52 protein-coding genes and 1 other annotated feature (2 of these 53 only partly in view) are annotated in these 57,671 nt (G+C 44.8%); of the genes, 31 read left to right on the plus strand and 21 right to left on the minus strand.

Annotated features, from left to right (window positions below; all coding sequences use genetic code 11):
* Positions 1 to 972, plus strand: the 3' portion of a protein-coding gene (locus tag ACHFJ9_RS10435) for an alanine/glycine:cation symporter family protein (RefSeq protein WP_395356756.1). 462 nt of this gene lie to the left of the window's left edge; only the last 972 of its 1,434 coding nucleotides appear in the window; its start codon lies off the left edge, out of view; its stop codon occupies positions 970 to 972.
* Between the two features lie 111 nt (positions 973 to 1,083).
* A complete protein-coding gene (gene yaaA, locus ACHFJ9_RS10440; RefSeq protein ID WP_395356758.1) occupies positions 1,084 to 1,860 on the plus strand; it encodes a peroxide stress protein YaaA in 777 nt (258 codons plus the stop codon).
* 109 nt (positions 1,861 to 1,969) lie between these two features.
* Here yaaA and srmB read toward each other — a convergent pair whose 3' ends face one another.
* Positions 1,970 to 3,193 (minus strand): ATP-dependent RNA helicase SrmB, encoded by a 1,224-nt coding sequence (gene srmB / locus ACHFJ9_RS10445; RefSeq protein ID WP_005396291.1) that lies wholly within the window; start codon positions 3,191 to 3,193, stop codon positions 1,970 to 1,972.
* A gap of 107 nt (positions 3,194 to 3,300) precedes the next feature.
* On the minus strand, positions 3,301 to 4,020 hold the full coding sequence (locus ACHFJ9_RS10450) for a tRNA1(Val) (adenine(37)-N6)-methyltransferase (RefSeq protein ID WP_395356760.1): 720 nt from the start codon (positions 4,018 to 4,020) through the stop codon (positions 3,301 to 3,303).
* A 330-nt stretch (positions 4,021 to 4,350) separates the two neighbouring features.
* On the opposite strand from ACHFJ9_RS10450, the gene brnQ reads away from it, so the two are divergent.
* Positions 4,351 to 5,661 carry a branched-chain amino acid transport system II carrier protein gene (gene brnQ / locus ACHFJ9_RS10455; protein ID WP_006742676.1) on the plus strand — a complete coding sequence of 437 codons (1,311 nt, stop codon included), beginning with the start codon at positions 4,351 to 4,353 and terminating at the stop codon, positions 5,659 to 5,661.
* A gap of 85 nt (positions 5,662 to 5,746) precedes the next feature.
* Here the strand turns inward: brnQ and fldB are convergent, their stop codons facing one another.
* Entirely contained in the window at positions 5,747 to 6,265 is a 519-nt protein-coding gene (fldB, locus tag ACHFJ9_RS10460) for a flavodoxin FldB (RefSeq protein WP_395356763.1), read from the minus strand.
* 158 nt (positions 6,266 to 6,423) lie between these two features.
* On the opposite strand from fldB, the gene xerD reads away from it, so the two are divergent.
* The 7 genes from xerD to ACHFJ9_RS10495 all read left to right on the plus strand — a co-directional run bounded on the left by xerD (position 6,424) and on the right by ACHFJ9_RS10495 (position 15,155).
* A complete protein-coding gene (gene xerD / locus ACHFJ9_RS10465; RefSeq protein ID WP_005397336.1) occupies positions 6,424 to 7,341 on the plus strand; it encodes a site-specific tyrosine recombinase XerD in 918 nt (305 codons plus the stop codon).
* A gap of 59 nt (positions 7,342 to 7,400) precedes the next feature.
* The gene (dsbC, locus tag ACHFJ9_RS10470) at positions 7,401 to 8,189 is read left to right on the plus strand and encodes a bifunctional protein-disulfide isomerase/oxidoreductase DsbC (protein ID WP_012842135.1); all 789 of its coding nucleotides are present in this window, start codon (positions 7,401 to 7,403) and stop codon (positions 8,187 to 8,189) included.
* 44 nt (positions 8,190 to 8,233) lie between these two features.
* Entirely contained in the window at positions 8,234 to 9,973 is a 1,740-nt protein-coding gene (recJ, locus tag ACHFJ9_RS10475) for a single-stranded-DNA-specific exonuclease RecJ (RefSeq protein WP_395356766.1), read from the plus strand.
* A 173-nt stretch (positions 9,974 to 10,146) separates the two neighbouring features.
* A protein-coding gene (prfB, locus tag ACHFJ9_RS10480) for a peptide chain release factor 2 (protein ID WP_100068604.1) occupies positions 10,147 to 11,245 on the plus strand; the annotation gives its coding sequence in 2 pieces (ribosomal slippage) (positions 10,147 to 10,221 and positions 10,223 to 11,245; 1,098 coding nt in all).
* A 34-nt stretch (positions 11,246 to 11,279) separates the two neighbouring features.
* Positions 11,280 to 12,797 carry a lysine--tRNA ligase gene (gene lysS / locus ACHFJ9_RS10485; protein ID WP_005397328.1) on the plus strand — a complete coding sequence of 506 codons (1,518 nt, stop codon included), beginning with the start codon at positions 11,280 to 11,282 and terminating at the stop codon, positions 12,795 to 12,797.
* 243 nt (positions 12,798 to 13,040) lie between these two features.
* Entirely contained in the window at positions 13,041 to 14,375 is a 1,335-nt protein-coding gene (gene vpsR, locus ACHFJ9_RS10490; RefSeq protein WP_046873964.1) for a cyclic-di-GMP-binding transcriptional regulator VpsR, read from the plus strand.
* Positions 14,376 to 14,903: 528 nt separating this feature from the next.
* Positions 14,904 to 15,155 carry a DUF1127 domain-containing protein gene (locus tag ACHFJ9_RS10495; RefSeq protein ID WP_085343981.1) on the plus strand — a complete coding sequence of 84 codons (252 nt, stop codon included), beginning with the start codon at positions 14,904 to 14,906 and terminating at the stop codon, positions 15,153 to 15,155.
* A gap of 134 nt (positions 15,156 to 15,289) precedes the next feature.
* Here the strand turns inward: ACHFJ9_RS10495 and ACHFJ9_RS10500 are convergent, their stop codons facing one another.
* Positions 15,290 to 16,324 carry an NADP(H)-dependent aldo-keto reductase gene (locus tag ACHFJ9_RS10500; protein WP_109168799.1) on the minus strand — a complete coding sequence of 345 codons (1,035 nt, stop codon included), beginning with the start codon at positions 16,322 to 16,324 and terminating at the stop codon, positions 15,290 to 15,292.
* Positions 16,325 to 16,478: 154 nt separating this feature from the next.
* Between ACHFJ9_RS10500 and ACHFJ9_RS10505 the strand changes: the two genes are divergently transcribed.
* Positions 16,479 to 16,790: a DUF6482 family protein gene (locus ACHFJ9_RS10505; RefSeq protein ID WP_005397320.1), complete on the plus strand. Its 312-nt coding sequence runs from the start codon at positions 16,479 to 16,481 to the stop codon at positions 16,788 to 16,790.
* A 15-nt stretch (positions 16,791 to 16,805) separates the two neighbouring features.
* Here the strand turns inward: ACHFJ9_RS10505 and mutH are convergent, their stop codons facing one another.
* A complete protein-coding gene (gene mutH / locus ACHFJ9_RS10510; RefSeq protein ID WP_256957384.1) occupies positions 16,806 to 17,486 on the minus strand; it encodes a DNA mismatch repair endonuclease MutH in 681 nt (226 codons plus the stop codon).
* A gap of 619 nt (positions 17,487 to 18,105) precedes the next feature.
* Here mutH and rppH point away from each other — a divergent pair.
* From rppH to ACHFJ9_RS10535, 5 genes are all read left to right on the plus strand, one after another.
* Positions 18,106 to 18,627 carry an RNA pyrophosphohydrolase gene (gene rppH, locus ACHFJ9_RS10515; protein WP_005381953.1) on the plus strand — a complete coding sequence of 174 codons (522 nt, stop codon included), beginning with the start codon at positions 18,106 to 18,108 and terminating at the stop codon, positions 18,625 to 18,627.
* A gap of 2 nt (positions 18,628 to 18,629) precedes the next feature.
* The gene (gene ptsP, locus ACHFJ9_RS10520; protein WP_047009107.1) at positions 18,630 to 20,876 is read left to right on the plus strand and encodes a phosphoenolpyruvate--protein phosphotransferase; all 2,247 of its coding nucleotides are present in this window, start codon (positions 18,630 to 18,632) and stop codon (positions 20,874 to 20,876) included.
* Positions 20,877 to 20,882: 6 nt separating this feature from the next.
* Positions 20,883 to 21,674 carry a sulfite exporter TauE/SafE family protein gene (locus tag ACHFJ9_RS10525; protein ID WP_006743341.1) on the plus strand — a complete coding sequence of 264 codons (792 nt, stop codon included), beginning with the start codon at positions 20,883 to 20,885 and terminating at the stop codon, positions 21,672 to 21,674.
* 87 nt (positions 21,675 to 21,761) lie between these two features.
* A complete protein-coding gene (gene lgt, locus ACHFJ9_RS10530) occupies positions 21,762 to 22,583 on the plus strand; it encodes a prolipoprotein diacylglyceryl transferase (RefSeq protein ID WP_005381948.1) in 822 nt (273 codons plus the stop codon).
* A 9-nt stretch (positions 22,584 to 22,592) separates the two neighbouring features.
* Positions 22,593 to 23,444 (plus strand): thymidylate synthase, encoded by an 852-nt coding sequence (locus ACHFJ9_RS10535; protein ID WP_005381947.1) that lies wholly within the window; start codon positions 22,593 to 22,595, stop codon positions 23,442 to 23,444.
* A gap of 70 nt (positions 23,445 to 23,514) precedes the next feature.
* Here the strand turns inward: ACHFJ9_RS10535 and ACHFJ9_RS10540 are convergent, their stop codons facing one another.
* Both ACHFJ9_RS10540 and ACHFJ9_RS10545 read right to left on the minus strand, forming a co-directional pair.
* Positions 23,515 to 24,657 (minus strand): flavohemoglobin expression-modulating QEGLA motif protein, encoded by a 1,143-nt coding sequence (locus ACHFJ9_RS10540; RefSeq protein WP_109168802.1) that lies wholly within the window; start codon positions 24,655 to 24,657, stop codon positions 23,515 to 23,517.
* A 148-nt stretch (positions 24,658 to 24,805) separates the two neighbouring features.
* Positions 24,806 to 25,951, minus strand: coding sequence for a Na/Pi symporter (locus ACHFJ9_RS10545; protein ID WP_046874175.1), 1,146 nt, complete (start codon positions 25,949 to 25,951; stop codon positions 24,806 to 24,808).
* A gap of 386 nt (positions 25,952 to 26,337) precedes the next feature.
* Between ACHFJ9_RS10545 and nhaR the strand changes: the two genes are divergently transcribed.
* Both nhaR and ACHFJ9_RS10555 read left to right on the plus strand, forming a co-directional pair.
* Complete coding sequence (gene nhaR / locus ACHFJ9_RS10550) at positions 26,338 to 27,228, plus strand: transcriptional activator NhaR (protein WP_005381942.1); 891 nt, start codon at positions 26,338 to 26,340, stop codon at positions 27,226 to 27,228.
* Positions 27,229 to 27,517: 289 nt separating this feature from the next.
* On the plus strand, positions 27,518 to 27,820 hold the full coding sequence (locus ACHFJ9_RS10555) for an ArsR/SmtB family transcription factor (protein ID WP_005397309.1): 303 nt from the start codon (positions 27,518 to 27,520) through the stop codon (positions 27,818 to 27,820).
* A gap of 306 nt (positions 27,821 to 28,126) precedes the next feature.
* Here ACHFJ9_RS10555 and rpsT read toward each other — a convergent pair whose 3' ends face one another.
* Positions 28,127 to 28,387 carry a 30S ribosomal protein S20 gene (gene rpsT / locus ACHFJ9_RS10560; protein ID WP_005381938.1) on the minus strand — a complete coding sequence of 87 codons (261 nt, stop codon included), beginning with the start codon at positions 28,385 to 28,387 and terminating at the stop codon, positions 28,127 to 28,129.
* Positions 28,388 to 28,692: 305 nt separating this feature from the next.
* Between rpsT and murJ the strand changes: the two genes are divergently transcribed.
* The 6 genes from murJ to ispH all read left to right on the plus strand — a co-directional run bounded on the left by murJ (position 28,693) and on the right by ispH (position 36,314).
* On the plus strand, positions 28,693 to 30,255 hold the full coding sequence (gene murJ, locus ACHFJ9_RS10565; RefSeq protein ID WP_046873949.1) for a murein biosynthesis integral membrane protein MurJ: 1,563 nt from the start codon (positions 28,693 to 28,695) through the stop codon (positions 30,253 to 30,255).
* Between the two features lie 70 nt (positions 30,256 to 30,325).
* A complete protein-coding gene (gene ribF, locus ACHFJ9_RS10570) occupies positions 30,326 to 31,261 on the plus strand; it encodes a bifunctional riboflavin kinase/FAD synthetase (protein ID WP_046873948.1) in 936 nt (311 codons plus the stop codon).
* Positions 31,262 to 31,325: 64 nt separating this feature from the next.
* Positions 31,326 to 34,154 (plus strand): isoleucine--tRNA ligase, encoded by a 2,829-nt coding sequence (ileS, locus tag ACHFJ9_RS10575; RefSeq protein WP_145473138.1) that lies wholly within the window; start codon positions 31,326 to 31,328, stop codon positions 34,152 to 34,154.
* A 73-nt stretch (positions 34,155 to 34,227) separates the two neighbouring features.
* Entirely contained in the window at positions 34,228 to 34,737 is a 510-nt protein-coding gene (lspA, locus tag ACHFJ9_RS10580; protein ID WP_005397302.1) for a signal peptidase II, read from the plus strand.
* 156 nt (positions 34,738 to 34,893) lie between these two features.
* Positions 34,894 to 35,325 carry an FKBP-type peptidyl-prolyl cis-trans isomerase gene (gene fkpB / locus ACHFJ9_RS10585; RefSeq protein ID WP_012842130.1) on the plus strand — a complete coding sequence of 144 codons (432 nt, stop codon included), beginning with the start codon at positions 34,894 to 34,896 and terminating at the stop codon, positions 35,323 to 35,325.
* Positions 35,326 to 35,348: 23 nt separating this feature from the next.
* Positions 35,349 to 36,314: a 4-hydroxy-3-methylbut-2-enyl diphosphate reductase gene (gene ispH, locus ACHFJ9_RS10590; protein WP_047009110.1), complete on the plus strand. Its 966-nt coding sequence runs from the start codon at positions 35,349 to 35,351 to the stop codon at positions 36,312 to 36,314.
* Positions 36,315 to 36,360: 46 nt separating this feature from the next.
* Here the strand turns inward: ispH and ACHFJ9_RS10595 are convergent, their stop codons facing one another.
* The 4 genes from ACHFJ9_RS10595 to ACHFJ9_RS10610 all read right to left on the minus strand — a co-directional run bounded on the left by ACHFJ9_RS10595 (position 36,361) and on the right by ACHFJ9_RS10610 (position 41,014).
* Positions 36,361 to 36,834 (minus strand): low molecular weight phosphatase family protein, encoded by a 474-nt coding sequence (locus ACHFJ9_RS10595; RefSeq protein ID WP_395356776.1) that lies wholly within the window; start codon positions 36,832 to 36,834, stop codon positions 36,361 to 36,363.
* 71 nt (positions 36,835 to 36,905) lie between these two features.
* Positions 36,906 to 37,634: a two-component system response regulator BtsR gene (btsR, locus tag ACHFJ9_RS10600; RefSeq protein ID WP_006743107.1), complete on the minus strand. Its 729-nt coding sequence runs from the start codon at positions 37,632 to 37,634 to the stop codon at positions 36,906 to 36,908.
* Positions 37,635 to 37,665: 31 nt separating this feature from the next.
* Complete coding sequence (locus tag ACHFJ9_RS10605) at positions 37,666 to 39,336, minus strand: LytS/YhcK type 5TM receptor domain-containing protein (RefSeq protein WP_395356779.1); 1,671 nt, start codon at positions 39,334 to 39,336, stop codon at positions 37,666 to 37,668.
* A 193-nt stretch (positions 39,337 to 39,529) separates the two neighbouring features.
* Positions 39,530 to 41,014: a carbon starvation protein A gene (locus tag ACHFJ9_RS10610; RefSeq protein ID WP_005381914.1), complete on the minus strand. Its 1,485-nt coding sequence runs from the start codon at positions 41,012 to 41,014 to the stop codon at positions 39,530 to 39,532.
* A gap of 280 nt (positions 41,015 to 41,294) precedes the next feature.
* Between ACHFJ9_RS10610 and ACHFJ9_RS10615 the strand changes: the two genes are divergently transcribed.
* Both ACHFJ9_RS10615 and ACHFJ9_RS10620 read left to right on the plus strand, forming a co-directional pair.
* On the plus strand, positions 41,295 to 41,636 hold the full coding sequence (locus tag ACHFJ9_RS10615; RefSeq protein ID WP_012842128.1) for a DUF2799 domain-containing protein: 342 nt from the start codon (positions 41,295 to 41,297) through the stop codon (positions 41,634 to 41,636).
* 112 nt (positions 41,637 to 41,748) lie between these two features.
* Complete coding sequence (locus ACHFJ9_RS10620; protein ID WP_012842127.1) at positions 41,749 to 42,021, plus strand: hypothetical protein; 273 nt, start codon at positions 41,749 to 41,751, stop codon at positions 42,019 to 42,021.
* 51 nt (positions 42,022 to 42,072) lie between these two features.
* On the opposite strand, the gene murQ is transcribed toward ACHFJ9_RS10620, so the two are convergent.
* Together murQ and ACHFJ9_RS10630 are read right to left on the minus strand one after the other, a co-directional pair.
* Complete coding sequence (murQ, locus tag ACHFJ9_RS10625; protein WP_395356782.1) at positions 42,073 to 43,002, minus strand: N-acetylmuramic acid 6-phosphate etherase; 930 nt, start codon at positions 43,000 to 43,002, stop codon at positions 42,073 to 42,075.
* Positions 43,003 to 43,022: 20 nt separating this feature from the next.
* Complete coding sequence (locus ACHFJ9_RS10630) at positions 43,023 to 44,135, minus strand: anhydro-N-acetylmuramic acid kinase (RefSeq protein ID WP_395356784.1); 1,113 nt, start codon at positions 44,133 to 44,135, stop codon at positions 43,023 to 43,025.
* A gap of 99 nt (positions 44,136 to 44,234) precedes the next feature.
* Between ACHFJ9_RS10630 and nagZ the strand changes: the two genes are divergently transcribed.
* From nagZ to tyrA, 3 genes are all read left to right on the plus strand, one after another.
* The gene (gene nagZ / locus ACHFJ9_RS10635) at positions 44,235 to 45,218 is read left to right on the plus strand and encodes a beta-N-acetylhexosaminidase (protein WP_395356786.1); all 984 of its coding nucleotides are present in this window, start codon (positions 44,235 to 44,237) and stop codon (positions 45,216 to 45,218) included.
* Positions 45,219 to 45,425: 207 nt separating this feature from the next.
* The gene (locus tag ACHFJ9_RS10640; protein WP_005397501.1) at positions 45,426 to 46,502 is read left to right on the plus strand and encodes a 3-deoxy-7-phosphoheptulonate synthase; all 1,077 of its coding nucleotides are present in this window, start codon (positions 45,426 to 45,428) and stop codon (positions 46,500 to 46,502) included.
* A gap of 21 nt (positions 46,503 to 46,523) precedes the next feature.
* Positions 46,524 to 47,651 carry a bifunctional chorismate mutase/prephenate dehydrogenase gene (gene tyrA / locus ACHFJ9_RS10645; RefSeq protein WP_006743113.1) on the plus strand — a complete coding sequence of 376 codons (1,128 nt, stop codon included), beginning with the start codon at positions 46,524 to 46,526 and terminating at the stop codon, positions 47,649 to 47,651.
* Positions 47,652 to 47,728: 77 nt separating this feature from the next.
* Here the strand turns inward: tyrA and ACHFJ9_RS10650 are convergent, their stop codons facing one another.
* From ACHFJ9_RS10650 to ettA, 3 genes are all read right to left on the minus strand, one after another.
* Positions 47,729 to 48,730: a M23 family metallopeptidase gene (locus tag ACHFJ9_RS10650; RefSeq protein WP_005397491.1), complete on the minus strand. Its 1,002-nt coding sequence runs from the start codon at positions 48,728 to 48,730 to the stop codon at positions 47,729 to 47,731.
* Positions 48,731 to 48,758: 28 nt separating this feature from the next.
* Positions 48,759 to 49,127: a PilZ domain-containing protein gene (locus tag ACHFJ9_RS10655; protein ID WP_150916465.1), complete on the minus strand. Its 369-nt coding sequence runs from the start codon at positions 49,125 to 49,127 to the stop codon at positions 48,759 to 48,761.
* Between the two features lie 231 nt (positions 49,128 to 49,358).
* Positions 49,359 to 51,026 carry an energy-dependent translational throttle protein EttA gene (ettA, locus tag ACHFJ9_RS10660; RefSeq protein ID WP_005381894.1) on the minus strand — a complete coding sequence of 556 codons (1,668 nt, stop codon included), beginning with the start codon at positions 51,024 to 51,026 and terminating at the stop codon, positions 49,359 to 49,361.
* 364 nt (positions 51,027 to 51,390) lie between these two features.
* Between ettA and sltY the strand changes: the two genes are divergently transcribed.
* Positions 51,391 to 53,337 carry a murein transglycosylase gene (gene sltY, locus ACHFJ9_RS10665; protein WP_395356790.1) on the plus strand — a complete coding sequence of 649 codons (1,947 nt, stop codon included), beginning with the start codon at positions 51,391 to 51,393 and terminating at the stop codon, positions 53,335 to 53,337.
* 13 nt (positions 53,338 to 53,350) lie between these two features.
* The gene (gene trpR, locus ACHFJ9_RS10670) at positions 53,351 to 53,659 is read left to right on the plus strand and encodes a trp operon repressor (RefSeq protein ID WP_012842123.1); all 309 of its coding nucleotides are present in this window, start codon (positions 53,351 to 53,353) and stop codon (positions 53,657 to 53,659) included.
* Between the two features lie 109 nt (positions 53,660 to 53,768).
* Here the strand turns inward: trpR and yjjX are convergent, their stop codons facing one another.
* The 4 genes from yjjX to ACHFJ9_RS10690 form a co-directional block, all read right to left on the minus strand.
* Complete coding sequence (gene yjjX / locus ACHFJ9_RS10675; protein WP_005397487.1) at positions 53,769 to 54,302, minus strand: inosine/xanthosine triphosphatase; 534 nt, start codon at positions 54,300 to 54,302, stop codon at positions 53,769 to 53,771.
* 24 nt (positions 54,303 to 54,326) lie between these two features.
* Positions 54,327 to 55,505: a prephenate dehydratase gene (gene pheA, locus ACHFJ9_RS10680; protein ID WP_256899741.1), complete on the minus strand. Its 1,179-nt coding sequence runs from the start codon at positions 55,503 to 55,505 to the stop codon at positions 54,327 to 54,329.
* A gap of 12 nt (positions 55,506 to 55,517) precedes the next feature.
* Positions 55,518 to 55,639: a sequence feature (Phe leader region), on the minus strand.
* A gap of 108 nt (positions 55,640 to 55,747) precedes the next feature.
* A complete protein-coding gene (hpf, locus tag ACHFJ9_RS10685; protein WP_005397484.1) occupies positions 55,748 to 56,074 on the minus strand; it encodes a ribosome hibernation-promoting factor, HPF/YfiA family in 327 nt (108 codons plus the stop codon).
* Positions 56,075 to 56,399: 325 nt separating this feature from the next.
* Positions 56,400 to 57,671, minus strand: partial view of a lytic transglycosylase F gene (locus tag ACHFJ9_RS10690; protein WP_256899780.1) — the 3' portion only. 183 nt of this gene lie beyond the right edge of the window; only the last 1,272 of its 1,455 coding nucleotides appear in the window; its start codon lies beyond the right edge, outside the window; the stop codon is at positions 56,400 to 56,402.

A 57,671-nucleotide genomic window follows, 5' to 3' on the forward strand; every position in this document is an offset into this window, starting at 1 on the left:
GGTTTGGTATTCAACGCCGTACAAGCTAACTCAATTGCAAATGCAATGAGCACCGCATTTGGTTGGAGTGACCTGTACGTTGGTATCGCGGTTGTAGTACTGTCTGCGATTGTAATTTTCGGTGGTATCAAGCGTATCGCAAAAGTCGCAGAGATGATCGTTCCGATCATGGCGCTGCTTTACTTGGCTCTAGCACTGTTCATCATGTTCTCTAATCTAGAGAAGCTACCTGATGTATTAATGCTTATCTTTAAGAGTGCATTTGGTCTGCAAGAAGCGGCGGCTGGTGGTCTTGGCTACGCGATTGCACAGGCAATGATTAACGGTATTAAACGCGGTCTATTCTCGAACGAAGCGGGTATGGGTTCTGCGCCAAACGCGGCGGCTTCAGCAACGCCTTACCCACCACACCCTGCATCTCAAGGTTATGTTCAGATGCTAGGCGTGTTCATGGATACGATCGTTATCTGTTCTGCAACAGTGGCTATCATCCTGATGTCTGGTGAGTATGTCGGTCAAGCAACAGAAGTGACGGGTATCGAGCTAACTCAGCGTGCATTGAGCTCGCAAGTTGGTGATTGGGGTGGCATCTTTGTTGCCGTGGCAATCTTCTTCTTTGCATTTACATCAATCATCGCGAACTACTCGTACGCAGAAACGAACCTAATCTTCCTAGAGCACAACCACAAGGCGGGCCTAAGCATTTTCCGCGTTGTTGTTCTTGGTATGGTGATGTTTGGTGCACTTGCTTCGCTCCCAGTCGTATGGTCACTTGCTGATGTTTCGATGGGGCTGATGGCGATAGTCAACTTGGTGGCAATCATCTTGCTATCTGGCATCGTGATTAAGCTAGCAAAAGATTACAATCGCCAACTTGGTGAAGGTAAAGTACCAACGTTTGATGCGAATGACTTCCCTGAGCTGAAATCTCAGCTTGAAGAAGGCATTTGGTACAACAATAAAAAAGACTAAGTGAGTTATCACTCATAGTTGAAAGCTATTAGTACGATGTAAAAAGCCATGCAGACAATGCATGGCTTTTTTTGTACCCTATTAAAAAACAAAATTAGAGAAGGGAAAGTCATGCTTATCGTAGTTTCTCCAGCGAAGACTCTTGATTACGAGTCTCCGTTAGCGACAGAAAAATTTACTCAACCTGATTTAGTCGAATACTCAAAAGAGCTTATCGATGTTTGCCGCAAACTGACTCCTGCTGATGTTGCCTCTTTAATGAAAGTGAGCGACAAGATTGCCGATTTGAATGTCGGGCGATTTCAAGAGTGGAGTGAAACGTTTACCACAGAAAACTCACGACAAGCGATCCTAGCGTTTAAAGGTGATGTTTACACAGGACTAGACGCCGAAACCTTATCTGATGCGGACTTCGAGTATGCCCAAGATCATTTGCGCATGTTGTCTGGCCTCTATGGTTTACTAAAACCACTCGATTTGATGCAGCCATACCGTCTTGAGATGGGTACCAAGCTTGCAAACGACAAGGGCACAAACTTGTACCAGTTTTGGGGCAATGTGATTACGGATAAGCTTAACGAAGCGATTTCTGCTCAAGGTGATAATGTGCTTATCAACCTTGCATCAAATGAATACTTTAAAGCGGTGAAGCCAAAGAACTTAGATGCGCAAGTGATCACGCCAGTATTCAAAGATTGTAAGAATGGCCAATACAAGGTCATCAGCTTCTACGCGAAGAAAGCGCGCGGCATGATGGCGCGTTACATCATCGAAAACCGTATTGAGAGCGTGGCAGACCTGACTAAGTTTGATACGGCGGGTTACTACTTTGTTGAAGATGAATCGACACCAACAGAGTTAGTATTTAAACGCGAAGAGCAAAACTAAAACTGATTGAGACGTAGTCTACGTTAATCTCAATAAACACAAACGAAAAAGGGTTGGCAGTGCCAACCCTTTGTTATGTTTTAGCTTAGGCTATTTCGCCCCAACAAGATTACTTCTTCTTAGCGGTTTTCTTTTTCGCTGGCTTCTTCTTGTCTTCTTTTTTCTTTTTCTTCTTAAACACAGGTTTTTTGTGTTTCGGACGCATCTCTTTCACGAAACGCTCTTTGATGTCTTCTTTCACGTAACGTGCAACGCGATCCATCATTGGTTGGTCGTGTGCTTCTACGATTGAGATAGCATTACCTTTCTTACCCGCACGAGCCGTACGGCCAATACGGTGAAGGTAGACATCAGCCGTGCGTGGCATGTCGTAGTTAATAACGTGTGACACATCCGGAAGGTCGATACCACGCGCAGCAACGTCCGTTGCGAGCAGCACGTTTACAGTACCATCGCGGAAGCGAGAAATCGCATTGTTACGACGATCTTGAGGCATTTCACCTTGAATCCAAGAACATGGAATCTGTGCGCTCTCAAGCTGCGCTCGTAGCTCTGCCAAACGCTCACGTGTCTTCAAGAAGACAATGGTGCGCTCTGCTTGCTGAGTAATAATGTGTTTTAGTAATTCAAGCTTGTGTTCTGCATCATCAGCACGGTGGTACCACTGAGCAATCTTCTTACGTTCACGCAGTGGCGATTTTGCATCAATCTCTGCTGGGTCATTCAACAGATCAGCGGTAAAGCCCTCTACGCCTTTACCTTCTAAAGTTGCTGAGAACAGAAGGGTTTGTTTACGCCAGCGGCACTCGTTAGATAGACGATCGACAGTAGGAGCAAAACCCATGTCTAGCATACGGTCTGCTTCATCCAGAATTAACCATTCAATCGCACGGCAATCAAAACGCTCTGCATCAATGTATTCTTTTAAACGGCCAGGCGTTGCAACCACAATGTCTTGTGTTGTCGCAAGGATATCGGCGTGCTCTTGGTATTGAACACCACCTGTGATGGTGAAAATGTTCAGTTTAGTGTTTTTTGCCAAAGCTCGTGCTTGATCAGCGATTTGCATCGCCAATTCGCGCGTCGGCGTTAGGATTAAAATACGCGCAGGTCCAGGCTTGCGACGAGGGAAGTCTTGCAAGTATTGCAATGCTGGCAGAACGAAGGCTGCCGTTTTACCAGTACCTGTTGGCGCTGACGCTAAAATGTCACGACCATCCAACGCTTGTGGAATCGCTTCTGCCTGAATTTTTGTTGGGCGTTCGTAACCCATCTCTTCAATGGCTTCAAGTAGGTTTTGGTCTAGATCAAGTTCAGCAAAGGTTCTGATCACAATGAGTTCTCCACAAGCAAAGCTTGGTTAATGGTTCGCCACAACAGCATAGAATACAAAAAGGTCGCACATTATAAAGTGATTGGTGATAAGGATCACATGTTATTTCACATCTTAAGATAAAACTCGCGGGTTAATTGGACGAAATCGTCACTGTAGCCGTCATGCGAATGAATTATTAAATGTGATTCTTGAGTATCGCAAGGCTGCTTCGCCAGTTCAAATAACAGTCGATGTACTGGTTTCTTTTCTGATGGTTGCACACGACAGATCCTCGATAGATACCAGCCTTGGTTTAATGCTAGCTCAATGAACTGCTCGCCTTCGGTGATTGGCAACACAAAACTAGCCCTCCCTTCGTCATCAAGCAAATGATAGCAACGCTGCAGCAATACGTTATGGCCTAGTGTATCAGTATGCCTCGCGGTTGCACGTTGGCTGTGTTTCGATTGTTCGCCGCTGTTGAAGTAGGGCGGATTACAAATGATGCGTTGGAATGGATGTGTCGGCGTAAAGTGCAGTATGTCGATGTGATGCACACTTACACGATCTGACCAAGGCGACTGAACTACATTTTTTTGCGCAGCTTCAATGGCTGTTAATTCAATATCGACCGCGGTTATTTGAGCTTCTGTAAAGCGTTGGGCACACATCAGGGCAAGCAACCCGGTGCCAGTGCCAATATCGAGAATTTGAGCGTTGTTCGGGCTTTGAATCCAAGCACCAAGCATGACCCCATCAGTGCTGACGGGCATACCACTCTCGCCGCCCTCAATACAAAATTGCTTAAAATTGAAGCCTTTAGTTTTCAGTTTTTTGCTCTTCATGATTGTTTTATGTTTGCTCAATAATTAAGTGAATTTCTCTATTGTTTCTTAATTGTATAGATTGTTGTTTTGTTGGTTATTAAATTGTATGGTTAATTGATCGAGATAAAGAACTGGTCTGTTATTTAGATCTGGTTATATTCACTGCTTTTAAGTTTGAAAACTAAATTAATATGGTGTTTTTTTCTTAAAGGTTGCCAAATGATGAGTCTTTCGTCATTATGCGGCGAAAATTTTATAGATTGAACCACGTGTACTTATTGACTTTAGGTATACAAAAAGTGGTCTAAGCATACACAACATTCATTAATTAAAAGACAAGGGTTATCTGTGAAGCAGACGTTAAAACTAACAGATATTATCGCAGTGGGCTTTATGCTATTTGCGTTCTTTTTAGGTGCGGGCAATATCATCTTTCCACCTCTAGCGGGTCAGCTAGCCGGTGAAAACTTAATGCCAGCGATGTTTGGTTTCTTGCTAACAGCGGTAGGTCTACCTCTTATTACTATCGTTGCTATTGCTGTTGCTGGTGGTTCTTGGGATCACTTAACGCAAGACCTTCCGAAAAAAGCAGCGGTTATTATGGCTGCGTTGATCTTCATCATCATCGGTCCTGCGTTTGCTGCGCCTCGTACTGGCCTAGTGGCTTACGAGATGGCGGTGAAACCTTTCTTCCTTGAAGCGTCACAAACGCATCTCACTGCATTTTCAGTGATCTTCTTTATTGCGGCGATGATGTTCTCATGGTTCCAAGGCCGTCTTATCGACTTGATTGGTAAAGTGCTGACTCCAGCGCTGTTTGTCGGTTTGATCATTCTTGCTGTCGCGGTATTTATTGATCCTCAAGGTGACATGCTGGGCGCGCACGGTGAGTACTTAACGCAACCACTGACCAAAGGCTTCCTAGAAGGCTACAACACAATGGATACGTTCGCGTCATTGATGTTTGGCATGCTGATGGTTGATGCACTGCGCGGTAAAGGCATTACTGAGCGTTCTGCAACGACTAAATATCTGATCTATGCAGGTTGTATTGCCGCTGCTGGTCTTGCGTTTGTTTACATCTCACTATTCTACTTGGGCGCGACGAGTGCAACTGTTGCTGCTGGTGCAGATAACGGTGGTCTGGTACTTAGCCAATACGTTCAAGCGCTGTTTGGTCCATACGGTCAAATCGTTCTGTCTGTCATTGTATTACTAGCGTGTTTGACAACGGCTATTGGCTTGATTTCTGCGTGTTCAGACTTCTTCAGCTCGAAAACGCCACTGTCATACAAGCAATGGGTACTGATTAACGGGTCTGTTTGTGCGTTGGTTGCGAATGTCGGCCTTGCACAACTGATTTCTCTGTCAGTGCCAGTATTGTTTGCGCTGTACCCTGTGGCGATTGCGTTGGTTGCACTAACATTTGTACGCAGCAAACTGCCAAATCCACGTTTTGCTTACCGCGCGGTACTGCTTGTATCTCTGCTGTTTGCGTTGGTTGATGCGGCAAAAGTATCGGGTGTTGATGTTTCTGCGTTTAACATGTTGCCACTATTCGAAGTGGGCATGGGTTGGGTGCTTCCAACATTTGCGGCTATTGTGTGTATGTTCTTCATCGCGAAACCTCGTCCAGAGCTAGCACAAGAAACAGCGTAATAACTTCTCACTATCAAGATATTAAAAAGCCCGATGAATTACTTCATCGGGCTTTTTATTTTTTATCTTTGAAGCGTTCACACTATTAAAGTGTGTCGTGGAACTCCACAAGAACTTGTTCACACCATTTTTCGATGCGCTCATCACTCAGTTCGTACTGCGAGTCTTCATCTAACGCTAGTCCAACAAACTTGCTGCCATCTTCAATCAGTGCTTTCGATGCTTCAAATTCGTAGCCTTCATTTGGCCAGTAACCGATAAAGGTTGCGCCGGTCGCTTGTAATTCATCGTGAAGTAAGCCCATCGCGTCCAAATACCACTCACCGTAGCCTTCTTGGTCACCCAGACCAAACAGCGCGACAACTTTACCTTTTAATGGTGTTGTTGCGATGTCTTGCCAAATCGCATTCCAATCTTCTTGAATTTCACCAAAGTCCCAAGTTGAGATGCCAAGGAGTAATAAGTCGTAGTCCGCCATTAGTGATAACGGTGTCTCTTTCACATTGTGAATGTCGACAAGGTCTTCACCAATAATGGTACGAATTCTCTCTGCTGCCATTTCGGTGTAGCAGGTCGTTGAGCCGTAAAAGAGTCCGATTTTCATTATATTCATCGTTATTTGTGTTGCTGTTGTGGAAGATTCTAACCATAAATTGAGGAAGATTGCAGCGAATATCCTAAGCGGGATGATTTTTTTATGGTATTGGATCGACAGGTGCCTTAATCTAAATACTGTAAATATAAACAGATAAGGAAGCGTTCATGACGGCACAACAGCCTGTCAATCAACAAGATTTTTCGCTTGTTGAGCAATTCTTAGATGCGATGTGGATGGAGCGTGGGCTATCAGAGAACACGCTGGCTTCCTATCGAAATGATTTGATGAAGCTGCTCACGTGGATGGAGAAACATCGCTACCGTCTTGATTTCATTAGTTTGTCTGGCTTGCAAGAATACCAAAGCTACCTTGTAGACTTGGATTACAAGCAGACGTCCCGTGCGCGTATGTTGTCGGCAATTCGCCGTTTATTCCAATATCTGCATCGTGAGAAAGTACGTGCTGATGATCCGAGTGCGCTCTTGGTCAGTCCTAAACTGCCACAACGCTTGCCCAAAGATATTAGTGAAGAGCAAGTGGACGCCTTGCTCGAAGCGCCAGACCCGAATGATCCGGTGGAATTGCGGGATAAAGCGATGCTGGAACTACTGTATGCGACTGGTTTGCGTGTGACGGAATTGGTCAGTTTAACTATGGAAAACATTAGTTTGCGTCAAGGAGTTGTACGTGTCACAGGTAAAGGCGGTAAAGAGCGCTTAGTGCCAATGGGGGAGAACGCGGTAGATTGGATCGAGACGTTTATTCAACAAGGGCGTCCTGCGTTACTTGGTGATACATCATCTGATATTGTTTTTCCTAGCAAACGCGCAAGGCAAATGACTCGTCAGACGTTTTGGCACCGTATTAAGTACTATGCTTTGATAGCAGGGATTGACACTGAACAGCTGTCGCCGCACGTACTGCGTCATGCCTTTGCCACGCATTTATTGAACTATGGCGCAGATCTCAGGGTCGTACAGATGCTATTAGGACATAGTGACTTATCGACCACGCAAATTTATACTCACGTGGCGACTGAACGATTGAAGCAGATCCACAGTCAACACCACCCAAGAGCATAACAATGGTTAGATTCATCCATGTCTTCTTGGAAAAACGATTTTATATTAAGGTGAATTTCATGAGCGTATTACGCCGACTAACTCTGCTGACTTTACCATTTTTTGTTACCGCGTGTGGTGCAGAAGAAAGTCAGGCTAAAACGGACACTCCTGCACAGCAAGTGGCACCAGCTGCGCAAAGCAGTTTTGATGAAGCAGCATTAAAAACTAAGTTCTCAAAGCTTGGTTTATCTATCGTTGATATTCAGCCATCAGAAGTTGCTGGTTTATTGGAAATCCAAACTAATGGCGGGATCTTGTTTGCTTCAAATGATGGTAGCCATTTTATCGCCGGTACGCTTTATGCCATCAATGACGATGGTAGTTACAAAGATGTCATTGCAGAGCGCCAAGCGCCGCTTAATGCGGAGAAAATCGCGCAGTTCTCCGATAGCATGATTGAATACAAAGCCGACGATGAAAAATATGCTGTGACGGTATTTACTGATATCACTTGTGGTTACTGTGTGCGTCTGCACAGCCAAATGCAAGGCTATAACGATCTAGGCATTACAGTGCGTTACATGGCTTACCCTCGCCAAGGTGCTACTGGCCCAGTGGCAGAGCAAATGGCGACGATTTGGTGTGCTGAAGATCCAAAGTCGGCAATGCACAACGCGAAAGTGAATCGTACGTTTGATAACCCTGCGAAAGACTTAAAACAGTGTAAAGAAACCATCCAATCACATTACAATCTAGGTCGCCAATTGGGAATTTCTGGTACGCCAGCGATCTTCTTACCGAATGGCGAAATGGTTGGCGGTTACCTACCGCCTGCAGAGCTATTGAAACGTTTAAAGCAACAATAATCCTTTAGGAGCAGAGCCGGCAAAGTCGCCGGCTCTTTTCAAGCATGATAGAAATTCAACGACGTCCTGAGCCTGATCTTTCCCTTCTTCCTGATTCCATTCCTCCGATTCTCAAACGTATCTACATCAACCGTGGGATTACGGATCCTGCGCAACTAGAAACGTCAGCTCGTGGTTTGCATTCTTACCAAAAACTCGGGGGGATTGAGCAAGCTGTCGAGCTTTTGTTTCAGGCAATAAAAGAACAAAAACGCATCATCGTTGTCGGTGATTTTGATGCTGATGGCGCGACGAGCTCTGCATTGTCGGTGCTCGCGCTGCGTATGCTTGGTAGTCACAATGTGGACTACCTAGTACCGAATCGTTTTGAAGACGGTTATGGGTTAAGCCCAGAAGTCGTTGACCAAGCATTAGAGCTTGGCGCTGAGATGATCATGACGGTAGATAACGGTGTGTCATCAATCGAAGGCGTGCGTTACGCAAAAGAAAACGGTATTACCGTGCTCGTTACCGACCACCATTTACCGGGACAAGTGTTGCCTGATGTAGATGCAATGGTGAACCCAAACCTTGAGAGCTGTCATTTTCCGTCTAAAGCGCTCGCTGGTGTCGGGGTCGCATTTTATCTCATGATGGCACTATGCGTTCATATGCGAAAACACAATTGGTTTGCTGAGCAGGGCATGCAAGAGCCTAAGTTGATGGAACTGATTGACCTTGTTGCACTTGGTACCGTCGCCGACATTGTCCCACTGGATGAAAACAACCGCATTCTTGTGCACCAAGGCCTTCAGCGTATTCGTGCGGGCAAAGCGCGCCCTGGCATTCAAGCATTGATTGAGGTCGCGAAGCGCGATGCGCGTCGTTTGGTGGCGTCCGATTTTGGTTTTGCTTTAGGTCCTCGTATCAATGCTGCAGGTCGCCTTGATGATATGTCATTTGGTGTTGAACTGTTGATGTGTAACAACATTCACGCCGCTCGTCGTATGGCAAGTGAACTGGATGGTTTGAACCAAACTCGTAAAGAGATTGAAGAAGGCATGAAGCAAGAAGCGATGGCTTTCTGCGAGCGTCTCCAGTTTGGTGAAGGCAGTGAGCTTCCTTACGGATTAGCCTTGTTCCAACGTGATTGGCACCAAGGTGTGATTGGTATTTTGGCCTCACGCATCAAAGAGAAGTTTCACCGTCCAGTCATCGCATTTGCTGATGGCGGAGAAGGGACAATTAAGGGTTCGTGTCGTTCAATTCCAGGGTTACACATGCGCGATGCGTTGGATTTCATCGACACGCAAAACCCAGGTTTGATCATCAAATTTGGTGGTCACGCGATGGCGGCAGGCTTAACAATTAAAGAGCAGGATTTTGAACGTTTCAGCCGTTTATTTGATGAAGTGGTAAAAAAAGAACTCGATGAAGCGGCGCTAAAAGGCGTGATCATGTCAGATGGTGAACTTAAGCCTGAAGAATTCTCTATGCATGTCGCTGAACAGCTACGGTCTGGTGGCCCTTTTGGACAAGCCTTTCCTGAACCAATCTTTGATGGTGAGTTTAAAGTGTTGCATCAAAAGCTGGTGGGTGAGAAGCATCTTAAATTGATGTTAGAGCCGCTTTACAAAGGTCACCCTACCAATGTGATGATCGACGGCATTGCATTTAATGTCGATTTGCGTCGCTGGCCGGATGCATCAGTTAAAACGGTACGTTTAGCTTACAAATTGGATGTGAATGAATTTCGTGGTAATCAATCACTGCAATTGATGATCGATCATATCGAAGCTAAGTAATATCTAGATTAACCTTTCTTATAGAGTACGGTTGCCCCTAAGAGGGTGTAAAATTTTATGACCGTGCTCTCTCTAACCGCAATCTGATTTCTCATCCGAAATTTTCCTGTATCTCGGTCACATTTTTCAGTAGAATTTCTCGGTTAAATTCTATTCTAAAATGTTGAGTAAACATGTTTGAAATCAATCCAATTAAAAACCGTCTGCAGGACGTGTCTCAGCGCACAAATGTCCTGAGGGGGTATCTTTGACTATGACGCGAAGAAAGAGCGTCTAGAAGAAGTCAACGCAGAGCTTGAACAACCTGATGTATGGAACGAACCTGAACGTGCACAAGCACTGGGTAAAGAGCGTGCATCGCTAGAAGCGGTTGTTGAAACTATTGATCAACTAGAGCAAGGTGTAGAAGACGTAGAAGGTCTTCTTGAGCTGGCTGTAGAAGAAGAAGATCAAGAAACATTTGACGAAATTGAACCAGAACTTGCTGAGTTGGAAGAGAAGCTAGAAAAGCTTGAATTCCGTCGTATGTTCTCGGGTGACCATGATAGTTCAGATTGCTACATCGATTTGCAAGCTGGCTCTGGTGGTACGGAAGCACAAGACTGGACCAACATGCTGCTGCGTATGTACCTACGCTGGGCAGAGGCGAAGGGCTTCAAAGCTGAAGTGATTGAAGTTTCTGAAGGTGAGGTCGCGGGTCTTAAGTCGGCAACAGTTCGCATCTCTGGTGAGTATGCGTACGGTTGGTTGCGCACTGAAACGGGCGTTCATCGTCTTGTTCGTAAATCTCCGTTCGATTCAGGCGGCCGTCGCCATACGTCATTTGCGTCTGCGTTCATCTATCCAGAGATTGATGAAAACATCGACATCGACATTAATCCTTCTGACCTACGCATCGACGTTTACCGTGCGTCAGGCGCAGGTGGTCAGCACGTCAACACCACAGAATCTGCGGTACGTATTACGCACGTACCTACGAACACAGTGGTTCAGTGTCAGAATGACCGTTCTCAACATAAGAACAAAGATCAGGCAATGAAACAGCTTCGAGCGAAGCTATTTGAGCTTGAATTGCAAAAGCAAAACGCGGAAAAACAAGCTAATGAAGACGCTAAGTCTGACATTGGCTGGGGTAGCCAGATCCGTTCTTACGTATTGGATGACTCACGTATTAAGGACCTCCGTACGGGCATTGAAAACCGTAATACTCAAGCGGTTCTTGATGGCGATCTGGACAAATTTATTGAAGCTAGCCTGAAATCAGGCCTATAAAGCTTTTCACCGACAAAAACAGGATACATCGAAAATGACTGATGCTGTTCAAAACGAAACTGTACTAGAAGAAAATAAGCTGATTGCTGAACGCCGCGCTAAACTGGATGAAATCCGAAAGAGCTGCAAAGCAAACGGCCACCCAAACGACTTCCGTCGTGACGCACTAGCGGGCGACCTTCAAAAAGAGTTCGGTGAAAAGACGAAGGAAGAGCTAGAAGAGCTTAACCACGTGGTTGCAATTGCTGGCCGCATTATGGCTAAGCGTGGTCCATTCCTAGTAATTCAAGAAACATCTGGCCGTATCCAAGCTTACGCTGCTAAAGACGTACAAAAAGAGCTAAAAGAGAAATACCAAGGTCTTGATATCGGTGACATCATCGGTGTTAAAGGTGCGCTGCACAAATCTGGTAAGGGTGACCTGTACGTGAACATGGAAGAATACGAGTTGCTAACTAAAGCACTTCGTCCACTTCCTGAGAAGTTCCACGGTCTTACTGACCAAGAAATGCGTTACCGTCAGCGTTACGTTGATCTGATTGTGAACGAAGATTCACGTAAAGCATTTATTGTACGTTCTAAAGTGATGTCTGCAATTCGTAACTTCATGATCTCAAAACAGTTCATGGAAGTAGAAACGCCGATGATGCACGTGATCCCTGGTGGTGCAAGTGCACGCCCATTCATCACGCATCACAACGCGCTAGACATGCCAATGTACCTACGTATTGCACCTGAGCTATACCTGAAGCGTCTAGTGGTGGGTGGCTTCGATCGCGTATTCGAAATTAACCGTAACTTCCGTAACGAAGGTCTTTCTCCACGTCATAACCCAGAATTCACTATGATGGAATTCTACATGGCGTACGCGGATTACAAAGATCTGATGGACTTTACTGAGGAACTACTAAGTTCGGTAGCGCAAGAAGTTCTAGGTTCAACATCAATGCCTTACGGTGATGAAACGGTTGAATTTGGTGGCACTTACACTCGTATGAGCATGTTTGAAGCAATCAAGCAGTACAACCCAGATCACGCGCAAATCCAAGCGCTAACCGAAGAAGATCTACAAAACCGTGAACTGATGGTTTCTATCGCGAAATCAGTACATGTTGAAGTAGAAGACTTCTGGACATGTGGTCAGCTTCTAGAAGAAATCTTCGGTGAAACAGCAGAACCTAAGCTAATGCAGCCAACGTTCATCACTGGCTACCCAGCGGACATCTCTCCATTGGCTCGCCGTAGCGATGACAACCCGTTCTTTACAGACCGTTTTGAATTCTTCATCGGCGGTCGTGAAGTGGCGAATGGCTTCTCAGAGCTTAACGATGCAGAAGATCAAGACGCGCGCTTTAAAGCACAGGTTGAAGCTAAAGAGTCTGGTGACGACGAAGCTATGTTCTACGATGCAGATTACATCACTGCACTAGAGCACGGCCTACCACCAACGGCAGGCCAAGGTATCGGTATCGACCGTCTGGTTATGCTACTGACTAACACGCACACTATCCGTGACGTGATCCTATTCCCAGCAATGCGCCCACAAGCATAATTTGGCAGGATGATCAAAAAAACCACCTTCGGGTGGTTTTTTTATGCCTTTTAGTTAAATGAGTTCAAGTTGTTGCATTTGCTTTTTAATAGGATATGCAAATAAACATTCGCCAAATCTCAATCTATTGCATAGTCTTAATACTGAGACAGACGTGGGGCGCGGAGTCTCGATAATGTTACCCGCTCGCAAAGATAGGTTTGTGGCGCAAAATTTCTATTAACAATGAAAAAGGGTTAGAGAATGGCTGGGCAGTTTAAGATGGATTCCATCCCGGGATCGCTTGTGGTAGTTGGCGGTACTTATGAGCCTTGGTTATCAGTACTTGAGCAAGTGGGCTGGAAGTGTCACCAAGTGGGTGACTTACGCAAAGCTAATACGTTGTTAGAGGATATTGGTCCATGTATAGGTATTGTCGATCTCAGCCATGACGAATTCAGCTTGAACGGTTTGGCGAACTTAGTCAGTTCTCACAAACACGTGCGTTGGTTAGCGTTTATTCGTGAATCTCAGCTTGGCACTGACACCATATGCCAGTTCATTGTTAACTTTTGTATCGACTTTTTCACTGCGCCAATCCCGGATGCCCAGCTTTTAAGCACGATTGGTCACCAGCTTGGTATGCTCAAGTTGGAGAAAAAAGTTTGGCCTAGTTTTGGTAGCAGCTTAGACATGGGGCTGATCGGTGAATCTATCCCGATGAAGCGTTTACGCGATCAAGTAAAGCGAATCGGTCCGACGGACGTCAGTATTCTGATTTCAGGGGAAAGTGGTACAGGTAAAGAAGCAGTTGCTCGCGCTATCCACAAAGTCTCTTCACGTTCTCATAAACCGTTTATGGCAATTAACTGTCGCGCGCTCAATGAGCAACGTTTCCAGGCGGAAGTATTTGGTATTAACGCTGATGAAGATATGGAAGCATGCATGCTCGAACAAGCGGATGGCGGTACGGTGTTGTTTAATGACATTCTTACCATCTCAAAAGAGCAACAAATGAATCTGCTGAGATTCTTGCAAGAAGGCACCATTGATACCAAAGATGGTGTAAAAGCGGTCAACGTGCGCATCCTTGCGGCTAACTCGTCAGATGTAGAAAAAGCCTTGATTGACGGAGATTTTAATGAAGAGCTTTATCACTACATTAACGTATTACGCATTAATGTCCCGAGCTTAAAAGAGCGCGCGAGTGATATTTCTTTGTTAGCGCGCTACTACTTACAAGAGTTTTCTAAAGAGTATAACTCGCAAGCAAAAAGCTTTTCTGAGGATGCACTCAAGGCTCTGACACGTTATTTCTGGCCAGGTAACGTACGTGAGTTGATGAACCAAGTGAAACGAGCGGTTCTGATGTCTGACAGCGTAATGATTGAAGAGCATCACCTAGATTTGCCTCAGCGTAATGACTCAAAGCGTAGTTTGAAATCGATTCGTGAGAAGAGTGAGCGTGACGCGTTACTGGTTGTTTTGGAATCTCATTCTGGTCAAGTTTCGAATGCGGCGAAGGAGCTTGGTGTTTCACGCGCGACGATGTATCGACTACTGAACAAACATAATTTGATTTCTGATCAAGCCATGTAATTTGTTCTTTCTGAAGTTAAATTGGTGAATGAATATCAGTGAAGGAGCGGCTACAAAGCCGCTCTTTTTGTTTTGTATTCAGTTTGATTTATAAAATCCGTAATTTCATATATTCCCTAGGTGAATATGTTATATAGAAAAGTATATGAAACTGAATTGCGGTGTATTGGTTTGTTTTTAATCAAAAAGACAAAAAATGTTTGATATATATTCATCAAAGCTTACAATTTAACCGTAACTCAATGAGTTATACCTTTCATAAACGGATTAATTTTTAGCTAGGAGGCGCAAGATGAAACATTACGTTGTTAACACCACTGCTTGCGCTGATCGTATGCCTATCGCTCCGATGACTCTTAAGTCGGATGATACCAATACCACTGGCTCACAAGATAAAAATTAATCCGTAACCTATCTTATTTATTACTAGGCTGCGGAAAAGTAGCGGCTTAGTATCAACAGAACACCTCTGTTCATTTTACGCACTATTTTTCCCAGTCGAATACATCGATAATCGGAGAAAATATTATGCGTCACTCTATTTACCTACAACTGGCAACTTTGCTATTGAAAGCAGACCTTAAACGCGAAGAAAAGGAATGGCAGCGAACCATACGCCGCACTGCTCATGATGTTCCATGGACGAATGTTCATTTATTGAGAGATATTGGTTTAGATAGCGATGGTCGTTCCACACGCGCCAATGTTCCGGATGCAGTAAAAGTTGAACGTCGAGTTCGTCACCTTCGTCGAGTTTTAACATCGCGAATAATGACGTAATCGTTAGCGTGTTGGACTGACTGAGTTGCTATCGAGTCATTCAACACGCTTAACGTGCGATATGAAGTCATACTTCATTTGATAAACAGCTGACCTTGAAGGTCAGCTGTTTTCGTTTGAGGGGAGCTTTACTGTTAAGGGCAAGGGTTCGAGTAGGTTGTACCAATTGCTTGAATCTCAGTCAGGAGCTCATCGCTTAGTTTTAGATCGATACTGTCGATGTTGGCTTTTAATTGGTCGAGGTTGGTCGCGCCGATAATATTAGATGCTACAAATGGGCGCTGATTGACAAATGCAAGTGCCATTTGTGCAGGATCCAAACCATGCTCTTGGGCTAAATTGACGTAAGCTTCGGTCGCTTTAACACCTTGTGGAGTGAAGTAGCGCGCAAAACGCTCCCACTTAGTGCATCGAGCGCCTTCAGGTTTGGCCCCGTTTAGGTATTTACCACTCAGGCAGCCAAATGCCAAAGGAGAGTAAGCAAGTAACTGAACGCCTTCGTAATGGCTGATTTCAGACAAGCCAACTTCGAAGCTGCGGTTCAATAAGTTATATGGGTTTTGAATGGAGACAATTCTTGGCAAATCGTGTTTCTCTGCCAAACGCAGTAGCGACATCACACCCCACGGCGTTTCGTTTGATACACCGATGTAGCGTACTTTGCCTGCATTCACTAGCTCAGTCAGCGCTTCCAAGGTTTCAATTAATGTGACTTCTTCTTGCTTGTCTGGGTAAGGGTAGTTGAGTTGACCAAAGCAGTTAGTTTGACGTTGAGGCCAATGTAATTGGTATAAATCGACATAATCCGTTTGCAGGCGGTTAAGGCTGTCATCAATTGCTGTATGGATGTGGCGACGATTAAGGCTCATGTTGTCTCGGATGTGAGGGACACCACGAGGGCCAGCCACTTTTGTTGCCAGCACAACTTTTTCACGTTTGCCGCTCTTTGCTAACCAATTACCGATGTATTGCTCGGTGAGTCCTTGCGTTTCCGCTTTGGGAGGTACAGGGTACATCTCTGCGGTATCAATGAAATTCACCCCATGATCAAGGGCAAAGTCGAGCTGTTCAAAGGCGTCCTTTTCTGTATTTTGCTCGCCAAACGTCATGGTTCCGAGGCAGATTTTACTGATCTCAAGTGATGAGTGCGGTAGTTTTGTGTATTGCATATCACGTCCTTGAAGAGTTACCGACTAAATAAGTGATTCCAATATAGGGGATTTTTAACCGCTATCGCAAATGATTTACGTATAAAGGAAGACCAAACTCGAAAGCTATACATTGCCTAACTACACTTAAATGATCGTGTGAAGGAGGTGCGTTATGCAGAAGCATCAATTGGACATGTGGTTACATGGTCCCCATAAAGATACTTATAAAACTCCCAAAGTATTTGTGATTGGGTGTTCTGATGTCTCTGACTATTTGCTAGCAGTGGAGTACAAGCATCAACTTGAGCCAATTAAAGACGGTGAAGATCCGATACATTTCGGTTCGCTAGATTTGGTGAAAGAAGAGCTGCTGAGGTTAGGGGTAGATAAAGCGTACTTAAGGCTGCACAATGCGTATGACGAATGTGGCACTGAAGAGGCAGCCTCGTACTGTGATATCGAGTTATCGCTCGTGACGCACTAAATGGCGGAAACAACATTACTCAGATTGCGTGTTGATGTAGTGCTTGAGTAAGATCTGTTCAGTAAACTGTGTTCTGAGGTAAAAACCTCGGGGCAGAGTTTTTATCGGCTTGCCATTTGAGCTGTATGCTTCGGTGAGTGCTTTTGCATTCGCGGCTTTAGGGCGAAGATGCAGCGCTTCTCCGTGTCTGGCGGAAATTTGATCAAATTTCCCCAAGACGATCATCTCCATTAGCTCTTCCCAGTCGTTTCGTAAAATACGCTCTTCTTCGTCGTCTGGTGACCAAATCAGTGGGCTACCAACACGTCTTTCTGCAAGTGGAATTTCTCGTTCCCCTTCCACTGGTACCCAAAGCACACGAGACAGCTTGTTGCGTACGTGGCTTGTTTCCCATGTAAGACCATGAACACCTGTGAGAGGAGCCACCGAAACAAAGGTTGTTTCCAACGGTTTGCCAGAGTGACTGATCGGAATACTTTTCAGCTCGATCCCTAGCTTAGCGAAATCTTGTTGAGGTTTACTGCCAGCCGGAGCGCCCAAATGCCATTCGAGTAATTGACCCACCCAACCTTTATCACGTTTTAAGTTTTCAGGAACAATCATATTCGCCTCGGCGGCCAACTCAGCAAAACTGAGTCCTGCCATATCATGCGCTCGTTCCAATAGCTCTGCTTCTGTTTGTGGTTCTGGTTTCATAGTCACAAGGTGGTATTACAAAAAATATAGTTTATCAAACTCCGGCCAAATCTACTGTTTAAGATTTCACCGAGGCGGTGTAAGAACGATCAATTCATAACTTATCCACAGGTGGAGGAGGTATTGATAAGATCCTGACGGGGTCTGTATGAATAAACAGGGGTCAAAATGCATTTTTGGGGTTGATTTTGTTGTAATACTCTAAACGAATACCCGGTAAGTGTGGATAAATAGCCGGTTGGTGGATCTTTGACCGATCTGAGTTTGGTGAAAAGATCATCAAGAAACTGAAGATCGATTTATCGTTATTTTTTAATATAAGGTTTTATTTATCAACTATTTATGTTTGTTTTTCTGTTTCTTTATTTGTTTTGCTTGTGATGGGGTTGAACAGAATTACTCATTTGAATTGAATTCTTCACAAAGTTATTCACAGAAAAGGTGAATAAATGTGGGCAATGTCTCACTCTTGTGTTGATAAGGTATGGTTTGATTAAAAGATATCCAAATATGGTGAAAAGGTAATAAATCTTGCTCATATCACATCAGTAAGTTTGCTAGTAATGGGGATATGTGGAAAAATCACGGTAATAAAAAATTTATTCATAGAGGTTAGCCAGTGATAGATGGCGATGGTTACCGACTTAATGTTGGTATTGTGATATGTAATAACCATGGTCAGGTCTTCTGGGCTAAACGATACGGGCAACACTCATGGCAATTTCCACAAGGTGGGATTGACGAAGGTGAAACCCCTGAACAAGCCATGTTCAGGGAGTTATACGAAGAAGTCGGTTTAACGAAAAAAGACGTTAAGATCATTGCAACAAGTCGTCATTGGTTAAGATATAAGCTACCAAAGCGATTGGTGCGTTGGGACTCCAAGCCTGTTTGTATCGGCCAAAAACAGAAATGGTTTCTGCTGAGATTAGAATGCGATGAATCTCGTATTAATATGCAACGCGGAAAATCCCCTGAATTTGATGGTTGGCGCTGGGTGAGTTACTGGTATCCAGTTAGGCAAGTTGTTTCTTTCAAGCGAGATGTTTATCGACGAGCGATGAAAGAGTTTGCATCCTTAGCCATGCCTTTTCGAGAGAGAAAAGCGAAAGGGAAAAGAAAAAAGCAACGTAGAGGATAATCATGCTCAGTCAGCTAAGGGAAATAGTTGAGAAAGTCTCCAGGGTCGATGATGTGCATCTGGCACTCGATATATTGGTGAAAGAGACTTGTGCTGCCCTTCGCACTGAGTGCTGTACTATCTATCTTGCTAATGAAGAAATGCAGCGCCTTGAGTTAATGGCAACTCAAGGCCTTATTTTTGAAGGTGATAGTATTCATATCAACTTCAATGAAGGCTTGGTTGGGTTGGTTAAACGAAGCGCAGAGCCACTCAACCTTGCCGAAGCCTCAAAACATCCCGAGTTTAAATTCTTCCCTCAACTCGGCGAACAGATTTACCACTCCTTTTTAGCCACTCCAATCATTCATCGAAAACAAGTTTTAGGTGTGTTGGTTATCCAGCAAAAAACACCGCGCTTGTTCAGTGAAATGGAAGAGTCGTTTCTTGTCACGTTGTCCGCTCAGCTAGCAGTGCTTATTGCGCATGCGCAGAATCTTGGGCATTGGCAGTTGGCATCTAAACCCACGGTATTAAAAGGTTTGCCTGCATCTACTGGTGTCGCGATTGGAGAGTTTTGGTTCGACAATACCCAACCGAGTTTATCGGATGTTTTCCCATCGTCCACGTTAGATAAGGAACGTGAGCACGAGACATTGCTGGTGGCCATAGAGCGAGCGTTAAATGATTTTCGCCGTATGCGGAAAAAGCTGGACAGTGAAATCAACAAAGATGCGCTGGCGATCTTCGATCTGTTTACGCACTTACTCAATGACCCGATGCTTCGTGGTGATTTGAAGAAGCAGATTGAAAAAGGAGACAGGGCAGATTGGGCGTTACGCCAAGTGGTAGAGTCATACTCGAATCGATTTGCCAGAATGTCGGATGTCTACATGCGCGAGAGAGCGCAAGACATCCGAGAGTTAGGGCAAAGGCTGCTCTATTTTCTACATAACAGTGAGCAAGAAAATTCTGCAATTGATCGTCCCATTATTTTGGTGGCGAATGAACTCACTGCCACCTTGCTCGCGTCTGTACCTAAAGAATTTTTGTTAGCCGTCGTGTCACTAGAAGGTGGCGCGAACTCTCATGCGGCTATTTTGTCTCGCGCACTTGGAGTTCCCGCTGTCATGGGCGCCAACATTAACCCGGATGTGGTCAATGGCAAACTCGGGATAGTGGATGGTTATACGGGCGAGATCTTCCTAGAGCCAAACCGTCAATTATTGCGAGAGTATCGCAGCTTAGTGAGTGAAGAGTCAGAATTGTTTGCAATGGTAAACAAGGACCTCGCACTCCCAGCGGTTACGCAAGACAATCACCACATCGAAATTATGCTCAATGCGGGGCTCAGTGCAGACAGTAATATTGCCATCAATACAGGTGTTGATGGAGTTGGGTTGTACCGAACTGAGATTGCATTTTTACTTCAGCATCACTTTCCGTCAGAAGATGAGCAGTATCATCAATACCAAGCGATACTCAACAGTTATCCGAATCAACGAGTGGTGATGCGCACTTTGGATATTGGTGGTGACAAACCTTTGCCATATTTGCCGATCGAAGAAGATAATCCGTTTCTAGGCTGGCGTGGCATTCGTTTTACATTAGATCACCCAGATATTTTCTTGATCCAGCTGCGTGCAATGTTAAGGGCGAGTGCAGAAAGCGGTAACTTAAGTATTTTGTTGCCAATGGTGTCTGGGGTAAAAGAGCTAGACGATGCCATTAGCTTGATTAATCAAGCCCACAGCGAAGCCGTGTTGCTTGATGATAGAATTCAGTTCCCACAAGTTGGGGTCATGATCGAAGTGCCATCAATGGTGTATTTATTGCCAACGATTGCTCACCGTGTTGATTTTGTTTCTGTCGGGACAAACGATTTAACCCAGTATTTATTAGCAGTTGATAGGAACAATTCGCGCGTCGCGGATGTCTATGAATCTATGCATCCTGCGGTACTGTTAGCGCTTAAGCAAATCCATGACGTGTGCGATAAGTATCAGGTGCCAGTGTGTATTTGTGGTGAGTTAGCTGGCGACCCATTTGGCGCTCTTCTCTTACTTGGGTTAGGGTATACCAGTTTGAGTATGAACACCTCCAACGTGGCTAAGGTGAAATATTTGATTCGTCATAGCCAACAAGAAGAATTAGAAAAATTAGCGGAGCAAGCAATGACAAAGTCCTACGGGGAGGACATTCATCAAATGATGCATGACTTCTTCATCCAACAGGGTTTTGCGGGCTTTATCCGTGCAGGTAAAAAGTAGGAAATCGTGACCGTCTCTTTATTTTTGTTATTGTTGGCGCTAGGCGCTTTTGTGGGTGTGATGGCGGGGTTACTCGGTATCGGTGGTGGTTTGATAGTTGTTCCTGCCTTGTTGTATTTGCTTCCTCTTGCTGGAATCTCTCCAGAAATGAGTATGCACATGGCCCTAGCCACTTCGTTAGCGAGTATTATTGTTACGTCAGGCTCATCGGCGATGAATCACCTTAAGCTCGGCAATGTCGATATGTTCGTCGTAAAATGGTTGATGCCAGGTGTGGTTATTGGTGGTTTTGTCGGTGCCAATATTGCTGAGTGGATCCCTACGCACTACTTGCCGAAAGTATTTGGTGTCATTGTTCTTTGCCTGTCAGTACAGATGTTCCGTTCCATTAAAGTTACGAGCAGTAAACCTATGCCGAGCAGCCCGGTGACCGTTGCGTATGGCACGGGGATTGGCGTCGTATCAAGCCTTGCTGGTATTGGTGGCGGTTCACTATCGGTCCCATTTTTAAATAAACACGGGATAGAAATGCGTAAAGCGGTAGGTTCATCTTCCGTTTGTGGTTGCGTGATTGCTATTTCTGGTATGATCGGTTTTATCTTACATGGCTATAAAGTAGAAGGCTTGCCTTCATACAGTATTGGCTATGTTTATCTTCCCGCATTATTAGCGATTGCCATGGCCTCGATGCTCACAACAAAAGTGGGCGCAAAGCTGGCAACTAACCTTCCAACTGCGGTATTAAAAAAGATATTCGCGGTGTTCTTAATGTTTGTAGCAGCGACCATGCTGCTCTAAGTTTGTACCCAAGTCATTCTCGCTGAACCAAGCATCTAGAGGTTACTTGGGTATATTTATTTTGTTGTGATAAGAAGAGAATGATTTATGTCTCAGGGATATATTGAATTTCCCAATATTGATCCGGTTTTAATCTCTATTGGTCCTGTTTCGGTTCGTTGGTACGGTTTGATGTACCTTGTGGGCTTTATGTTCGCCCTATGGTTGGCGAACCGACGTGCGGATAAGCCGGGAAGTGGTTGGACACGAGAACAGGTTTCTGATTTGTTGTTCGCAGGCTTCCTTGGCGTGGTGATTGGTGGTCGTGTAGGCTACGTGCTTTTCTACAATTTTGAGCTCTTCTTGGCTGACCCTTTGTATCTGTTTAAAGTGTGGACCGGTGGTATGTCTTTCCACGGTGGCTTACTGGGTGTGATTACCGCGATGTTCTGGTATGCACACAAAAACGGGCGAACGTTCTTCGGCGTTGCCGACTTTATCGCGCCGCTTGTGCCATTTGGTTTGGGTATGGGGCGTTTAGGTAACTTCATGAACAGCGAATTGTGGGGCCGAGTAACGGATGTGCCTTGGGCGATCGTTTTCCCAAATGGTGGTCCACTGCCGCGTCATCCATCGCAGCTTTATGAAATGGCGCTCGAAGGTATCGTACTTTTCTTCATCTTGAATTGGTTCATCAAGAAACCTCGTCCTCTAGGTTCTGTTTCAGGACTCTTTCTTGCGGGTTACGGAACCTTCCGTTTCCTAGTAGAATATGTGCGCGAACCAGACGCTCATTTGGGGTTATTCGGTGGCTTTATTTCCATGGGACAGATTTTATCCCTGCCAATGGTAGTTATCGGTGTCCTAATGATGGTTTGGGCATACAAACGTGGTCATTACAAAGACGAGTTACCACAAAAGACGAAGTAAGGTATTGGTGTGAAACAGTATTTAGATTTGTGTCAACGCATCGTTGACCAAGGTGTTTGGGTTGAAAATGAGCGTACAGGCAAGCGCTGCCTGACCGTAATCAACGCGGATTTAACCTACGATGTTGCGAACAATCAATTTCCGTTGGTAACCACACGTAAAAGTTTTTGGAAAGCGGCCGTTGCAGAGCTACTAGGGTACATTCGTGGTTACGATAATGCGGAAGATTTTCGTAAGCTGGGCACGAAAACCTGGGATGCCAATGCCAACCTAAATGATGCTTGGTTAAATAATCCATACCGTAAGGGCGAAGACGACATGGGCCGTGTCTACGGTGTCCAAGGGCGCGCATGGGCGAAGCCTGATGGCGGGCATGTTGACCAATTGCGCAAGATAGTGGATGACTTAACGCGTGGTGTTGATGATCGCGGTGAAATCCTTAATTTCTACAACCCTGGTGAGTTCCACATGGGATGCTTGCGTCCTTGCATGTATAGCCACCATTTTTCATTGCTGGATGATACGCTTTACTTGAACAGTACTCAGCGTTCGTGTGATGTACCGCTTGGCTTAAACTTCAATATGGTTCAAGTTTACGTATTCTTGGCGATCATGGCGCAAATCACGGGCAAGAAACCTGGTCAGGCATTTCATAAGATTGTGAATGCGCACATTTATGAAGATCAGCTTGAACTGATGCGTGATGTTCAGTTGAAACGTGAACCATTAAAAGCGCCGACGTTCCACATCAATCCAGAGATTAAATCTCTAGAAGATCTGGAAACATGGGTCACACTGGATGACTTTTGGGTTGAAGGGTATGAGCATCACGACCCTATTCGTTACCCATTCTCAGTGTAACCAGTATTGTTCTTCAAGATATGAAAAAAGCTCCAAATGGAGCTTTTTTGCTTTTTGTACTTTGAAGGTATTACTTGAGTGCACTGACAATATAGCGGTGAATAGGGTTGGTCTGCATCGGTGCAGACAGTGCCGGGCTAATAAACTTGGGTTGGGTGAATATTTGCTTGCTCACTAATGAGCGGATAAGCTCAAAATACTTCAGTTCTGTTTTTCCACATAGCAACAATGAAAAGTCATCGCCCAGTTTATCGTAGGCATTGAGCACCTCTCGGAACCCCCTTAGATACAAGTAATCCTTCGTTAAACCGCCTCCTCGATACACACGAGCAGTCGTTGTAAATGCTTGAAGGTCAGACGTTTTATACTGTTCTTTTAATAGCATGAACGTATGGCGGAAATCGCGATCCTTGATCATCGACTCTACCGCCAGGACTCGTAAGGCTAAGGTTCTTAGGCGTTTGATACTGAAATGTCCTGACAGATATTCACACAATATAGCCAGCCCTTCTTGGGTGTTTGTATTAGCTGGGCACCCTAAGCTCAGGACCTTTAGTGGTTGTTGACGACCGTTAAGCGTAGTAAGAAGGTGTACACCCATTTCATGATGTGCGAGAGCTTCTAACTCATCGGTCGTGATGTATGCTGCGTGGTTAATTTTGACTCGAGATCCCGAAACGAGTGCGTTTGCTAACATCCCATCCAACACCTGTATTTCACATTCATATCCATTACGTTGAGCAAAGTTTTGCATGAAGTGTGCTATCGCGCGGCTATCATGCTGCGGTTTGCTCTCTTCTTCCGTGGGAAGGTGTAAAATGAAATGGGCGTTGGCAATATCTTTGGCGCTCGGCTCTCCGTAATAGCGCAAGGAGTTATAAAGAAACTCTTGTGTACCGATAGTATTCACTTGATCCAATTTATCTGCGTAAGACTGAATCACATCCGCGTACAGCTTTTGTAATTGGGTGTCTTGAATATTTTCTAAAGGCAGTTCATACAGACGTCGCTTTGCGCTGTGAGTATCTAGATTGGTAGTTGAGTATTGGAAGTTAGGCTCTTGAGAGTATTTGTTCTTAATAAAGCGCTCTCTTTCCTGAGCATAATTGAGAGGATTCACGCTACTGAGGATATCAATATCAGCAACCAGTTGAGTTAGGTTTTCGTCTATTGCGAGTAGCTGATCAGAAATAGTGCCATTAAGCTGCGTCATGTTGTCGACTCCAAATGAGGTAGCCCAGCATAAGTATGCTGGTATGGCTCAAATTATCACCAGACAACGAATTTGAACAGCGTCATTAACGCAAAAAAGGCCCCACAATGTGGAGCCTAAACAATAAGCGATGGTATGTAAGTTATTGTTATGTCGTTAGGGCTAAGATCGCGCCTGGTAAAATAACGAATACAGACATTAGGTAGCCACCGACAACAGCTTTGTTCTTGATAGCCATTTCAGAAATCATCTCAGCGCCTTTCACTGGAATTTCACGTAGGAACGGAATACCAAAGATAAACAGTGTTGCCATGATATTAAATACTAGGTGTACCAGAGCGATTTGAAGCGCGAATACCGCAAACTCACCCGATACGGCTGTTGCTGCTAGTAGCGCCGTAATACAAGTACCAATGTTTGCACCTAGCGTGAATGGGTAAATATCACGAACTTTAAGAACGCCTGTACCCACAAGTGGAACCATCAAGCTAGTTGTTGTTGATGAAGATTGTACCAACACAGTCACGATTGAACCCGATACAATACCGTGAATAGGGCCACGACCAATCGCGTTTTTCAAAATTTCACGTGCACGGCCAACCATTAGGCTCTTCATTAGCTTACCCATTACCGTAATTGCAACGAAGATTGTCGCAATACCCAAAACGATAAGCATGATGCCACCAACAGTATCACCGAATGTTGAAAGTGGCTCTTTAATTGCACTCACAACTGGTTTTGTTATTGGCTTAATGAAGTTGAAGCCTTTAATGCTCATATCGCCAGTAGCAAGTAGTGGAGAAACAAGCCAATGAGAAACTTTCTCTAAAATGCCGAACATCATTTCCAACGGAAGGAAAATAGCAACAGCAAGTAAGTTGAAGAAGTCGTGAATAGTTGCGCTTGCAAATGCACGTTTGAACTCTTCTTTACAACGTACGTGACCAAGAGAAACAAGCGTATTGGTCACTGTGGTACCAATATTGGCACCCATCACCATTGGAATCGCGGTTTCTACTGGTAAGCCACCTGCAACCAAACCTACAATAATAGACGTTACAGTACTTGAGGACTGAATTAAGGCTGTTGCCACCAAGCCGATCATTAGACCTGCAACAGGGTGAGCGGCAAACTCAAATAGCACCTTAGCTTGATCGCCAGTTGCCCATTTGAAGCCACTACCAACCATAGATACTGCTAGAAGAAGCAGATACAACATGAATGCCAAGTTAGCCCAGCGTAACCAACGAGCAGTGCTCGAAATTGGCGCCACTGTTGAAGTAGCTTGGTTCATCATAATTTTCTCCGTTGACCTTTCAGTTCATTTTTCGGTCTGTAGTTGAAACTGCGGGCGATGTTAGAGAACAAATATTTCAGTAATATTACAGATTTCTTGCTGTGAGTAATTTTTATTGTTCTTTTTGATAGTGGTGTGAGTAGGGAAAAATGAAGGTTTTTAACTCTTTGAATTTAATGAATAAAATTGACTTTTGTTTTGTGTGGTTTTTGCGTTTTCTTTAGAAATAAAATGCGCCTCAGTTCAACTTTTATGACAGTGTTAATTTTATATATTCGGTAAAACTTATGTTTTTGTAATGTATTGTATGGTTTTGTCGAGTTTATTGTTTGTCTCTGTCACATTTGGTATAAAAAGCATCACTTTCTTTTCGGGACTTGATCATGTCACATCTAAACTACAACCATCTATATTATTTCTGGATGGTGTGCAAACAGGGCTCTGTAACTAAAGCGGCCGATGCGCTTTTCCTGACACCGCAAACAGTGACAGGGCAGATTAAAGCGCTTGAAGAACGCATGAAAGGAAAGTTAACCAAACGAAATGGTCGTACAGTTGAGCCAACTGAGTTAGGGCAACTTGTTTTTAAGTACGCCGACCGAATGTTTGGTTTGAGTTATGAGATGTTAGATATCGTCAATTACAGTCAGCACTCGAACATTCTGTTTGAAGTTGGCGTAGCCGATGCGTTATCTAAGCGCTTGGTCAGTAAAGTACTAATGACGACTGTCCCGGAAGATAACAGTATTCATTTACGCTGTTATGAGTCAACCCACGAATTGCTACTTGAACGACTGTCTCAGCACAAGCTGGATATGATCCTCTCGGATTGTCCCGTTGACTCAACTCAAAGCCCTGGCCTTTATAGCAAAAAGCTAGGTGAGAGCAGCATGAGCTTTTTCGCCTCTTCTGAAATTGAAAATGTGCGTTTCCCTGAGATTCTGGAACAGAAAAAGCTTTTGATTCCTGCAAGCCGAACAGCAATGGGGCGTAAGGTTATTCAGTGGTTTGATCGTCAAGGTCTTCAGCCTAATGTGTTGGGAGAATTTGATGATGTTGCGTTGATGAAGGCTTTCGCACGGTATCACGATGATGTGATTTTCTTAGCGCCGACCGTATACATGTCGGAGATTGAGGACGACCGAAATCTACAGCTAATTGGTCATGTCGATGGGTTAAAAGAAGAGTACTACGTGATTTTTGCGGAACGAATGATCCAACACCCAGCGGTAAAAAATGTTTGTGATGCTGATTTCAGTCAAATGTTTGAGTAAACCCGTATCGTTGCGCAAATAAATAGATTACTATCAATAAAAATATAATTCTAAATAATACCTAAGTAACTCAAGATACTTGTTTTAGTGAGCAAAACTATTAATTATTGATGGCGCATCAATTCTTCACTTTGGTGGATAATATTGGTGTATCACTAACAACTAAATTAGAGGTTCTAATAATGAAGACTCTGGAAGTGTACCTTGATTTTCTTAGATATATAAATCAGTGCAACACAACAAGCTGGCCAGGGTTGGAATAAGTAAGTTGTAGCTAGAGGTCCAACACATGAATCTACAAGAAATGGAGCAGAACTCCGCAAAAGCCGTCGTGTTGCTCAAAGCGATGGCAAACGAGAGACGCCTACAAATCCTTTGTATGCTGCATAACCAAGAGCTGTCCGTGGGAGAGCTGTGTGCAAAGTTAGAGCTAAGCCAGTCGGCATTATCTCAGCATCTTGCTTGGCTTCGCCGTGATGAGCTAGTCACGACAAGGAAAGAAGCACAAACCGTGTACTACACATTAAAGAGTGATGAAGTGAAAGCGTTAATAAAAACACTGCATAGTCTTTATTGTGCTGAAAGCGCTTAGCGTTAATTACATATACCTAATATATCGTTCATTTTAGGCTGTGAGTCTAACTCGTTGGAATATTTGAGAGTGGCGTTAAACTTTTGATGGTAGAGTTGCTGCGCATCGACCAATTTGCTTTGTTCTCAAGTGTTTTATTGGTGCTTTCCAGTTTGAGCTTTATAAGGTAAATAAGCTGATGCCTTTGAATAGGCGTGCAGAAAAAAGAAAAGCTGGCATTGCCAGCTTTTTTATTAAGAAAATTTTGTAGATATAAAAAAACCGACACAAGGTCGGTTTTTTCTTCACTGTAAAATCAGGACTCTATTAAAGAGCTTTGATTTGTGCAGCGAAACGAGACTTATGGCGAGCTGCTTTATTCTTGTGAATAAGGCCTTTAGTTGCCATGCGGTCTAGGATAGGTGTAACTACAGCGAATGCAGCAGTTGCAGCTTCTTTGTCGCCTGCTTCGATAGCAGCAACAGTTTTCTTCATGTAAGTACGCATCATTGAGCGACGGCTAGCATTGTGCTGACGACGTTTCTCAGCTTGGATAGCGCGCTTCTTAGCAGATTTACTATTTGCCAAGGGTCTAACTCCCAAAAACTTAGTTCTGTGACAATTTAAGGGCGAGGAATATCCCTCATTTGCGCTTAAATGTCAAATGATTTGTGCAAAAACCGATCTAAGCCAAAACAAATTTTGGTAAGAGAGGTTATCGCGGTTAAGATGGCGGGGATTCTAACAGCATTTTTATACCAATGCTAATAATTATCCGCGAAAGGCACACTTATTCCTTACAACCCGCGGATAGATTTTTGACGTCTATTTACAGCACCTGTCAGAGAAACAGTATAGGGTTAGCTGTCTTATGGTGATATTCCGAGGTTACAGTGAGTAAACGACTACTCAAGTCTGGCATGATCGTCAGTGCTATGACATTTATTTCCCGCGTTCTTGGCCTAGTTCGTGATGTTGTAGTGGCAAATTTAATGGGGGCAGGAGCAAGCGCAGACGTCTTTTTCTTCGCCAATAAAATTCCTAATTTTTTACGACGTTTGTTTGCTGAAGGTGCTTTTTCCCAAGCGTTTGTACCTGTTTTAACGGAAAGCCATGCTCAAGGCGACATGGATAAAACTCGGGAGCTCATTGCTCGCGCGGCGGGTACGTTAGGGGTGATAGTCTCGATTGTTACCATTTTAGGTGTCCTAGGCTCCGGCGTGGTCACTGCTGTGTTTGGTTTTGGTTGGTTCCTTGACTGGATGCATGGTGGCCCGGCTGCAGCAAAGTTTGAGCTTGCTAGCGTGATGCTCAAAATCACCTTTCCCTATTTATGGTTCATTACCTTTGTCGCTCTATCGGGCGCTATCCTCAATACATTAGGTAAATTTGCTGTCTCCTCCTTTACCCCTGTTTTCCTCAATGTGATGATTATTTTGGCGGCGTGGTTTATCTCGCCGCAAATGGAAATGCCAGAAATAGGGCTTTCCATTGGTGTTTTCTTAGGTGGTTTGGTCCAGTTCTTATTCCAAATTCCCTTCCTTATTAAAGCAGGCGTCATGGTTAAGCCAAAATGGGGCTGGCGCGATCCGGGTGTAGTGAAAATCCGCACTTTGATGATCCCCGCTTTATTTGGTGTATCGGTCAGTCAGATTAACCTGTTGTTTGATACGTTCATCGCCAGTTTTTTGCAAACCGGTTCGATCAGCTGGCTATATTACTCAGACCGCTTATTGGAATTTCCTTTAGGTCTGTTTGGTATTGCGATTGCGACTGTGATTTTACCCGCGCTTTCACGTAAACACGTTGACGCACAAAGTGAAGGCTTCGCGCAAACCATGGATTGGGGGGTGCGCATGGTGATCTTGCTTGGCCTTCCTGCAATGCTTGGTCTGATGGTACTGGCAAAACCTATGCTGATGGTTCTGTTTATGCGAGGTGAATTTTCTCCTCAAGACGTACATCAAGCATCATTGTCGCTTTTTGCCTACGCTTCAGGTTTGTTGAACTTCATGCTGATCAAGGTGCTCGCGCCAGGTTATTACTCGCGTCAAGATACTAAAACGCCAGTAAAGTACGGCATCATTGCGATGGTGACCAACATGGTGTTTAACGCAATTTTTGCGTACTTTTATGGCTACGTTGGTTTGGCTATCGCGACGGCACTTTCGGCGTTCGTAAATATGGCATTGCTGTATCGTGGTCTACATATCGCAGGGGTATACCAAATCACCAAACGAACCGTCTTCTTTATTATACGTTTGGTTATTGCAGGTGCGGCGATGGTGGCTGCGATCTTATGGCAATTGGAAGACATGTCAGTGTGGCTAGATTGGAGCTTTGCTCACCGCAGCGGTGTACTAGGAATGTTGATCGGTCTAGGAGCCGTGGTTTACCTAGTGGTTCTATTTTTAACGGGTGCACGCTTAAAAGACCTAAAAGCTGGGACAGACTAAGGGTGATTAGTATATAATCCGTCAGTTTCACACAGTGTAAAGTAAAAACAGAGGCAGAAAGCAGTATCCAATGGAACTGATTAGAGGCATTCACAATATCACCCCGCGACATCATGGTTGCGTGCTGACTATTGGCAATTTCGATGGTGTCCATAAAGGCCATCAACAAGTATTGCAGCAAGTGTCTGAGCAAGCGGACAGGCTATCATTGCCTTCTGTTGTGATGACCTTTGAACCTCAGCCGATGGAGCTGTTTGCCAAAGATAAGGCACCTGCACGGTTGACGCGATTACGCGATAAGTTCGTGCAATTGAGTAAGCTCGATATTGATCGCTTGCTCTGCGTCAATTTCAATCGTCATTTTGCAAGTTTAACCGCGGAAGAATTTATCCGTGACTTGTTGGTCGAGCGTTTGGGTGTTAAGTTTCTTGTCGTTGGTGATGATTTCTGCTTTGGCAAAGGCCGTACAGGTAACTTTGCAATGCTGCAGGAAGCAGGGGAAAAGTACGGTTTTGATGTCGTGAGTACCCAGAGCTTTTGTTTACAACAATTACGTGTCAGCAGTACGGCTATCCGTCAAGCGCTGGCGCGTGACGATTTGCATTCCGCGCAACAGATGCTGGGAAGAAACTACAGCATCAGCGGTCGTGTTTCTCATGGAAGAAAGCTGGGAAGAACGATAGGTTTTCCTACTGCGAATATTCCTTTGAAACGCTGTGTTTCTCCGGTTTCCGGAGTCTATGTTGTTCAAGCGCTTGGCTTAGGAAATAAGCCAATTGGCGGTGTCGCTAATATTGGTCAAAGACCGACTGTTAATGGCGTTCGCCAGCAGTTAGAAGTACACTTATTCGACTTTCATGCCAATTTATATGGCAAGCAACTAGAAGTGGAACTTTTGCATAAACTTCGAGATGAGCAAAAGTTTGAGTCGTTTGAAGCACTTAAACAACAAATCGAATTGGATGCTGAAGCAGCAAGGGTGTGGCTGCGTCAGCTTAAGCGTTGAGCGGTTTATTCCACCGTTCAACATAATGTCTAATTTTCGCCCAATATAACGGAATTAAGAATCGATGAGTGAGTATAAAGATACCCTGAACTTACCTGAAACAGGGTTTCCAATGCGCGGCAATCTGGCCAATCGTGAGCCAGAAATGCTTAAGCGTTGGTACAAAGAAGATCTTTACGGTGAAATCCGTAAAGCTAAGAAAGGCAAAAAGTCATTCGTATTGCACGATGGCCCTCCTTACGCAAATGGTGACATTCATATTGGTCACGCACTAAACAAGATTCTTAAAGACATTATTATTAAATCCAAAACACTTTCAGGTTTTGACGCACCTTATATTCCTGGCTGGGACTGCCACGGTCTACCTATTGAATTGATGGTAGAGAAAAAAGTAGGCAAGCCAGGCCAAAAAGTGACGGCAGCAGAATTCCGCGAGAAATGTCGCGAATACGCTGCAGGTCAGGTTGAAGGTCAGAAAGAGAGCTTCAAACGCCTTGGTATCATGGGTGAGTGGGACAAGCCATACCGCACTATGGATTTCGCAACTGAAGCGAACATTATTCGTGCTCTTGGTAAGATCGCAAGTAATGGTCATCTGCTAAAAGGTTTCAAACCTGTTCACTGGTGTACAGACTGTGGTTCTGCTCTTGCTGAAGCGGAAGTAGAATACAAAGATAAAGTATCGCCATCTATCGACGTTCGTTTTAAAGCGGCTGACGAAGCGGCACTGTTGTCTCAGTTTGAGCTGACTGAAGGTCATGAAGGCCACGGTGACGTGTCTATCGTTATCTGGACAACAACACCTTGGACACTGCCAGCAAACCGCGCAGTATGTCTACGTGATGATCTAGAGTACGTACTTATCCAAACAGAAGGCGACAACGCTGAGCGTATTATCGTTGCTGCTGAGCTGGCGAAAGACGTAATGGACCGTGCGGGTATCGAGCACTTCCACAATCTTGGCTTTGCTAAAGGTGCGGATCTAGAGCTGTCTCAATTCCAACACCCATTCTACGATTTCACTGTACCGGCGATCCTTGGTGATCACGTTACGACTGATTCAGGTACTGGTGTTGTTCACACTGCTCCTGGTCACGGTCAAGAAGACTTCGCGGTTGGTAACAAGTACAACCTAGAAGTAGCAAACCCAGTTGGCTCAAACGGTGTTTACCTACCAGATACAGAGCTATTTGCTGGTCAGCACGTATTTAAAGCGAACGATGCAGTAGTAGAAGTACTAAAAGAAAAAGGTGCACTACTACATCACCACGCTTACGAGCACAGCTACCCACACTGTTGGCGTCATAAGACTCCAATCATCTTCCGTGCTACACCTCAATGGTTCGTTTCTATGGACCAAGCGGGCCTACGTGCTAAAGCATTAGAGTCAATCAAGAATGTAGAGTGGATGCCTGAGTGGGGTCAAAGCCGCATCGAAGGTATGATCGAAGGTCGCCCTGAGTGGTGTATCTCTCGTCAACGTACTTGGGGTGTGCCAATTGCTCTGTTTGTTCATAAAGAAACAGCAGAACTTCATCCAAACACGCTAGAGCTGATCGAGAAAGTCGCTAAGCTGGTTGAAGAGAAAGGCATCCAAGCATGGTGGGATGTAGATGCCGCTGAACTACTAGGTGCTGACGCTGACCAATACGAAAAAGTGCTAGATACGCTAGACGTATGGTTCGATTCAGGTGTTACTCACTTCTCTGTTGTTGATGCTCGTGAAGAGTACAACGGCAATAGTGCAGACCTATACCTAGAAGGTTCTGACCAACACCGCGGTTGGTTCCAGTCTTCTCTAATTTCATCTATTGCGATGAAAGACGAAGCACCTTACAAACAAGTACTGACACACGGTTTCGTGGTTGACGGTCAGGGTCGTAAGATGTCTAAATCTATCGGTAACGTGGTTGCGCCAAAAGACGTAACTAACAAGCTAGGTGCTGACATTCTTCGTCTATGGGTTGCTTCAACAGACTACACTGGTGAAGTTGCGGTTTCTGATGAAATCCTAAAACGTAGCGCAGATGCTTACCGTCGTATCCGTAACACAGCGCGTTTCTTCCTTGCTAACCTAAGCGGCTTCAACCCTGAAACAGACATCGTTCCTGTTGAAGAGATGGTTGCGCTAGATCGCTGGGCAGTTGGTCGTGCGCTAGCAGCACAAGAAGAGATTGTTAAAGCATACGAAGAGTACAACACACACGGTGTGACTCAGCGTCTAATGCAATTCTGTTCAATTGAAATGGGTTCTTTCTACCTAGACGTAATTAAAGACCGTCAGTACACAGCAAAACGTGGCGGCAACGCTCAACGTAGCTGCCAGACTGCACTTTACTACATCGTAGAAGCGCTAGTTCGTTGGATGGCGCCAATCATGTCGTTCACTGCAGATGAAATCTGGAACGAAATGCCAGGCGAGCGCGACAAGTTCGTATTCACTGGTGAGTGGTTCGACGGTCTATTCGGCCTTGCTGAAGGTGAAGAGCTGAACAATGAATTCTGGGCTGAGATCCAAGCGGTTCGTGGTGCAGTAAACAAACTTCTAGAAGATGCGCGTAAAGAGAAAACCATCGGTGGTGCACTACAAGCTGAAGTGACTCTATTTGCTGATGACGCTTTAGCGGCGAAGATCAACAAACTTGAAGATGAACTGCGCTTTGTTCTACTAACCTCTGCGGCGAAAGTTAAGCCTCTAGGTGAGAAGACTGATGCAGCACAAGCCACGGATATCGAAGGCTTGTTTGTTGAAGTAGCAGCAGCTGAAGGCGAGAAGTGTGATCGTTGTTGGCACCACACGCCAGACGTAGGCACAATTGAAGGTCACGAGAAAATCTGTGGTCGTTGTGTGTCTAACGTAGAAGGCGAAGGTGAAGTACGTAAATTCGCGTAATTGCCTAGAACGACTGAACTTTTTTTAAAATTAACAGCCCCAGTATTTACTGGGGCTGTTTGTAGGTAAAGTAATGAGTGAAAAAGCACTGTCTTTAAAGCAATCTGGTATTCGCTGGTTATGGTTAGCGGTGGTTATCTTTTTAGCTGATATTGGCATTAAGTATGTTGTAATGAACAACATGGGATATGGCTGGGCAAACCGCATAGAAATTTTGCCATTCTTTAATCTTTTGTACGTGCATAACTATGGTGCTGCTTTTAGCTTTTTGAGTGATCAAGCGGGCTGGCAACGTTGGTTATTCACAGGTATTGCTTTTATCGTTACAGGTCTTTTGACTTACTGGATGAGCAAACTACCAGCGAAAGAGAAATGGAATAATATTGCTTATGCCATGATTATTGGTGGCGCAGTAGGCAACGTATTCGACCGAGTAATACATGGGTTTGTAGTGGATTATTTGGACTTTTTCTGGGGCAATTATCATTGGCCAGCGTTCAACCTTGCAGACATGGCGATCTGTATTGGTGCCGCGATGATTATTCTTGACGGCTTTCGAAAGAAAGACGAGGCGAAAGCCTAAGTAGTGGCAGTGTATATTGCGAAAAGTTGAATAACCCTAAGCGTCGCCCGTTGATTCGGGCGACGCTTTTTATTATGTTGGAGCGCCAATCAGCATATCAATGTATAAAAAGACCAAGCTGACAGCGTAATAACCCAAGAACAAGGAAGCAGTAACGTGACAACAATAACCAATGAATCTGTAGTAACCCTTCACTTTACGATTAAAATGAAAGACGGATCGGTTGCGGATAGTACTCATAACATGGGTAAACCAGCGAAATTTGTTATGGGTGATGGCAGCTTGAGTGAAAACTTTGAGCAGTGCTTAATAGGCTTAGAAACAGGCGCACAAAAAGCGATTGAGCTAAAAGCAGAAGACGCGTTTGGCATGCCAAACCCAGACCATGTACACCATATGGATCGCACTAAGTTTGTAGGTGATGCAGAAGTAGAAGTGGGTACAATCATGGCGTTCAGTGGTCCTGATGGTATGGAAATCCCGGGCATTATTACAGAGATTGCTGGCGATTCAGTCACTGTGGACTTCAACCATCCTCTAGCGGGACAAGACGTGACTTTCGAAGTTGAAATTTTGTCAGTAGAATAGCGAACCCAATAAAGATAATTTCCATGAGCAATGAAATGAAAATCCTATTAGCTAACCCACGCGGCTTTTGTGCTGGTGTAGACCGTGCGATTAGCATCGTAGAGCGTGCGCTAGAGATGTATCAGCCACCGATTTATGTTCGTCATGAGGTGGTGCATAACCGTTTTGTGGTTGAAGGGCTAAAACAACGTGGCGCTGTCTTCGTTGAAGAGCTGCATGAAGTGCCAGACAACAACATTGTGATTTTTTCTGCTCATGGTGTATCGCAAGCGGTTCGTCAGGAAGCCAAGCAGCGAGATTTGACGGTATTTGACGCGACGTGCCCGTTGGTAACCAAAGTGCATATGGAAGTAGCGCGAGCAAGCCGCCGCAATATGGAAGTGGTTCTGATTGGTCACGCAGGTCACCCTGAAGTGGAAGGCACAATGGGGCAGTACGCGAGTGAAACCGGTGGTATGTACTTGGTTGAAACCCCGGCCGATGTTGAGAAACTGAAGTCGATTGTGAAAGATCCATCTGATCTTCATTACGTAAGCCAAACGACACTTTCTGTAGATGAAACTGCCGATGTTATCGAAGAGCTACGCCGCGTCTTCCCAGATATCCAAGGACCACGTAAAGACGATATCTGTTACGCGACACAAAACCGCCAAGATGCCGTACGTGAATTAGCGGGTGACGTAGATGTGATGGTTGTGGTGGGTTCGAAAAACTCATCAAACTCTACACGTCTTAAAGAGCTAGCTGAAAAGCTAGGGACACCTGGCTACTTAACCGACTGTCCGGAAGATATCAAACCTGAATGGTTCGAAGGCAAAACAAAGGTCGGCGTGACTGCGGGGGCATCTGCTCCGGAAGAGCTCGTTAATCAGATTCTAGAGCGAATCAAAGAACTCGTCGGTGCCGAAGCGGTCGATGAAGTACTTGGTCGTGAAGAGAATATGTTCTTTGAAGTACCCAAAGAACTGCAAATCAAGCAAGTGGATTAATCTCCATTTATCGAATATTCAAAAGGCGACCAGAGGGTCGCCTTTTTTACATCTCTCTCAGTTCATTTAGGTAATCACGAATTTGGTCTTTCCCTAAACCATCGATAATCATATCGGACATCTTCGTGATTCTTCGCTCAAGCGACTGAGCAACCCTTTCGCAATGTGCGTACACCTCTTCATCAGAACCTTCAGTCGGAAAGACATCGACTTGCCAGTTTACTCGAACGCCCCCCGCAAGCCATTGAGGAGCTGCCTCTTGATGTAAAGAGTCACAGAGAATAATAACGATGTCAGGAAGAAACTGAGTTCGCTCTTCCCATGAGTGGGTGTGGATATGTGGAATGGGAAGTTGGTGGTCATCTAAATATTTTTGCACCACCGGGTGAACTTTGCCTGTGGGATGAGAGCCACCGCTGGCGACACTAAAATCTGCTGGCAGGATATGGGTTGCGATCGACTCAGCGAGCACACTTCGTCCAGCATTGTGCTTACATATGAATAAAACTTTATACATCATCGCCTCGTCTTTTCGGAGCGTCTTATTTATACGCTAGCGGAAACTCAGCGGTGATGTGTGAACTTTTTGTGTTAGTGGCTAATGCCCAGCATCTCTTTGAGCACTTTAAGGTAGCGGCGGCTTACTGGTATCTCAAAGCCAGTTTTGGTGATGATTTCTGCTAATCCGTTTTCGAGTAATTTGATTTCGCTGATGGCCTTAATACTGACTAAGTATTGGCGATGACAGCGTACCAGTGGGGTTTTCTCTTCTAGCGTTTTTAATGTTAGTTGAGTGCTCGCGGCTTGGCTGGTGGAGCGTACATGCACGCCGCTGATGTCACTGTATGCACATTCTACCGTGTCGGTGGCCATGATGACGATACGGTTGTGCCCGATGCACGGAATCTGATCTAAAGTGTCGGGCGTAATAGCAGACAGTTGTTGAGTTAGGGCGGATTGACTAATGACTTTATTTAGCCGTTTGACCGTTTTGGTTAAACGGCATGGGTCGACAGGTTTGAGCAAGTAATCAAAGGCGTTGTCTTCAAACGCTTGAATTGCATACTGGTCGTAAGCCGTGACAAAAACCACATAAGGCATGGTTTCTGGATCAAGCATTCCAAGTAGTTCAATCCCAGTGACTTGAGGCATTTGGATATCGAGAAACACCACATCAGGTTTGAGCTCATTGATTTTTTTTAGACCAAGGATCGCGTTTGAGGCATTGCCCACCACTTCAACTTGTCCTGTTTCATCCAATAACTCTGTCAGCTCTTCACGAGCAAACTGTTCATCATCAATGACGAGTGCGGTTAACATCCAACATTACCTTTATTGCTTCAGCGTGCTTTTATGATTTTGGGGGAATGATAAAGCTCATTTTAGTAAATTGATGTGGCTCGCACGTAATTTTTAGCGATGCATCACGCCCAAATTGATTAGTGAGACGTTTGTCGACAATTTCTAAACCTAGCCCGGAGTGGTTTTCTTTTGGCGGTTCAAAACTGCCTGCATTGTCTTCGACAGTAATCAAATGACCTTGTGGGTGTGCTTCGCTGTATATATGAACTTTACCACCTTCAAGCATGTTTGAAATGCCGTGCTTAATGGCATTCTCAACCAAAGGCTGGAGTGTAAAGCTTGGCAATTTGATGTCCAGCAATTCAGGCTGAATATCGATTTCAACCTCTAAGCGGTCCGTAAAGCGGGCCTTCTCGATGCTCAAGTACGAGTTCACATGCGCTAGCTCTTCTTTTAGCGTCACGGTATTAATGTTTTGCTTTAAATTGCTACGGAAAAAGTGCGATAAATTTTGGATCAACTCACGTGCTTTATCAGGATCACGACGAGTAATCGCACTAATGGTATTGAGTGCATTAAACAAAAAGTGTGGATTCACCTGAGCGTGAAGCAGTTTGATTTCTGCTTGAGCGAGTAAGGCTTGTTGTTGTTGGTAGTCGCCATACAAGATTTGGCTAGAGAGAAGCTGCGCTATCCCTTCTGCCATTGACATGTTGGCCGTAGAGAACAATTTACGCTTCGGTTCATAGAGCTTAATGGTACCAATGACCTCTTTTCCCGCACGCAGTGGGATGATCAGCGCGGAGCCAAGTTTGCAGTCTTTTGCGATGGAACATTGGTATGGACGTTCTGCGCCATCAAGATAAATGATGTCGTTTTTCTCCATGGAGTCTAATGTGCTTTGCGATGAAATCGGCGTGTTCGGTTTATGGTGATCATCGCCAATGCCCACAAACGCCAAGATTTTTTCTTGGTCGGTAATCGCGACAGCGCCCACTTTGGTTTCTTCATAAATAATACGCGCGATTTTCTCAGCGTTTTCGGTGTTGAAGCCGTTGCTTAGAATTCCCACTGAGCGATCAGCAATGGTGAGTGCTCGACGCGAAAACGTCGCAGAAAACTTTTCAAAGATCGCTTTTCTGTCTTGCAGGATACTCATGAACAATGCCGCACCAAATGAGTTCGCGATGATCATCGGTGCTGCAATGGCAGACACCAGCTCATAGGCTTGATCAAAGGGTTTAGCGACGGCGAGCAGCAAAATCATTTGCACCACTTCTGCAATAAACGTGACGCTGAATACGACGCTTGGATTAAACAGCAATGCGCCTTTATTTCGCTTGATAAGGTAAACGTGGAGCAAGCCACCAATTACACCCTCGGCGGTGGTTGAAATTGCGCAGGCGAGGTCAGTAAAGCCACCAAGAGAGTATCGATGGATGCCACCAGTAAATCCGACGGCGAAACCTACAACAGGTCCACCAAACAGCCCGCCCATGACCGCGCCGATCGCTCGAGTATTGGCAATAGCGTCGTTGATATGCAGACCGAAATAGGTGCCGAGAATACAAAAGCCAGAGAAAAGTACGTAACAAATTAGGCGGTGGCTTAAGCGCGAAGAAATACTCAGCAAAGGTAAGATGATTGGCGTTTTACTTAGCATGTAAGCCAAAACTAAGTAAACACACATCTGTTGTAAAAGGGAAACGACCAGTTCCATAGTGAACCTAACCTAGAATCAATGTTGTTATTGTATACCTAAGTCACTTCAAGATGCTTGGCTCAGATAAATAAAGACAGCTTAATACATGGCGCTGCGCTCCGAGTTCTGAATCTTAAAGTGACTTGGGTATAAAACAAAAAGAGCCTGCAATTGGCAGGCTCTTATCTTAGTCACTCGGATGTGACGAGTATTACGCTGTTTCTGACACGGCTTGTGGTTTCTCTTCGTCAGCCAGTTCAGTTTCACCTTTACCCTTAGAGGTTTTGATAACGTAACCAGTCACTGCTAGGGCAAACACAATACCGACGATAGTTGATAGTTGCATTGGCAGGCCAAAACCTAGCGAGCTGTTGTTTAAGATGAACGTGACACATACCGTGGTCATGAAGATAGCAGGGATAGTGGTAATCCAGTGCAGCTTGTTGTGACGTAGTAGGTAAGCGGACGCAGTCCAAAGCATCATTACTGCTGTTGTTTGGTTAGCAAAACCGAAGTAGCGCCAGATAATGCCGAAGTCTACTTGAGTTAAGATACCGCCGATAACGAACAGTGGAAGTGCCATCAGTAGGCGGTTACGTAGCGTCTTTTGTTCCATGTTGAAGTATTCAGCAAGGATCAGACGGCTTGAACGGAATGCTGTATCGCCAGACGTAATTGGTAGGATAACCACACCTAGGAACGCAAGGATACCACCGAACACACCAAGCAGACCAAATGATGCGCTGTATACCACGTTACCAGGGCCACCGTTTTTCACAGCTTCTGATAGTGCATCTAGAGAGCCGAAGAAAGACAGAGCGATAGCACACCAGATTAGCGCGATAACACCTTCACCAATCATTGCTCCGTAGAAGACGAAACGACCGTTTTTCTCGTTTTCCATACAACGTGCCATCAGTGGAGACTGAGTCGCGTGGAAGCCAGAGATCGCGCCACATGCGATAGTGATGAACAGTGCTGGCCATAGTGGCATATCATTTGGGTTAAGGTTCGAGAACATGTCTGAAACTTGGAAGTCACCCATTACTGTGTGTTCGCTAGAAAACGCAACGGCTGTCATTAGACCAACAGACATAAAGATGAGTAGAGCGCCAAACAGTGGGTAGAAGCGGCCAATGATTTTATCGACAGGAACAATCGTCGCAATGATGTAGTAAGCGAAGATAGCGATAACCATAGTCGTCATGCTTACGCTCAAGCTTGTTTGATCATTGATGAGGTTAGTAATCATGCCTGCAGGAGCAGAAACGAACACTACGCCAACAAGAAGCAGTAGGACAATGGCAAAAATATTCATAAAGTGTTTTGCGCCATTACCTAGGTAGCGACCTGTGATAGTAGGTACAGATGCGCCGCCGTTACGCACTGAAAGCATGCCAGAGAAGTAATCGTGTACTGCGCCAGCAAAAATACAACCGACAACAATCCAAAGCATTGCCGCTGGACCGTATAGTGCACCCATGATTGGGCCGAAAATTGGACCAACACCAGCGATGTTAAGTAGCTGAACTAGATAAACTTTCTTTGTTGACATTGGAACGAAGTCAACACCGTCCGATTTGGTGTGAGCAGGCGTTTGGCGTTTTTCATTGATGCCGAAAATCTTCTCGACGAAAGCGCCGTAGATGAAGTATCCGCCGATTAGGGCTGCGACACAGGTTAGAAACCACATCATAGCAATTGTCCTTGGTCTTAGTTGGGTAGGGTAATTTTTTAATCTCAGGATGCATGTTATGCGTCACTTGTGTTAAATGCATTCGGTTAGTAGATGAGTGGTCGAATAGAGCACTGAGTGGTCGATATGCTGCTTGAGCGGTTTTTAAAAATGGCGAACGGTTGATTGCAGTAGTGAGCGGCTGATTCGAGGCGTCAGTGGTTTAATCTGCAAGCTAAGCGGCAAACGCCAATAATTAGTGGTAAGCTTATTTTTGAAAACAATTACTTAAGGAAGAACCATGAAAAAGGCAACGTTAGGTTTGGCGCTGGCTTTACTTGCAGGATGCGCTGCAACGACGGAAGATCTTGCCAAGTCAGGAGATTGGCATCAGATCGGATATCAAGATGGTGTAGCCGGACATACATCACGCACGATGAGCGAGCTGCGTGAGTTGGGTAGCGTTAAGCAAAGTGACTACGACCAAGGTTATTTAGAGGGTCTACGTGAATACTGTAACCCTGCTTTTGCGTATCAAATGGGGCTATCTGGTCAGTATTATGAAGGGGTTTGTGAGGGTACTGAGCAAGCACAAAAATTCCGTATGGAATGGCAGCGTGGCTGGAATGAGTACTCAAATTAATAGTCAATAAAGCCGTTGTGATACCGTCCGCATAACATAATTGTGGCAAAATTCTCATTATTAAACTATGTTCATATTGCTTGATAGTGAGCACAGAAAAAGGAATCACATTATGTCAACGCAAATGGCTGGTGGCTGGAGTCCATTTAATGAACTCAAAGCAGAGGATAAAGAAGTATTTGCTAAAGGTATCGAGGGGTTTGTCGGCGTCAAATACTCCCCTTTGGTTGTGGCTACTCAAGTCGTAGCCGGACAAAACTATGCGTTTTTCTGTAATGCAGAAGTTGTCTACCCTGGAGCACAACCATACCCAGCAATGGTTCATATGTTCAGCGACCTTGAAGGTAAAGTCGGTATTACTCACATTGAACGATTGAACTACTAAATTAAGCCATAAAAGGCGCCTGACTTTTAAATAAGTGAGGCGCTTTATTGATTAAGGTTGATTCGCTTGATCGATCACGACTTTTCTTAAATATCCTTGTTTGGCTTTCAGTTGCTCAGTCGCGCTTTCTTTATCCAGCCCGGTTAAAATCATCAAAATCGCTAACTTGGCGTCGTAGTTCGTTTCTTTGAGCGCAGTTTTAGCCTCTTGGTTAGTACAATCTGTTGCTTGCATAACAATACGAGCCGCTCTTGCAACTAGCTTTGCATTCGTCGCTTTCACATCTACCATTAAGTTCTGATAACTTTTGCCTAGGCGAATCATACTTGCGGTAGTGAGCATGTTCAGGACGAGCTTTTGCGCCGTCCCTGATTTTAAGCGAGTGGATCCCGTTAACGCTTCAGGTCCAACAACGGGGCTTATCGCAATATCGGCAATATCTGCAATCGGAGAGTCAGGGTTACAAGATAGTGCTACAGTGGTGGCACCAAGTTCGTTCGCATACTCTAAGCCACCAATTACATATGGTGTTCGTCCACTTGCCGCAATACCAACGACGACATCGCGTTGTGTTAGCGCATTCTCTTTAAGATCTTGCTCGCCTAGTTCAGGGGCGTCTTCTGCCCCTTCTTTCGCGCGAAACATTGCCTCTTTTCCACCCGCAATAATACCAACGACCATCTCTGGAGCCGTGCCAAAAGTCGGCGGGCATTCTGAAGCGTCCAAGACGCCGAGCCGACCACTGGTGCCTGCACCGATGTAAAACAACCGACCTCCGACCTTAAATGCTTCCGTGATCTTATCAACGGCTTGAGCGATCTCTGGTAGCACTTTCTCGACCGCAATTGGGACGAGTTTATCTTGTTGGTTTAAACGCTGCACAATATCGAATGAAGGAAGAAGATCGATATCCATTGTTTCAGGATTTCGACCTTCAGAGACGAGGTGAGAAAGAGCCGCAATAAGCGCGTCATTTGTCATAGTAATTTAAGCCTTCGTGATTAATTTTTTGAGTAGAGTACGCCAAGTGAAGCGAGACGACTTGCCCCTGTGACTTCCGGTAAATTGCTAGGGAGGCTATGAATATAGCGCTGCGCGAGCCAAGCAAATGCCATGGCTTCCATGTAGTCACCATCAACGCCTTTTTCTGCCGTTGTAGCAACGTGCCATTGTGGCAATAACTTAGTCAATCGCTGCATTAAAAGTGGGTTTCTTGCTCCACCGCCACAGACCAATAGTTGAGGCGTGATGCCATGAGAAAACTTGTCGACTTCGTTGGCAATGGTAATCGCAGAATATTCGCAGAGTGTACGCTGTACGTCTTCGGTTGGTAAATTGTAATGAGCCAGTTGCTGATGCAGCCAGTCAATATTGAACAGTTCTCGCCCGGTACTTTTAGGTGCTGGCATGGCGAGGTAAGCTTCTTTAAGTAATTGAGTCAACAAAGTAGCGTTTACCGTTCCTTTCAGTGCAAATTGTGCATCTTTGTCGAAGCTTTGCCCAGTGTGCAGCGCACACCACGCGTCCATCAACATGTTGCCCGGACCAGTGTCATAGCCAATGACTGGTTGCTCGGGATGCAGTACAGAGATGTTGGCTATGCCACCGATGTTCAGCACCACGGTAGTGGAATCTTGCATGGCAAAGATACTTTTATGAAAAGCGGGAACCAGCGGTGCACCTTGACCACCTAGCGCCATATCTTTACGTCGAAAATCTGCAACCGTATCAATCCCTGTTTTCACTGCGATGATGTTTGCATCGCCCAATTGAGTGGTAAACGGCAAGTTTCCGGTAGGCTGATGGAACACTGTTTGACCGTGATTACCAATCGCACGAATTTGCTCTGCGACGTAACCAGACTTATTGAGCAGCTGTAACACAGCATCTGCAAATAGGTGGCCGAGCTGGTGGTCAAGTTCACCTATGGCTTTTAAATTTGTGGCTTGACCGGTACAAACAGATAACAGCATTTCTTTCAGTGCTGTGGGCATTGGGTAATCGTCGTGCGCAACCAGACGAACGTGCTCATCACTTATTTCAACCAGAGCGGTATCAACGCCGTCCATACTCGTTCCAGACATCACACCAATGTACAGTTCGTTAAATTTCATAGCCGATCTCGTCAATTCTTCATTCACTTATTGTAAAGCAAATCTGAAGCGAATAACCTCATCGAATACGAGATATTCAGCCGATTTTGAGGAGAAAACATGGGACCGTTATGGGTTGACGTCGCGGGTTATGAACTGACCGCTGAAGACAAAGAAATTCTGGAACATCCTACGGTTGGTGGCTTAATTCTATTTGCTCGTAACTATCATGATAGTGAACAGCTTCAAGCACTTACTCAATCAATCCGCAAGGCAGCCAAGCGCCCGATTTTGATCGGTGTGGATCAAGAAGGGGGGCGAGTACAACGCTTCCGTGAAGGTTTCTCGTTGATCCCAGCAGCCGAAGAATACGCCAAACATCAAAATGGTGAAGAGTTAGCACGTATGGGCGGTTGGCTAATGGCAGCGGAGTTGATAGCACACGACATTGATTTAAGCTTTGCACCCGTGCTCGATAAAGGTCATGAATGTAAAGCGATCGGTAACCGAGCATTTGGCGAAGATGCCGATACCATTCTTCGATTTAGCACCGCTTACATGCAGGGTATGAAGAGCGTTGGAATGGCAACAACAGGCAAACACTTCCCGGGTCACGGTGGTGTGATTGCTGACTCACACTTAGAAACGCCATACGACGAGCGCAGCGACATTTTCGAACAAGACATGGCTATCTTTAAAGCGCAAATTGATGCCGGTATTTTAGATGCCATGATGCCTGCTCACGTGATTTTTCCGAACTACGACTCTCAGCCAGCGAGTGGTTCAGAATACTGGTTGAAACAAGTTTTGCGACAGCAACTCGGTTTTAAAGGCTTGGTTTTCTCCGATGATCTGACGATGGAGGGCGCTGCCATCATGGGTAGTCCTGCCGAGCGTGGGGCTCAAGCCTTGAAAGCCGGTTGCGATATGCTATTGATGTGTAATAAGCGTGAAGCACACATTGAGGTGTTGGATAACTTGCCAGTATCAACAGTGCCACTGGCGGATGCGTTACTGAAAAAACAGTCGTTTTCTCTAAGCGATCTCAAGTTATCTCAAGAGTGGAAAGCGGCGAGTGAAGCGATGAAACGCTTGACCAGCTAAACCTCTTGTAAACGATTCAAAACACCGATTATAAGCCAAAGTAAATTATACTTTGGCTTTTTATTTAGCTGTAAATTATAATTTACACCAAATGTTTTTTATTGTGTACGCTTGTTTTTCTTTTTTAGCCTGTTATCTTGTCTTTAAAGCTTAGTTGTCTCACCAAGGATTTGGTTGGGTGTAAAAATAAATATACAGGTTAGAGTTATGCAGAAAAGTGAGTTGAGCAATATTAATATTAGCGAAGAGCAGGTTCTTATTACCCCAGAGGAGCTAAAAACCAAGCTTCCTTTGAGTGAAAAAGCGCGCCGCTTTATTCAAGAGTCTCGCCAAACTATCGCTAATATTATTCATAAAAAGGATCATCGCCTGCTGGTTGTATGTGGTCCATGTTCTATCCACGACGTGGAAGCGGCGAAGGATTACGCAAAACGTCTTAAAGCGCTCTCTGAACAACTAAGTGACCAACTGTATATTGTTATGCGTGTTTACTTTGAAAAACCACGCACCACGGTCGGCTGGAAAGGGCTGATTAACGATCCGCACCTCGATGGCAGCTTCGATATTGAACATGGTCTGCATGTTGGACGCGAACTGCTAGTGGAATTGGCAGAGATGGAAATCCCGCTCGCGACTGAAGCTCTGGACCCAATTAGCCCACAATACTTGGCGGATACTTTTAGTTGGGCTGCGATCGGCGCACGTACTACGGAGTCACAAACTCACCGTGAAATGGCAAGTGGCCTGTCTATGCCAATCGGTTTTAAAAATGGCACGGATGGCAGTTTGGCAACCGCAATCAATGCGATGCAAGCTGCGTCTTCTAGCCACCGTTTTATGGGAATTAACCGTGAGGGACAAGTAGCGCTATTGACCACTCAGGGTAATGCTAATGGGCATGTGATCTTACGTGGCGGCAAGCAAACTAACTACGACTCAGTGTCAGTTACTGAGTGTGAGCAAGAAATGGCGAAATCTGGCCTTGATGCATCATTAATGGTGGATTGTAGTCACGCCAACTCACGTAAAGATTACCGTCGCCAGCCATTAGTCGCAGAAGATGTTATTCACCAAATCCGTGAAGGTAATAAGTCCATTATCGGCCTTATGATTGAAAGCCATATCAATGAAGGAAATCAATCTTCTGACTTAGCTCTTGAAGAAATGAAATACGGTGTATCTATCACTGACGCATGTATCAATTGGGATTCAACTGAGGCACTATTACGTCATGCACATGAAGAGCTAGTGCCTTTCTTAGAAAATCGTCTAAAGGCTAATTAATACAGGATTTAAGGAACATCAATGGCAGTTGAACTTAACGCATTGCGCGATCAGATTGATGCAGTCGACAAGCAAATGTTGGAGCTATTAGCTCAGCGTTTGGCGCTCGTAGAGAAAGTTGGGGAAGTAAAAAGCGAACATGGTTTGCCTATTTATGCCCCTGATCGTGAAGCGGCGATGCTGGCTTCTCGCCGAGCAGAAGCTGAGAAAATGGGAATTCCTCCACAGCTTATTGAAGATATTCTGCGTCGTACCATGCGTGAGTCTTATGCCAGTGAAAAAGACTCCGGTTTTAAGTGTTTGAACCCTGAATTACGCTCAGTGGTCATTATTGGTGGTAATGGCCAGTTAGGCGGCCTGTTTGGACGTATGTTCAAGCTATCTGGTTATCAAGTCAAAGTGCTTGGTAGCAAAGACTGGGATCGTGCGGATGACATCCTAAAAGATGCGGGCCTGGTGGTGGTTACTGTGCCGATTCACCTAACAGAAGGTGTGATTGAAAAGCTAGGTAATCTGCCACAAGACTGTATTCTGTGTGACCTGACTTCTATAAAATCTAAGCCACTGCAAGCAATGTTGAATGTGCACCAAGGACCGGTGGTTGGTTTACACCCAATGTTTGGTCCAGATGTGCCTAGCCTTGCCAAGCAGGTGATTGTGTACTGTGATGGGCGTGGAAATGATCAATACCAATGGTTGCTGCAACAGTTTGGTATTTGGGGCGCGAGCTTGTGCCAGATTGATGCGCAAGAGCACGATCATGGCATGACGTTAATCCAAGCGCTGCGTCACTTCACCTCATTTGCTTACGGCATGCATCTAAGCAAAGAGAACCCGAACATTGAGCAACTGTTAAAGTTGAGCTCACCAATCTACCGCCTGGAGTTGGCGATGGTAGGGCGTCTGTTTGGTCAGGATCCAAACCTCTACGGTGACATTATTCTCTCATCGCAAGAAAACATCGACATGATTAAGCGATTCCACCAACGCTTCGGCGAAGCACTTGCGATTTTGGATAGCAAAGATAAAGCCAAATTTGTCGAAAGCTTTGAGCAGGTGAGTGAGTGGTTTGGTGATTATTCACAACAATTTATGAATGAGAGCCAAAACTTACTCAAACAGGCGAATGATAATATTCATCGCGGTTAATCGCTGGTTATCTATCCGTGTGGAGCCCGAAACGAAAAGAGCAGCTTACGCTGCTCTTTTTTGTGTCGAGAGATAAATCAGTTAGTCGCGGTATTGCTGGTATCTTCACTTGATACTGTATTGATACTGGTGTCGCGATAGGGGGAGTTGGTTAAATTGACTTGCAGACGCACGACATTATCAATCAATTGAACTAAAGGGCCCCATTTCACTTTTTTCTCTTTTTCAAATACATAATTGAAGTTTTCAGGTGTCCACTCCATCAAGTATTGAGGGTTGAGTGCTCGCCCGAGAAAGCGCACCTCATAATGCAGGTGCGGGCCAGTGGAATTACCAGAACTACCACATTGAGCAATCACATCGCCTTTACTGACAAATTGGCCGCTTTTTACTTTAAAGCGTTGTAAGTGAGCAAAGGAGCTCATAAAGCCAAATGAGTGACGAATAGTGACATAGTTGCCATAGCCACGATTACTCGGGCGAACGGTTTCCACCACTCCGTCTGCAGGTGCGAGGATTTCTTCTCCTCGTTTACAGGTAAGATCGATACCAGTATGAACGTGTCGTTTACCTGAAATAGGGTTAATGCGACTGCCATAGGAAGAAGAAATACGTTGGTATGTCACTGGGCTATCATTTGGAATCAAACGAAACATGGTTGCTCGAACCGCGGAATCGATAGCTGCTGCATCAATTCGCTCTTCTAACGCCATGTTGTTTTCATCGATCATCAGCTCTTCGTCAGCGAGACCTAGAACCGATTCGACGTCGAATACCCGTTTTCCTAATAGCTGAATTTGATTGTTTTTATCGGTCAATGACTGAGAAAGCGAGTGGTTGGTATCAAGCTGCTCTTCATAAAGCGCGGTGATTTCGGCCTTTTCACTTTCTAGTTTGGCGATGGTTTGTGTTAGTTCGTCTTTATTGTGTATCTGCTGTTGATTGAGATACCACGCGCCACCAACGACGGCGGGTAATGCCAATACCGAAGCAAATACTGCTAGGACCGAACTGCGGCCCAAATAGAACTGCTGATCGCCGTCTTTCGTCGGGATCTGCATGATGATTTTTTTAGACATAGTTATTGTTACTTAAATAGGCGTTCATTTATTTTTCTCCTAAATCAGAGAGATGTTCTAACTCTCGGTTCAGAAGGTCGTTATTGCCTACATTCAATTCTATAAATCGTTTTAGTTGGCTAATGCTCTCGATGTCTATCTTGATGATCTTTAACCTAATCTCACACTTAGAAATATCCACAATTTGCGCTTTTAACGTAATCACTTGTTCGGATTGATCAAATGAAAAAGTAACATGGGCTGGAAGGGCTGGATCCAAAGCCTCAGTCTCTTCCACTTTCATGAGTAAACCATGTAAGGAAAGATCTTGAATCCTAGCTTCAATTGCCAAGTCACGTTGTTCTACCTTCGCTGGCGCTTGATGGAGAATGCGTGAAAAGCGTCGTCTCTCTGCCATGTGCATTTTCTCGTCATGTCTTCAAACAGAATTGAATAGTATATCAATGCGAACAAAAAATGTTCGATTGCTGTTTGAAAAGTGTCGAGGTCGCTACAGAGTGACGTAAGTGCAATGTCATGTTCTTAACGAACGAGACGGGCTAATGAGCTCTTTTTTATAACAAAGAAAACAAAGGCCGCTATGATAGCGGCCTTTGTACAAATTACAATCAAACTTTGCGGGTTACGATTACTTCGCAATACGCTTGTATTTGATGCGGTGTGGTTCTGCGGCTTCAGGGCCCAACGTTTTCTTCAACCAGTCCATGTACTCGGTGTAGTTACCTTCGTAGAAGTTAACTTGGCCTTCGTCACGGTAGTCAATGATGTGGGTCGCGATACGGTCAAGGAACCAACGGTCGTGCGAGATAACCATTGCACAACCAGGGAACTCTAGTAGTGCTTCTTCTAGAGCACGCAGTGTTTCCACGTCAAGGTCGTTGGTCGGTTCGTCGAGTAGTAACACGTTACCGCCCGCTTTAAGCAGTTTCGCAAGGTGGACACGGTTACGCTCACCACCTGATAGCTCACCAATGATTTTTTGTTGGTCGCTGCCTTTAAAGTTAAAGCGTGAACAGTATGCGCGAGCTGGGATTTCGAAGTTGTTGATCTTAATGATATCAGCGCCTTCAGAAATCTCTTGGAATACGGTTTTAGAATCGTCCATGCTGTCACGGAACTGATCGACCGATGCAAGTTTCACAGTATCACCCATTTCAATTGTGCCTGAATCTGGTTGTTCAGTACCACTTAACATCTTGAATAGGGTCGATTTACCTGCGCCGTTCGCACCGATGATACCAACAATCGCACCTTTAGGGATGCTGAATGATAGGTCATCAATGAGAACACGGCCGTCAAATGACTTCGTTAGGTTCTTCACTTCAATAACTTTATCACCTAGGCGCTCACCTGGCGGGATAAACAGTTCATTGGTTTCGTTACGTTTTTGGTGATCAGAGCTTTGCAGTTCTTCAAAGCGTGCCATACGTGCTTTTGATTTCGCTTGACGACCTTTAGGGTTTTTACGTACCCACTCAAGTTCTTTCTCGATGGTTTTTTGACGAGCACTTTCTTGAGATGCTTCTTGTTGTAGACGAGCGTCTTTTTGCTCCAACCATGAGGTGTAGTTACCTTCCCATGGGATACCTTCACCACGGTCAAGCTCTAAGATCCAACCCGCGGCGTTATCTAGGAAGTAACGGTCGTGGGTGATAGCGACTACAGTACCTGTGTAATCCACTAAGAAGCGCTCTAGCCAAGCGACAGATTCTGCATCTAGGTGGTTGGTAGGCTCATCAAGCAGCAGCATGTCTGGCTTAGAAAGTAGCAGGCGACAAATAGCGACACGGCGGCGTTCACCACCTGATAGGTGCGCAATTTTTTGGTCCCATTCAGGTAAACGAAGTGCGTTTGCAGCTCGCTCAAGTGCGTTTTCTAGGTTGTGACCATCTTTCGCTTGGATCAGAGCTTCAAGTTCGCCTTGCTCTTTTGCAAGTGCGTCGAAGTCTGCATCTGGCTCTGCGTAAGCCGCATAGACCGCATCCAAACGTTTCAGTGCGTCAGCAACGTCAGCAACCGCTTCTTCAACAACTTCACGAACGGTTTTTGATTCGTCTAATACTGGCTCCTGGGGTAGGTAGCCTACGTTTAGACCAGGTTGTGGACGCGCTTCACCGTCGATATCCGTGTCGATACCTGCCATGATACGTAGCAGTGTGGATTTACCTGCACCGTTCAGACCTAAAACACCGATTTTCGCACCAGGGAAGAAGCTCAGAGAGATGTCTTTAAGAATTTGACGCTTAGGTGGCACAATCTTGCTCACCCGCGACATGGTATATACGTATTCAGCCATTGCCGATCGTTCCTAAATTAACTGTCATTCAAACCCATCATTTTATACCAAGTGCTTTGTTTTTGTTACCGCATTGCAAGAATTTCCCTTTCGAATGGATTTCTTATTTTGAGCTGACCGGAAACTTACACGGTTAGGGTATACACTTTTGTTATTCGTTATAAATGACGAAGTGCTTTCTGCGCAAGTTAGGAACTCCTTGTCTCCATCGTCTTAAAAGTTTCACGAGTACAATTTTTAATACACTAAGTTGCTTTACATGGACATCTGCATTCTGTGTAAATAGATGCATGTGTGAAAATTGCCTTAACATCACATGAACGCTAACAAAACGAGGCTTTGGGGCAGTATATGTCTGGGGAAAATGACACAAATGAGATTCAACGTATCTGAATTGGCTAAAAACGTATGCTGTGCAGCCGTGCTGTGTGCGATGAGTTTGAGTGCTAATGCCGCGCTGAGCTTGGAAAAGCAGCGTGAAGTTTATGAGCAAGCTCAAGATTTATTAGATAAAAATGACATCGACGGATACCTTTCGATCCGTCCTAAAATTTCTGACTATCCACTGACGCCTTATGTGGACTACCGAACATTTATTAGACAGTTACCGGAAAAATCGCCACAGCAGGTGAACGAATTTATTTCGGAGCACGAGTCGTTTCCTTTTTCTCGTCGTGTTCGCGCTCCATACCTCAACCATCTTTATAAGCAAAAAGATTGGAAAACCATTACTGAGTTTCAAAAAGTCATTCCAAGTGGCGAGCGTTACCAATGTATTTTCTACGTAGCTCAGTTAGAGCAAGGTAAGAAAGTTGCCGCGTTTAAAGGGGCTGAGCATATGTGGTTGCGTGGCAGAAGTATTGCCGATGAGTGCGATCCATTATTCGCAGCATGGGACAAGGCAGGTGAACGTACTGATGAATTAATTCTCCAGCGTATGCTACTGGCGTTTGATGCACGTAATGGCAGTTTGATGAGTTACTTACTTAAATTGCCTAAATCCTCGCAGGCAAGGCAACAAGCGAAAGAAATGAAGGCGTTGTTTGATAACCCTTCAAGCGTTGCGGAGTTCGCGAAGAAAAAACCGGCTAATGATTTTAATCGAGCGCAAAGCGAATATGCGTTGGAAAAGCTAGCTCGCATGAATACCAGTCAAGCGCAGAGTGCGTATGATGCCGTCATTAAAGGGCAGAAGTTTTCTCCAGAAAAGGCGCAAGCCCTGGCTGACTATATCGCATTTCGATTGACCCGTACTGAGTCTGAGTCACTAGCTAAGTGGCGCGATGATAAAACGAAAACCAGCCAGTACTTACCGCTCATTGAAACTCGCATTCGCTTAGCGATTCAGAACGCGGATTGGAAGGGCGTACAAGAATGGATTGCCGTTCTCAATAAAGAAGAGCAAGCGTCGCTTCGCTGGCAATACTGGCTTGGACGAAGTGAAATTGCGTTAGGTGATGACATCGCAGGGAAACAGCGTTTAGCGACTTTGGTCGGGCAGCGAAACTTTTATAGTGTGGCAGCCGCTAATGCGATTGGACAATCAATCAAATACCCTACGCATACGGTTAAGTTTGATAAGCGAGTGGTTCAACCCTATCAAGACTCGTTAGTTCGTATTGAAGAGTTGATCGCGACGGACAAAATTGCAGCAGCGAAAAGTGAATGGGCACATTTATTGCGCCGCGTAGGGAAAGATGAAAAGGCGATGTTGGCGGCTTATGCGTCTTCTAAGCGTTGGCATAACCTAACGGTGACCGCGAGTATTCAAGCGCAGATGTGGGATAATATCGAACTGAGGTTCCCGATTGCGCATCGCTGGTGGTTTAACTTTTATGCAAAAAAACACAACATAGATCCCGTGACGATGATGTCCCTAGCTCGACAGGAAAGTGCGTTGGATGTCGAAGCCCGTTCTCCAGTTGGTGCTCGTGGTCTTATGCAGATCATGCCCGCTACAGCAAAGTACACAGCACGTAAATATAAGTTGAGTTATCAAGGTACGCAGGATCTCTACAATGTGGGCAAAAATATCGAAATTGGTAGCCATTATTTGCAAGGCTTATTAGAGGATTACGATAATAATCGTATTTTTGCTCTTGCTGCTTATAATGCAGGTCCTAACAGAGTAAAAACGTGGCGAGAGCGTACCCAAGGAAAAGTGGATGCTTATGCCTTTATTGAGGCAATTCCATTTAGAGAGACACGCGGTTATGTACAAAACATCCTGATGTTTGAAACATATTACCGTGATCTTTTGGGTATCGATGGCGCGTTCTTGAATCAACATGAGATCAATACCAAGTATTGAGTGAGGTAACTTGATGTCGCACGAACCCGAGTACAAAGACTGGCAACAGATTATTGAGCTAATTCGAACTAGCATGGACAGTGAGCAAGATGACATGCTGTTAACCATGCTGATGTCACGTGATGAGAGAGAATCATTAATATCACGCGTTAATATTATTAACGAGCTTCTTAAAGGAGAATTATCTCAACGTCAGATCAGCCAGATGCTTGGCGTGGGTATTGCCACTATTACTCGTGGTTCTAACGAGTTAAAGTCTAAATCTGATGAAGAGAAAGACAAACTCAAGGTTTTGTTAGAGCAAGTTGCGGTATCTAAGTAGCCAGTGATTCCAATTCGCCTTTAGGTATCGGTATCACAAGTGGTTAAGATAACGTGTTAAAAAGGGCGGAAATATCCGCCCTTTTTCGTACCTAGCGAATGGGGGAGCGTTATAAATTTGAAGGGAAGTGCTCAGGGTTTGTGAATGGAATCAGAGCCAGAATCAAGGCTTGATGGTAAACCGAACTTCGAGTCAGCTGGTTTTGGGTGAGCAGGCTGATGGCACCACCTTTCTGTTTGATGTTCTCGGTACCAAACACCTCATCCATGACATCTCCCAGCTCATTCGCATGCTCGAGTTTTTCCAATACTTTGGGCGGCAGCATTAAGCTCGCAGAGCGAGATTCACCGCGGTGAGTATTCGACTCAATAACCATCCACGCAAACGTCACGTTTGTTTCAATTCCCGCTTCAAGTCCGACATAGTAATCCGCGTTTGGCATCTCTACTTTTGCGTTTTTAACGCGGTTTAGTGCACCGCGATGAGTTTCTTCATCAGTCATAGGTTGATCTGCGACTTCACTAGGTACACTGACGCCGACGAAGTTGAACTCTTGGTGCGGAAATGCACTGTTAAATGCACTTTGAACGGCATTAATTTTAGCTGGGTTTAGCGATGCGATTACGACTTTTTGGGTTGCCATGATCTTTTTACTCACTGGTGTCTATTAACTCAATTTTACTTGGGTAGGCTTTACGTTCTCACTAGGGTAACAGCCTAATACTTTCAAGTGTTTAGTGATTTTTGTTAGCTCTTCTAGTGCCTGTTGCATTTCTGTCGAAGCAAGATGAGATTCCAAGTCTACGTAGAACATTTCTTCCCATGGGTTCCCCATAATTGGACGTGATTCTAGCTTGGTCATATTGATGCCGTAACGTTGCAGCACTAATAGTGTTTCAACCAATGAGCCGGCTTCTTGGGAGGTCGACATGATCAAGGTGGTTTTTGCTGGAATCTGAGTTGAAACCTCAACTGGTTTGCGAGCAACCACGATAAAACGAGTATGGTTCTCAGTTTGGTTTGCGATGTTGCCTTGAATTGCTTGCAAGCCGTATAGCTTACCGCTTGATGCATTACCAATTGCAGCAACATCATCACGATCCATCTCTTGGACTTTTTTCATTGCATCTGCTGTGCTGGCGCAAGACTCCAGTTTTACCCCTTTCATACGGCTTAAAAACTCGCTGCACTGTTGGTGTGGCTGAGGATGTGAATACAGCGTTTTAATGTTTTCCAGACGAATGTCTTTTTTCGCAACTAAGCAGTGCTCGATTGGTTGAGTTAGCTCTCCAACGATGTACAGCGTCGTGTGTTGTAGTAGGTCGTACACTTCATTAATAGAGCCTGAACTGGTGTTTTCGATAGGCAGAACACCATAATCAGCATGGCCCGATTCTACTGTTTGAGTCACTTCTTTGAAGTGTTCGCAGTTGAGCTCGATAAGTTCTGTATTTTTACGGCTGAAGTATTCGCGGCTTGCCAAGTGCGAGTAAGAGCCTTTGGCTCCTAAGAAAGCGACGCGAGCAAGTGGCTTACGACTTTGTTGCGGGTTAACGAGGTTTTGCAGGTAACTTTGCTGAAGAAGCACTGAGTCTTCAATGATGGTATGGAATAGTTTAGTGATGTACTGCGCGTCGAGTTCGTATTTATCTCGGCCATTAGAAATCAGCTTAACTAATAGTTGTTGTTCTCGAACGGCATCACGAACGGGTTTTGAGGTTTGTACTTTGCTTTTGGCTACTTCAATGCTGAGTTTACGGCGCTCAGACAATAAGCTGAGGAGTTGATCATCCAACTCATTCAAGCGCAAACGAATTTCTTCGAGGGAAATAGGTTGGTCTGTCATCAATTCTTTCCTTATAAAAAAGCCTCCCGATTTGGGAGGCTTTCTGTTTGTTTTTGACTTTTCTTTCACAAACGAGTTCGCCCCTCCGACTATGGGAGGAAAAAGAAGTCAAAAATAAACAGTGAGGTTAAATGCATAAATAGTGCTTAATTTATGAGTGTTTAAACACAATAAGCAAGGCAGGGGAGAGCGTCAAGCAAAAAAATAGCGCCTTTCGGCGCTATTTCCTCAATCTGGTCAGTTTACTCTTCTTCTTCCACTAGCTCAGGCTTATTTGCACGTCGAGCTTCAGGTTTGTGGGTCAGCTTGTTCAATTGTCGTTCTAGTTTTTGCTCCACTTCGTTGATAGCTGCGTAAAGATCTTCGTGAGTTGCTGAGGCAATGAGCTGGCCTTTAGGAACTTTAATAACCGCTTCGAATTTCTTCTGTTTGTTTGGTTCCTCACTGAAAGTTGCTTGGCAACCAATTAGGTCTACTTGCCATTTCTCCAGTTTTTTAAACTTGCTCTCAATATGAGCTCGGATTGCAGAGGTGATTTCGATGTTTTTGCCAGTGATATTCATTGTCATAAGTGTTTTTCCTCTGTTGCATCCCTCATGGGTTGAGTTCAGATTACCGCTTTAAGTATAAAAAAATGTGACTCAGATCATTATTTTGTTCGGGTTTTTTATGATGAAAAATGAATGTGATCTCACTCAAGATCTGCTGAGATTTATCGTGAAATTGCTTGTTATCGGTTAGTAAATCCGTAGATTGAATAGAGTACTCAGCTGAAAACGTCTTCGTTTTTAGGGAAGTTTTACGGCCTAATATTAGAGGTGGTTAAAATTTAACTATACGTAAAGTGTGATGACAGTCACTGAGTCTCTCAGACGAGTTTATTTACAAAGCCGCTTATTGTACAAGCGGCTTTTTTGTGTCTGGCGTTTGACTGACTTTTCGTAGCGGTATCATGAAGACGGGATCCTTTGGAGCCAGTGATACCCGCTCTAGACTTTTGACTTGGTCCAAACTTTCTAGCTGTTTGTATATAACGTAATAGCGATTAATACTGGTAACGTACCCAACCGTTGAGCTTAAACTTTTCCGCATAACGACTTCCACGTTATTGAACCAAACATTAGGATCGTAGCCTTGCTGGGCTGCACGTTTACGAATTCGTTCTACATTCCCGGGGCCAGCATTGTAAGCCGCTAAGGTAAAGTAGAGTTTATTTTCCGCCGTAATAGCAGGATCACTGAAGTACTGCTTACGCAAAAATGCTAAATACTTCACGCCAGCATGAATATTGTTTTCTAGCTGCCGAACGTTTTTGATATTGATATTAGGGTCTCGAGCCGTGCTGGGTAAAACTTGCATTATGCCGACTGCACCTCGACTTCCAACGAGGTCGTTATTAAAGCCGGACTCTTTATAAGCGACGGCTGCGATCAGTAGATAGTCGATATCGTACTTCTCGCCATAGCGTGAAAACAACGTAGCAAGCTTTTCTAGCTGAGCAATTTTCTTGGGGTTAAGGGCTTTGTTTAGCCAACCTGTGTTATCGATGTATTTTCCGTAAATGACGTTACCGAGCAGTGTCCCAGAACGAGATTTCTGAATAAACTTGTTCACGACGGCTTTCAAACTTGGGCTGTTTTCCCGCATTGCCCAAGCGATTTTACCATTTTCACGAATAGGAATTTCTGGGTGAGCTCGAATATCATCCATCACTTTCAGCCAAAGTTTGGCTTTATGGCTATCGAGAACAATGGCTTTGACGTAGCCGTTATTGAGCATCCCAACCAGTTCGTAGTCTTGCAGTGTTTCTTCAATAAAATGTACGACAACGGGTGGCAAGCCTTTTTTATTTAGCTTCTTATTTAGTGCTTGAATACTCTCAAAGTAGCTAGAACTGGCACGTACCCAAACCTCTTTGCCGCTCAGTTGCTCAATGTTAGTCATGGCTGGTGTGCTTTTGTTCGTGACTATCCACTCGTCAATACCAGTAAGAATGGGTGAACTAAAATCGACTTTCTGTTTACGTGTGTTGGTAATGGTCAGATTGGCGACGACTAGATCACCGGAGCCATTTTCTAAGGCTGGCAGAAGTTGGTCACGGGCTAGAGGAATAATTTGTACGTTAAGTTTCGGTTTGAGCTTACGAAGGTCTTTTTCGAAATGCGC

Source organism: Vibrio sp. D3, assembly GCF_043995865.1.
Taxonomy (GTDB): domain Bacteria; phylum Pseudomonadota; class Gammaproteobacteria; order Enterobacterales; family Vibrionaceae; genus Vibrio; species Vibrio diabolicus.

Bases quoted from the DNA above. Each gene is read 5' to 3' on its own strand.
- yaaA (WP_395356758.1), top strand. From the start codon at position 1,084: ATGCTTATCGTAGTTTCTCCAGCGAAGACTCTTGATTACGAGTCTCCG.
- ACHFJ9_RS10450 (WP_395356760.1), bottom strand. From the start codon at position 4,020: ATGAAGAGCAAAAAACTGAAAACTAAAGGCTTCAATTTTAAGCAATTT.
- fldB (WP_395356763.1), bottom strand. From the start codon at position 6,265: ATGAAAATCGGACTCTTTTACGGCTCAACGACCTGCTACACCGAAATG.
- xerD (WP_005397336.1), top strand. From the start codon at position 6,424: ATGACGGCACAACAGCCTGTCAATCAACAAGATTTTTCGCTTGTTGAG.
- dsbC (WP_012842135.1), top strand. From the start codon at position 7,401: ATGAGCGTATTACGCCGACTAACTCTGCTGACTTTACCATTTTTTGTT.
- recJ (WP_395356766.1), top strand. From the start codon at position 8,234: ATGATAGAAATTCAACGACGTCCTGAGCCTGATCTTTCCCTTCTTCCT.
- lysS (WP_005397328.1), top strand. From the start codon at position 11,280: ATGACTGATGCTGTTCAAAACGAAACTGTACTAGAAGAAAATAAGCTG.
- vpsR (WP_046873964.1), top strand. From the start codon at position 13,041: ATGGCTGGGCAGTTTAAGATGGATTCCATCCCGGGATCGCTTGTGGTA.
- ACHFJ9_RS10495 (WP_085343981.1), top strand. From the start codon at position 14,904: ATGCGTCACTCTATTTACCTACAACTGGCAACTTTGCTATTGAAAGCA.
- ACHFJ9_RS10500 (WP_109168799.1), bottom strand. From the start codon at position 16,324: ATGCAATACACAAAACTACCGCACTCATCACTTGAGATCAGTAAAATC.
- ACHFJ9_RS10505 (WP_005397320.1), top strand. From the start codon at position 16,479: ATGCAGAAGCATCAATTGGACATGTGGTTACATGGTCCCCATAAAGAT.
- mutH (WP_256957384.1), bottom strand. From the start codon at position 17,486: ATGAAACCAGAACCACAAACAGAAGCAGAGCTATTGGAACGAGCGCAT.
- ptsP (WP_047009107.1), top strand. From the start codon at position 18,630: ATGCTCAGTCAGCTAAGGGAAATAGTTGAGAAAGTCTCCAGGGTCGAT.
- lgt (WP_005381948.1), top strand. From the start codon at position 21,762: ATGTCTCAGGGATATATTGAATTTCCCAATATTGATCCGGTTTTAATC.
- ACHFJ9_RS10540 (WP_109168802.1), bottom strand. From the start codon at position 24,657: ATGACGCAGCTTAATGGCACTATTTCTGATCAGCTACTCGCAATAGAC.
- ACHFJ9_RS10545 (WP_046874175.1), bottom strand. From the start codon at position 25,951: ATGAACCAAGCTACTTCAACAGTGGCGCCAATTTCGAGCACTGCTCGT.
- nhaR (WP_005381942.1), top strand. From the start codon at position 26,338: ATGTCACATCTAAACTACAACCATCTATATTATTTCTGGATGGTGTGC.
- ACHFJ9_RS10555 (WP_005397309.1), top strand. From the start codon at position 27,518: ATGAATCTACAAGAAATGGAGCAGAACTCCGCAAAAGCCGTCGTGTTG.
- ribF (WP_046873948.1), top strand. From the start codon at position 30,326: ATGGAACTGATTAGAGGCATTCACAATATCACCCCGCGACATCATGGT.
- ileS (WP_145473138.1), top strand. From the start codon at position 31,326: ATGAGTGAGTATAAAGATACCCTGAACTTACCTGAAACAGGGTTTCCA.
- lspA (WP_005397302.1), top strand. From the start codon at position 34,228: ATGAGTGAAAAAGCACTGTCTTTAAAGCAATCTGGTATTCGCTGGTTA.
- ispH (WP_047009110.1), top strand. From the start codon at position 35,349: ATGAGCAATGAAATGAAAATCCTATTAGCTAACCCACGCGGCTTTTGT.
- ACHFJ9_RS10595 (WP_395356776.1), bottom strand. From the start codon at position 36,834: ATGATGTATAAAGTTTTATTCATATGTAAGCACAATGCTGGACGAAGT.
- btsR (WP_006743107.1), bottom strand. From the start codon at position 37,634: ATGTTAACCGCACTCGTCATTGATGATGAACAGTTTGCTCGTGAAGAG.
- ACHFJ9_RS10605 (WP_395356779.1), bottom strand. From the start codon at position 39,336: ATGGAACTGGTCGTTTCCCTTTTACAACAGATGTGTGTTTACTTAGTT.
- ACHFJ9_RS10610 (WP_005381914.1), bottom strand. From the start codon at position 41,014: ATGATGTGGTTTCTAACCTGTGTCGCAGCCCTAATCGGCGGATACTTC.
- ACHFJ9_RS10615 (WP_012842128.1), top strand. From the start codon at position 41,295: ATGAAAAAGGCAACGTTAGGTTTGGCGCTGGCTTTACTTGCAGGATGC.
- ACHFJ9_RS10620 (WP_012842127.1), top strand. From the start codon at position 41,749: ATGTCAACGCAAATGGCTGGTGGCTGGAGTCCATTTAATGAACTCAAA.
- murQ (WP_395356782.1), bottom strand. From the start codon at position 43,002: ATGACAAATGACGCGCTTATTGCGGCTCTTTCTCACCTCGTCTCTGAA.
- ACHFJ9_RS10630 (WP_395356784.1), bottom strand. From the start codon at position 44,135: ATGAAATTTAACGAACTGTACATTGGTGTGATGTCTGGAACGAGTATG.
- nagZ (WP_395356786.1), top strand. From the start codon at position 44,235: ATGGGACCGTTATGGGTTGACGTCGCGGGTTATGAACTGACCGCTGAA.
- ACHFJ9_RS10640 (WP_005397501.1), top strand. From the start codon at position 45,426: ATGCAGAAAAGTGAGTTGAGCAATATTAATATTAGCGAAGAGCAGGTT.
- tyrA (WP_006743113.1), top strand. From the start codon at position 46,524: ATGGCAGTTGAACTTAACGCATTGCGCGATCAGATTGATGCAGTCGAC.
- ACHFJ9_RS10650 (WP_005397491.1), bottom strand. From the start codon at position 48,730: ATGTCTAAAAAAATCATCATGCAGATCCCGACGAAAGACGGCGATCAG.
- ACHFJ9_RS10655 (WP_150916465.1), bottom strand. From the start codon at position 49,127: ATGGCAGAGAGACGACGCTTTTCACGCATTCTCCATCAAGCGCCAGCG.
- ettA (WP_005381894.1), bottom strand. From the start codon at position 51,026: ATGGCTGAATACGTATATACCATGTCGCGGGTGAGCAAGATTGTGCCA.
- sltY (WP_395356790.1), top strand. From the start codon at position 51,391: ATGACACAAATGAGATTCAACGTATCTGAATTGGCTAAAAACGTATGC.
- trpR (WP_012842123.1), top strand. From the start codon at position 53,351: ATGTCGCACGAACCCGAGTACAAAGACTGGCAACAGATTATTGAGCTA.
- yjjX (WP_005397487.1), bottom strand. From the start codon at position 54,302: ATGGCAACCCAAAAAGTCGTAATCGCATCGCTAAACCCAGCTAAAATT.
- pheA (WP_256899741.1), bottom strand. From the start codon at position 55,505: ATGACAGACCAACCTATTTCCCTCGAAGAAATTCGTTTGCGCTTGAAT.
- hpf (WP_005397484.1), bottom strand. From the start codon at position 56,074: ATGACAATGAATATCACTGGCAAAAACATCGAAATCACCTCTGCAATC.